This is a genomic window from Microbacterium bovistercoris (assembly GCF_003387575.1).
In the GTDB taxonomy this organism is placed as follows: Bacteria; Actinomycetota; Actinomycetes; order Actinomycetales; family Microbacteriaceae; genus Microbacterium; species Microbacterium bovistercoris.
The window spans coordinates 1-47,645 of record NZ_QUAB01000035.1; the positions used below are offsets into that span (position 1 = coordinate 1).

49 protein-coding genes are annotated in these 47,645 nt (G+C 68.2%); 23 read left to right on the top strand and 26 right to left on the bottom strand.

The genetic code is table 11. The annotated features are described in order from the left end of the window. Positions 1 to 74: 74 nt before the first annotated feature. The 6 genes from DY023_RS06245 to DY023_RS06270 form a co-directional block, all read right to left on the bottom strand. On the bottom strand, positions 75 to 506 hold the full coding sequence (locus DY023_RS06245; RefSeq protein ID WP_181905743.1) for a hypothetical protein: 432 nt from the start codon (positions 504 to 506) through the stop codon (positions 75 to 77). After that, positions 503 to 1,123 carry an ATP-binding cassette domain-containing protein gene (locus tag DY023_RS06250; protein ID WP_116241487.1) on the bottom strand — a complete coding sequence of 207 codons (621 nt, stop codon included), beginning with the start codon at positions 1,121 to 1,123 and terminating at the stop codon, positions 503 to 505. Before DY023_RS06250 ends, DY023_RS06245 begins: the two co-directional genes overlap by 4 nt. Further along, positions 1,114 to 2,094, bottom strand: a complete 981-nt coding sequence (locus DY023_RS06255) for a hypothetical protein (protein WP_116241488.1) — start codon at positions 2,092 to 2,094, stop codon at positions 1,114 to 1,116. The genes DY023_RS06250 and DY023_RS06255 overlap by 10 nt, the downstream gene beginning before the upstream one ends. A 65-nt stretch (positions 2,095 to 2,159) precedes the next feature. Continuing rightward, positions 2,160 to 2,801, bottom strand: a complete 642-nt coding sequence (locus DY023_RS06260; protein WP_147303275.1) for a hypothetical protein — start codon at positions 2,799 to 2,801, stop codon at positions 2,160 to 2,162. A 75-nt stretch (positions 2,802 to 2,876) separates the two neighbouring features. Then, positions 2,877 to 3,173 (bottom strand): lactococcin 972 family bacteriocin, encoded by a 297-nt coding sequence (locus DY023_RS06265; protein WP_116241490.1) that lies wholly within the window; start codon positions 3,171 to 3,173, stop codon positions 2,877 to 2,879. A gap of 161 nt (positions 3,174 to 3,334) precedes the next feature. Continuing rightward, the gene (locus DY023_RS06270) at positions 3,335 to 3,934 is read right to left on the bottom strand and encodes a TetR/AcrR family transcriptional regulator (protein WP_181905744.1); all 600 of its coding nucleotides are present in this window, start codon (positions 3,932 to 3,934) and stop codon (positions 3,335 to 3,337) included. Positions 3,935 to 4,016: 82 nt separating this feature from the next. Between DY023_RS06270 and DY023_RS06275 the strand changes: the two genes are divergently transcribed. The 7 genes from DY023_RS06275 (at position 4,017) to DY023_RS06305 (ending at position 9,488) form a co-directional block, all read left to right on the top strand. After that, entirely contained in the window at positions 4,017 to 4,970 is a 954-nt protein-coding gene (locus DY023_RS06275; RefSeq protein WP_116241492.1) for an AvrD family protein, read from the top strand. A 33-nt stretch (positions 4,971 to 5,003) separates the two neighbouring features. Next, complete coding sequence (locus tag DY023_RS06280) at positions 5,004 to 5,549, top strand: hypothetical protein (protein ID WP_116241493.1); 546 nt, start codon at positions 5,004 to 5,006, stop codon at positions 5,547 to 5,549. 284 nt (positions 5,550 to 5,833) lie between these two features. Further along, the gene (locus tag DY023_RS06285) at positions 5,834 to 6,130 is read left to right on the top strand and encodes a lactococcin 972 family bacteriocin (protein ID WP_116241530.1); all 297 of its coding nucleotides are present in this window, start codon (positions 5,834 to 5,836) and stop codon (positions 6,128 to 6,130) included. Positions 6,131 to 6,269: 139 nt separating this feature from the next. Continuing rightward, a complete protein-coding gene (locus DY023_RS06290; protein ID WP_116241494.1) occupies positions 6,270 to 6,773 on the top strand; it encodes a hypothetical protein in 504 nt (167 codons plus the stop codon). Between the two features lie 35 nt (positions 6,774 to 6,808). After that, the gene (locus DY023_RS06295; RefSeq protein ID WP_147303276.1) at positions 6,809 to 7,813 is read left to right on the top strand and encodes a hypothetical protein; all 1,005 of its coding nucleotides are present in this window, start codon (positions 6,809 to 6,811) and stop codon (positions 7,811 to 7,813) included. Then, positions 7,804 to 8,415: an ATP-binding cassette domain-containing protein gene (locus tag DY023_RS06300; RefSeq protein ID WP_116241496.1), complete on the top strand. Its 612-nt coding sequence runs from the start codon at positions 7,804 to 7,806 to the stop codon at positions 8,413 to 8,415. The genes DY023_RS06295 and DY023_RS06300 overlap by 10 nt, the downstream gene beginning before the upstream one ends. 8 nt (positions 8,416 to 8,423) lie before the next feature. Continuing rightward, positions 8,424 to 9,488, top strand: coding sequence for a hypothetical protein (locus DY023_RS06305; protein ID WP_147303277.1), 1,065 nt, complete (start codon positions 8,424 to 8,426; stop codon positions 9,486 to 9,488). Between the two features lie 9 nt (positions 9,489 to 9,497). Here the strand turns inward: DY023_RS06305 and DY023_RS06310 are convergent, their stop codons facing one another. From DY023_RS06310 to DY023_RS06345, 8 genes are all read right to left on the bottom strand, one after another. Then, entirely contained in the window at positions 9,498 to 12,143 is a 2,646-nt protein-coding gene (locus tag DY023_RS06310; protein WP_116241498.1) for a penicillin acylase family protein, read from the bottom strand. 153 nt (positions 12,144 to 12,296) lie between these two features. Continuing rightward, positions 12,297 to 14,480 (bottom strand): YhgE/Pip domain-containing protein, encoded by a 2,184-nt coding sequence (locus DY023_RS06315; RefSeq protein ID WP_116241499.1) that lies wholly within the window; start codon positions 14,478 to 14,480, stop codon positions 12,297 to 12,299. Further along, positions 14,477 to 17,287 (bottom strand): YhgE/Pip domain-containing protein, encoded by a 2,811-nt coding sequence (locus DY023_RS06320; RefSeq protein ID WP_220347248.1) that lies wholly within the window; start codon positions 17,285 to 17,287, stop codon positions 14,477 to 14,479. Before DY023_RS06320 ends, DY023_RS06315 begins: the two co-directional genes overlap by 4 nt. Beyond that, positions 17,284 to 17,901 carry a TetR/AcrR family transcriptional regulator gene (locus DY023_RS06325; protein ID WP_116241500.1) on the bottom strand — a complete coding sequence of 206 codons (618 nt, stop codon included), beginning with the start codon at positions 17,899 to 17,901 and terminating at the stop codon, positions 17,284 to 17,286. The genes DY023_RS06320 and DY023_RS06325 overlap by 4 nt, the downstream gene beginning before the upstream one ends. A gap of 197 nt (positions 17,902 to 18,098) precedes the next feature. Next, the gene (argG, locus tag DY023_RS06330; RefSeq protein ID WP_116241501.1) at positions 18,099 to 19,544 is read right to left on the bottom strand and encodes an argininosuccinate synthase; all 1,446 of its coding nucleotides are present in this window, start codon (positions 19,542 to 19,544) and stop codon (positions 18,099 to 18,101) included. A 42-nt stretch (positions 19,545 to 19,586) separates the two neighbouring features. Beyond that, complete coding sequence (locus DY023_RS06335) at positions 19,587 to 19,847, bottom strand: hypothetical protein (RefSeq protein WP_116241502.1); 261 nt, start codon at positions 19,845 to 19,847, stop codon at positions 19,587 to 19,589. Between the two features lie 10 nt (positions 19,848 to 19,857). Continuing rightward, positions 19,858 to 20,118, bottom strand: a complete 261-nt coding sequence (locus DY023_RS06340; RefSeq protein ID WP_245958616.1) for a hypothetical protein — start codon at positions 20,116 to 20,118, stop codon at positions 19,858 to 19,860. After that, positions 20,108 to 20,689 carry a PIN domain-containing protein gene (locus tag DY023_RS06345; protein WP_116241503.1) on the bottom strand — a complete coding sequence of 194 codons (582 nt, stop codon included), beginning with the start codon at positions 20,687 to 20,689 and terminating at the stop codon, positions 20,108 to 20,110. The genes DY023_RS06340 and DY023_RS06345 overlap by 11 nt, the downstream gene beginning before the upstream one ends. A 99-nt stretch (positions 20,690 to 20,788) precedes the next feature. Between DY023_RS06345 and DY023_RS06350 the strand changes: the two genes are divergently transcribed. Together DY023_RS06350 and DY023_RS06355 are read left to right on the top strand one after the other, a co-directional pair. Beyond that, on the top strand, positions 20,789 to 21,352 hold the full coding sequence (locus DY023_RS06350) for a hypothetical protein (protein ID WP_116241504.1): 564 nt from the start codon (positions 20,789 to 20,791) through the stop codon (positions 21,350 to 21,352). Between the two features lie 35 nt (positions 21,353 to 21,387). After that, complete coding sequence (locus DY023_RS06355; RefSeq protein WP_116241505.1) at positions 21,388 to 22,092, top strand: ZIP family metal transporter; 705 nt, start codon at positions 21,388 to 21,390, stop codon at positions 22,090 to 22,092. 4 nt (positions 22,093 to 22,096) lie between these two features. Here DY023_RS06355 and DY023_RS06360 read toward each other — a convergent pair whose 3' ends face one another. From DY023_RS06360 to DY023_RS06395, 8 genes are all read right to left on the bottom strand, one after another. Beyond that, positions 22,097 to 23,185 (bottom strand): TIGR04086 family membrane protein, encoded by a 1,089-nt coding sequence (locus tag DY023_RS06360; protein WP_116241506.1) that lies wholly within the window; start codon positions 23,183 to 23,185, stop codon positions 22,097 to 22,099. Then, positions 23,179 to 23,937 (bottom strand): tetratricopeptide repeat protein, encoded by a 759-nt coding sequence (locus DY023_RS06365; RefSeq protein WP_116241507.1) that lies wholly within the window; start codon positions 23,935 to 23,937, stop codon positions 23,179 to 23,181. Before DY023_RS06365 ends, DY023_RS06360 begins: the two co-directional genes overlap by 7 nt. Further along, positions 23,934 to 25,091, bottom strand: a complete 1,158-nt coding sequence (locus DY023_RS06370) for a vWA domain-containing protein (protein ID WP_116241508.1) — start codon at positions 25,089 to 25,091, stop codon at positions 23,934 to 23,936. The genes DY023_RS06365 and DY023_RS06370 overlap by 4 nt, the downstream gene beginning before the upstream one ends. Next, the gene (locus DY023_RS06375) at positions 25,088 to 26,071 is read right to left on the bottom strand and encodes a vWA domain-containing protein (RefSeq protein ID WP_245958617.1); all 984 of its coding nucleotides are present in this window, start codon (positions 26,069 to 26,071) and stop codon (positions 25,088 to 25,090) included. Before DY023_RS06375 ends, DY023_RS06370 begins: the two co-directional genes overlap by 4 nt. Beyond that, positions 26,062 to 26,550, bottom strand: coding sequence for a hypothetical protein (locus DY023_RS06380; protein WP_116241509.1), 489 nt, complete (start codon positions 26,548 to 26,550; stop codon positions 26,062 to 26,064). Before DY023_RS06380 ends, DY023_RS06375 begins: the two co-directional genes overlap by 10 nt. Next, complete coding sequence (locus DY023_RS06385) at positions 26,537 to 27,403, bottom strand: DUF58 domain-containing protein (protein WP_245958618.1); 867 nt, start codon at positions 27,401 to 27,403, stop codon at positions 26,537 to 26,539. Before DY023_RS06385 ends, DY023_RS06380 begins: the two co-directional genes overlap by 14 nt. Before the next feature lie 48 nt (positions 27,404 to 27,451). Next, positions 27,452 to 28,567 carry an AAA family ATPase gene (locus DY023_RS06390; protein ID WP_116241511.1) on the bottom strand — a complete coding sequence of 372 codons (1,116 nt, stop codon included), beginning with the start codon at positions 28,565 to 28,567 and terminating at the stop codon, positions 27,452 to 27,454. An 81-nt stretch (positions 28,568 to 28,648) separates the two neighbouring features. After that, entirely contained in the window at positions 28,649 to 29,551 is a 903-nt protein-coding gene (locus DY023_RS06395) for a hypothetical protein (protein WP_116241512.1), read from the bottom strand. A 125-nt stretch (positions 29,552 to 29,676) separates the two neighbouring features. Here DY023_RS06395 and DY023_RS06400 point away from each other — a divergent pair, with 125 nt between their 5' ends. The 4 genes from DY023_RS06400 to DY023_RS06415 are packed head-to-tail and all read left to right on the top strand — an operon-like array spanning position 29,677 to position 35,334. Then, the gene (locus tag DY023_RS06400; RefSeq protein WP_116241513.1) at positions 29,677 to 30,876 is read left to right on the top strand and encodes a cytochrome P450; all 1,200 of its coding nucleotides are present in this window, start codon (positions 29,677 to 29,679) and stop codon (positions 30,874 to 30,876) included. Further along, a complete protein-coding gene (locus tag DY023_RS06405) occupies positions 30,869 to 31,957 on the top strand; it encodes a DUF2804 domain-containing protein (RefSeq protein WP_116241514.1) in 1,089 nt (362 codons plus the stop codon). Before DY023_RS06400 ends, DY023_RS06405 begins: the two co-directional genes overlap by 8 nt. Then, the gene (locus DY023_RS06410; protein ID WP_147303278.1) at positions 31,857 to 33,908 is read left to right on the top strand and encodes an adenylate/guanylate cyclase domain-containing protein; all 2,052 of its coding nucleotides are present in this window, start codon (positions 31,857 to 31,859) and stop codon (positions 33,906 to 33,908) included. The genes DY023_RS06405 and DY023_RS06410 overlap by 101 nt, the downstream gene beginning before the upstream one ends. A gap of 1 nt (position 33,909) precedes the next feature. Further along, complete coding sequence (locus tag DY023_RS06415; RefSeq protein ID WP_116241516.1) at positions 33,910 to 35,334, top strand: mechanosensitive ion channel domain-containing protein; 1,425 nt, start codon at positions 33,910 to 33,912, stop codon at positions 35,332 to 35,334. 7 nt (positions 35,335 to 35,341) lie between these two features. On the opposite strand, the gene DY023_RS06420 is transcribed toward DY023_RS06415, so the two are convergent. Continuing rightward, entirely contained in the window at positions 35,342 to 36,064 is a 723-nt protein-coding gene (locus tag DY023_RS06420) for a Pr6Pr family membrane protein (RefSeq protein WP_116241517.1), read from the bottom strand. A 108-nt stretch (positions 36,065 to 36,172) separates the two neighbouring features. Here DY023_RS06420 and DY023_RS06425 point away from each other — a divergent pair, with 108 nt between their 5' ends. The 4 genes from DY023_RS06425 (at position 36,173) to DY023_RS06440 (ending at position 39,393) form a co-directional block, all read left to right on the top strand. Next, positions 36,173 to 37,459, top strand: coding sequence for an adenylosuccinate synthase (locus tag DY023_RS06425; protein WP_116241518.1), 1,287 nt, complete (start codon positions 36,173 to 36,175; stop codon positions 37,457 to 37,459). A 121-nt stretch (positions 37,460 to 37,580) separates the two neighbouring features. Further along, the gene (locus DY023_RS06430) at positions 37,581 to 38,729 is read left to right on the top strand and encodes a lactonase family protein (RefSeq protein WP_116241519.1); all 1,149 of its coding nucleotides are present in this window, start codon (positions 37,581 to 37,583) and stop codon (positions 38,727 to 38,729) included. Positions 38,730 to 38,767: 38 nt separating this feature from the next. Beyond that, positions 38,768 to 39,007 carry a type II toxin-antitoxin system Phd/YefM family antitoxin gene (locus tag DY023_RS06435; RefSeq protein ID WP_116241520.1) on the top strand — a complete coding sequence of 80 codons (240 nt, stop codon included), beginning with the start codon at positions 38,768 to 38,770 and terminating at the stop codon, positions 39,005 to 39,007. After that, complete coding sequence (locus DY023_RS06440) at positions 39,007 to 39,393, top strand: type II toxin-antitoxin system VapC family toxin (RefSeq protein ID WP_116241521.1); 387 nt, start codon at positions 39,007 to 39,009, stop codon at positions 39,391 to 39,393. Before DY023_RS06435 ends, DY023_RS06440 begins: the two co-directional genes overlap by 1 nt. Positions 39,394 to 39,400: 7 nt before the next feature. On the opposite strand, the gene DY023_RS06445 is transcribed toward DY023_RS06440, so the two are convergent. After that, on the bottom strand, positions 39,401 to 40,495 hold the full coding sequence (locus tag DY023_RS06445; protein ID WP_116241522.1) for a flavin-containing monooxygenase: 1,095 nt from the start codon (positions 40,493 to 40,495) through the stop codon (positions 39,401 to 39,403). Between the two features lie 68 nt (positions 40,496 to 40,563). Further along, positions 40,564 to 42,171 carry a response regulator transcription factor gene (locus DY023_RS06450; protein WP_116241523.1) on the bottom strand — a complete coding sequence of 536 codons (1,608 nt, stop codon included), beginning with the start codon at positions 42,169 to 42,171 and terminating at the stop codon, positions 40,564 to 40,566. Between the two features lie 128 nt (positions 42,172 to 42,299). On the opposite strand from DY023_RS06450, the gene DY023_RS06455 reads away from it, so the two are divergent. From DY023_RS06455 to DY023_RS06475, 5 genes are read left to right on the top strand one after another with little or no spacing between them, the layout of a single operon-like run. Continuing rightward, entirely contained in the window at positions 42,300 to 42,602 is a 303-nt protein-coding gene (locus tag DY023_RS06455; RefSeq protein ID WP_116241524.1) for a DUF427 domain-containing protein, read from the top strand. A 9-nt stretch (positions 42,603 to 42,611) separates the two neighbouring features. After that, positions 42,612 to 43,457, top strand: coding sequence for an ABC transporter ATP-binding protein (locus DY023_RS06460; RefSeq protein ID WP_116241525.1), 846 nt, complete (start codon positions 42,612 to 42,614; stop codon positions 43,455 to 43,457). Between the two features lies 1 nt (position 43,458). Further along, positions 43,459 to 44,232, top strand: coding sequence for an ABC transporter permease (locus tag DY023_RS06465; RefSeq protein WP_116241533.1), 774 nt, complete (start codon positions 43,459 to 43,461; stop codon positions 44,230 to 44,232). Further along, positions 44,229 to 44,939 carry an ABC transporter permease gene (locus DY023_RS06470; RefSeq protein WP_116241526.1) on the top strand — a complete coding sequence of 237 codons (711 nt, stop codon included), beginning with the start codon at positions 44,229 to 44,231 and terminating at the stop codon, positions 44,937 to 44,939. Before DY023_RS06465 ends, DY023_RS06470 begins: the two co-directional genes overlap by 4 nt. Before the next feature lie 32 nt (positions 44,940 to 44,971). After that, a complete protein-coding gene (locus DY023_RS06475) occupies positions 44,972 to 45,889 on the top strand; it encodes an ABC transporter substrate-binding protein (RefSeq protein ID WP_116241527.1) in 918 nt (305 codons plus the stop codon). A gap of 60 nt (positions 45,890 to 45,949) precedes the next feature. Here DY023_RS06475 and DY023_RS06480 read toward each other — a convergent pair whose 3' ends face one another. After that, on the bottom strand, positions 45,950 to 47,197 hold the full coding sequence (locus tag DY023_RS06480) for an AI-2E family transporter (protein WP_116241528.1): 1,248 nt from the start codon (positions 47,195 to 47,197) through the stop codon (positions 45,950 to 45,952). A 64-nt stretch (positions 47,198 to 47,261) separates the two neighbouring features. On the opposite strand from DY023_RS06480, the gene DY023_RS06485 reads away from it, so the two are divergent. After that, a complete protein-coding gene (locus DY023_RS06485; RefSeq protein ID WP_116241529.1) occupies positions 47,262 to 47,561 on the top strand; it encodes a chorismate mutase in 300 nt (99 codons plus the stop codon). Positions 47,562 to 47,645 lie beyond the last annotated feature (84 nt).

Sequence of the window (47,645 nt, forward strand, 5' to 3'; positions counted from 1 at the left end):
CGGAACTCACGGGGATAGGGCTTGGGCATGATGACATCCTCCCAGCGGCACCAGTCGGCACCACAGATCAGGTGTCACCTATCCGTGCAGCAGACCCCTTTGAGCACGGCATCGGGTACCAGCACTCCCGCGTTATTCGCGTTCGTTCCCAGAACCGCGCTCAGGCCGTGTGTCGATTCAAAGAGCGGAAGCGGCGCAGACGGCAGCAGGGTCAGCGCAAGAGTGGTGTTCGTATTACGGAGCGCCCCAGCGGCTTCGATTCCGGGCACGTCGTCGAGCGCTTCGCATGCCTCTCCGTTCACATGGCCTGTTGAGGCGATGGTGAGGACCGCGGCACCAGAGGACTTGTACTTGTGGGCCTCATCGATGATCCGCACAGTCGTCAGCGCATCTGTGACGACGATACCTCCGAGTGCGGCGGCTGCAAGCATGGCGAAAAGGATCGTGCGACCGGCTCCGGTGAGAACATCTCGAACGGCCTCGCGAAAGAGCGAGGCCATTCTCATGATCGCTCCGCAGCGAAGGCGAATTGCGTGAGATCGAGGTGGTCAGTACACGCATCCCGTGTGCTCGCATCGTGAGTTGCGATGAGGACGATCCGCCCTCCTGCGGCGAGCTGACCGATGATGTCGTTGATTTGACGAGCGGTCGCGTGGTCGAGTTGCGCGGTGGGTTCATCGACGAGGAGTAGTTGGGGGTCAGCAGCCACGCCGCGCGCCAACATCAGGCGCTGTGCCTCACCTCCGGACAAGGACGAGAAAGCCCTCTCTGCCGTGTGCGCAAGCTGGAAGCTCACCAACAGGGACATCGCCGCCACTTCCGCGTCCCGAACAGTCATGCCGGAAACGAGGTATGGGTGGGCCACATGGTCGAGCGCAGATCTCTGCGGCATTCCATGAGGGCTCTGGAACACCCAATTCACCTTTTTGATGCCCTCGAGGTTCACGGCCCCTTCATCGGGGGCCTCCCAGCCCGCGATGATGCTGAGCAGGGTGCTCTTTCCGGATCCAGAAGGACCCGTCAGCGCATACGTTCGCTCAGGAAGGAAGGCGGCCGACAGCTCTCGAAACAGCCACGGATTATCGCCGTATCGATGCCCGAGACCCTGCACCTCTACGCGCATGACGCAGGTGCCTCAAGCCGGACGAACTCGGGCACTTCTTCGACATCGAACTGTACGACCGTTCGGCCCAACTGCGAGGTGACGATGCGCACTGCATAGGTCGCCCACTTGTTGCCTACGCATCCGTCAACTCCGGCGGTGATCAGTATCGCCGAGGGCGGCAGCGACGCCAGGGGCACGGGATCTACCAGCGATACCGTGGCGGCGAGCTCGATGGGCGCCGTGCCTTCTGCATCGGCCTTTGCTGTCGAGTAGGACGGTGCCTCTAGGATCACCGCGATGGCCTCCGAAGGTATCGATAGATCCGCAGACAGAGCGACTTCGACGCCATCGATCGTGAGTACTCGTGCCCCCGGGAGCAGTCCGGCTGGCTCCTCTGCGAACGAAGCGCTGGCACCACCGTCGGCCGCGACAATGGGAGCGTCCTGTTCCACCCGGTGGCCCACCAACGCGCGACAGGCAGCGATTGTCAAGGTAGGTGAAGGCATCCACATGAAGTCGGCCACAGTGACGGCGTTCACCTGCGAGGCAACCCCCGCCCGCTTCAAGAGTTCTCGGACCGCCTTGAGGTCTCGCTGCTTGAAGGTCTCGCCCGAAGTCGTCGTGAAGCCGAGCCTGTGCAGCTCGGTCTTGAGCGCGGCGACGTCAGGACCACTGTCGCCGAGGCCGAAGTCTCGCCAAAGCGGCGACGCGAGGCTCAGCAGGACGATCGGCCGATCATCGATGCTGTGTACAGACGTCCCCGAGGAGATCGTTGAGCCGGCCGTGCAGGAAGAGGACGTGACGACCCCCGCCGCCTGGCTCAGCAGGTCGATGTCGTCGGCGTGCTTCACGGTGACGCGCACGCTGTGCTCGTCGGTCGAATCTTCCAACACCACAGGCGTGTCCGTGATCGTCTTCGACGCGGCAAGCGTAGGGGGAGTGATCGGATGCAAGACGAAGAACGCGCCGATGACTCCTGCGCCCGCCATGCTTGCCAGCGTCAGCAGACCAATCGCCCATGCTCTCCAATTCGTCCGTTGCTTCTTCCGTTCAGTCATTGTGTGCTGAGATCGACATCCGGATTCGCACTGCATGCGCGCAGTCCGTCAATTCCGGTATCCGGCTCCAGGTAGGGGAAGGACTGCTGGGGGGCATCTTTGAGATAGTCCTCAGCGGTGTAGTCACCAGCAACTACGCTGTTCCGAATAAGACACTGGACCACACGCTCCTCCGCCGGTGTGTTGTCCGGGTTCGACGCAAGCTGACGCCGTAGGTGGTTGAGCCACGTCTCGCCGCTCTCGTCCTCGCACGCGGGGAGAAGAGCGTTGGCCTCGTCTCCACTGAGAGAACCCGTGTCGACTTCATAACCGCCGTCATCAAGGAACCCCTTGAAGGTCATGCCTTTGCTTTCCACGCACTTGGAGATGCGAGTGGCGACCTCCGCCCACTCTTCGTCGGTGATTTCCTGATCAGCAATCACTTCATGCACAAAGTCCGACTCGCTTTCATTCCATGCCTGCTCGAATTCACTCTTGTACGCGCCTGAAAAGGAGGGCATCTTTGGATCCATCGACGTCTTTGTGTTCGCAGGGGTTACTGTGCCGGAGCAGGCAGCGAGCAGCACCGCGCACAACAGCATGGCAAGAGTGCTGGCAAGTCGTAGGCGGAAGGATTTCAGGGACACGTACTTCTCCATTTCAGGGCCTGAATGCGACCATGTCGGGCGGTGTCGCCGCGGTGCTGTTGCGGCGACACCGGGTCTGCTGATGGATCAGTACACGTACCAGTAAGCCTTGTTGCCGGAGAGCGTCTTTGCTTGTGAAGCGTACGACCACACGTTTCCGGACGTGCGGCCCGACCGAACTAGTCCGTTGGCGTTCGACACGGAGGAACGGTGATCGGCGCCATGGAAGAAATCGGAGTAGTTCCGGTCTGACACTCCGTAACTCCAGATTCCGCCGCTGGGGTAGGCGATGGTTGCGCTAGCGGCCACCGCAGACCCCAGCACCAGCGCGCTAGCCAGTCCAGCAGAGACCCCCAGGCGGATCAGTGTCTTCTTGATCGTCACATTGCATCATCCTCCGTGTCATACGGTCGCCTACTTGGCGGTCCGTCCTGGAAGGATACGATAGGTAGTGTAAAGAAGGCAATCCCTGCGGTGTGTGTGCCCGGTCAGGCGCTCGCACTGTCCAATGGCGACTCGCTGCCGGGGCGCTGAGCAGAGTCAGATCATTTCGCTGGTGGTGCCCCGAGGAAGGCGCACACTGCATCGACGATGCTACGAGCGAATCCATCGTTGAGAGGTGCGTCGATGGGGAGCAGCACCCTGCTGATGACAGGGCCGTTTAGCATGTCGCAGACCGCTTCGAGCTGTAGATCCGTCGCCGGGCTGATCTCGCCACGTTCGACTGCCGCGGTGATCACGCGTCGCACGTGTGCGCGGCGGGGAAGCACGAATTGATCGCGATAGATGTCGTGGACGCTGGGGTCATTCGCGATCTCTTCGAAGAGACCGGCAAGCGTCTTCGACACCAGCGGAGACGCCATCATTTTGACGTGGTCCACCTGCATCGCCAGGAGGTCGCCACGTAGTGAGCCCGTGTTCGCCTCCGGTCCTGCGCCGAAGTTCTCGTCGAGAATCTCGAGCACCAAGTGCGCGATGCTCGGGTATCGCCGGTAGAACGTGGGGCGCGTCGTGCCGACCTCCGTGGCCAGGCCATCGACGCTCAGCTTTGAGTAGCCATCGGTAGCCATGGTGCGTGCCGCAGTCTTCTTAATCGCGTCCGTGATGTCTGTAGCGCGAGGCCGTCCTGGCTTCTTCGAAGGCATGGCGATAACGGTATCAGCACGACTTGTCGAGACTGGCTGTGCGGGCCACGGATAGATACGCGAGACTCTGTATTGTTTCTGCATGGGCTCTAAGGCATCCTCCCTGAGGAACGCGATCAGTCACGAACTTCCGTTGAGCCTCGTTGAAGTGTTGGGACCGGAGGCCCGCCGCTACTTTGCGTCGGGCTACCGCGACGTTCGGCATCGCGTATCCGAAGGGCCATCGCGGCAAGGCGACGAGATTCACGCGGTGTATGCGGTCGAGTATCCCGATGACTGGTCGCGCGAGGTTGACGATGCGCCTCGCACTCCCCACCTGAGCACGATCGATGCGGCTCTCATGACGCTGCAGGGCATCGAAGCAGTCGGTCTTCCTCTTGGGGGAGCAGCGGGGTTCTGGGTTCGTTCTCTGGCGATGCACGCCGGTTCAGTGGCGTGGGAAGATCTTTCCTCTGTGCCGGTCGCGTTGCGCACCGATCCGCAGGTGGATGCGTCGGAACGCCGGGCTCTCAAGGGGAATGTGGGCAACATCAAGGTTGAGTGTGTCTTGGAAGCGAGCGACCGGTCCGGGCTCGCCGCTGAGGCCGCGGAACGGAGCACGGTCTACCGCGACGGATATCGCGAGGCCCGCACATCCTCGCTTGTCACGGCATACGATCCGACTGCGCGCGTGATGCGAAGCGCGCACCGAACCACCGGTGGCGCGGCAAATCGCGTCTATCGTGGCATCGAGTCGGCCTGGTATCCAGGGCTGACTGTCGTTGATTCATTGGTCACAATGGGGCAGTTGGCGCAGGCGGTGATTCTCCTTTCGCGCGGGATCGACCGGGCTGGCTTGGGCACGCTGTGGATGCGGAGCATCAGGTTCACAGCGGAGCGACCGCCAGCATCACAGCCGCTCGATTGGCGGATCGAGACGGAATTGATTCGAGACCAGGTGGTGGCTCGGGCAGCAAGTGGGTTCCACGATGTGCGCGTGTCGTGCAAGGCGACGACTGGTGCCCGCGTCGAGGCGAGACTGGCCTACACGGAGTGACGCGGGATGACCCGGGCAGCTCATAGTCGGCTAGTGCGAGCAGGTGCGGAGTACCTGCTCGCCGTTCCCTATTCGGCAGCATCGCTGGAAGGGTTCTCGCTCACATCGTCCATCTCGAAGGGTGAGGTCGTCGAAGCGTTTGATGACGTGCATTCGCTGGGCACGGCCATTCTGGACCACGAACGCATGGCGTTGCACGCGGTACAGGATCGAATCATGAGGTCGACCGGGACCCCCTTGGAGAAACTTCGGGTCGGGTTCGCGGCCACAGGGGCACTGCTGGCCGACGACGTTGTTGTCCGCGCAGCTTTCCGGCTGGCGATGGAGTCTCGAGAGGCATTCCCTGAGCGTCGGCTTGATCCGTTCCGGACATGGAGGGGCTTCGTTGGCGAGCGGTTGGCAGAGGCGGAGCACGCCGGTCTTCTCAGGACGGGTCTCGACTTGTTGGGGGTGGGCGAATTGCTCGTCACTGCCGGGATGGGCATCCGAGATCTCATCTTCATGCACGGTTTGTGGGATGAGGCGGAGGAGCGGCTGCACAATGCCGTCACCTGTGTGATCTCGCTGATCCGGGCGTAATTGATGGCGACGCGGTCGATGAAAGCGTCCACCGGGCGACAACCCAACTGAGGCAACGTGGGGTCAGCATGACCTTGCCCGGGGTAGAGCGCCGACTGCTCCAGCCAAGCTGCATAGTGCGCTTGCCGGCCGCCCGGGCAGTGAGCGGCGCTCCGCTCACGACTGCATCGCTCTGTGTGTGAGAGATAGCAAATGATTGCGAACGCATAAATCATTCCAGTACAGTGTGGAACGATAATCAGGTGCCCGGATTCAGACTGGTCACATCGATCGGAGGAGATCTCATGAAGCGTGGCACCAAGCTCATCGCTGCGTCAGCACTCGCGCTGGCAATGGCTGTCGGAAGTGTTACGGCCGCGAACGCGACGACCGAGTACGTCGGCGGAGGTACTTGGCAGTACTGGGTGGACTACGGCACGGACACCAACTATTCCGGCTACTACCACGGTTCCGCCTACCACCGTGCATCCGTTTCGAACGGGACGGGAACTGTGCGAGAGTATGCGAACGCAGGATCCTGGGCGCGGGCCATGCAGTCAGCCGCTGCATGGGGGAACAAGGCGTACTGGTGGAAGGAATGATCGCCCCTTGACTCGCCTTCTCGCCGATCGTCTGCGATCTCGTGCGGCGGCACTGCCTGCGTGCGCGCTGCTTCTTCTCGGCCTTGCCGCCTGTAGTCCGTCCTCACGCCACCCTGCTGAAACCACGGGGACAGACGGCATGCCGACCTTCACCGGACCATACTCGGAGGAGCTCACCGAGGCCTGGCAGAAGTCGAAGTCGGCATGGGTTCACGCAGTGTTGGAGGACAGCCAAATCTCCGAACAGGAGTACAAAGAACTCGGAGTTCGACTCGGCGAGTGCTTCGCCGAGAGCGGTGTGGAGTTCACCGGCCTGTCAGACGATGGTGTGGGGTACTCCCTCGGCCCTTCGTCGATGAACTCTGACGACCTCGAGCGCGTGGCTGACTCCTGTGACGAGTCAACCGGTCAGAGGTGGATTCAGGTACTCCGTGCATCCATGATGTCGAACCCGCAGAACACCCCCATTGAGGAGGTCATGACGGAGTGTCTGATCCGCAACGGGGCGGTAGCTCCTGACTACACCGCCGAGCAGTACTTGAGGGATGTTCCCAAGCAAGCCTTCCCGTTCTTGGACTCCTCGAAGGAGCAGGTGTTCTGGGCGTGTAGCACCAGCCCGTCGTATACGGCGGCGAACCAGTGAGCCGTGCCGGCCGCGACCGGCTGGTGACGGTGGCTGTGACGCTGATCATCAGCGTCACAGCCACCGTGTTGGTCGGGGCGCTGATGCTGAGCGCGCAGATCCCACCCTCGCTCGCGGCGTCGAAGCAGCCCGAAAGGGTGAAGATCACGACACAGGAGTACTTCGATCCGCAGCAGGTGGACGTCACTGTGGAAGCGCCCCCTGATCTCTCGGCCAGGGTCGCCCGCGACGGGATCGTCACCGCATTCGGGTGCTCAGCCGGTGAGGTATGGAAGTCTGGTACGAGCCACATATCCGTGGACGGGTCACCGCTTCTGGCCTTCCACACGAGCACTCCGCTGTGGCGGGATCTTGAACCGGGAGCACGCGGCGCGGATGTGGACGCAGTCAAGGCGGAGCTGGCACGACTGGGCCAACGAGTCAGCTCTGCTTCAGCGTTGCGACGGGTCGACGTGAGCTCGATGCGCGCCCTCGCTCAGAAGGCCGGTGCGGATTCTTCCTTTGACGTCATCTCGCCCACCGACCTCGTCTGGATCCCTGCTGCGGAGATTGCTCCGAAGTCATGTGATGTCACGGTCGGGCAGCGCGTCTCCGTGGACACTGCAGTGATGAGTTCTGCATCGCCGGCGACGGTGTCGATCACTCCGCTGCAGAAGATGCTTCACGGCAGCCGTGTACTGAAGGCCGACCAGGTCGAACTCCCCGTCACGGACAAGCTGACTCTGGCCGATCCGAAAGATGCGTCCGACCTGCTCTCCACGGCGAGCTATCGTGCTGCGGCTCAGTCGGCTTCGGCGCCAGGCATCCCCGTCACTCTGACGGCGGTGTTGGCGCTCGCTGAGCCGGTGACGGTCAGCGTTCTCCCGCCGGCAGCTGTTCGCGCCGAATCGCTGACTGCCGGATGCATTGCATCCGATCAGGGGGTCGTGCCGGTCACCATCGTCGCGTCGGATCTCGGTAGGACGCTCGTCGTCTTTGACCCGAGTACCCGCACACCCGCGAGTACGGCGTCGTTGACGCCTCCCAGACGATGCAGCTGACGCTGCGGGGCGTCAGCCATCGCTTCACCGATGCCGCATGGCTGTTCCGGAACCTCACCTTCCGCTTCGAAGCAGGGACGAGCTATGCACTCACGGGACCGTCCGGCTCGGGAAAGAGCACGCTCCTCGCACTGGCAGCCGGATGGATCACTCCTGCGGAAGGAAACGTCGAGTCCAGGGGGATCGATCGGACGAGCTGGGTGTTCCAGAACTCCCACGGCATGCCCCGCAGGACCGCGCTCGACCATGTGGTGCTTCCGATGATCGCGGGCGGACTGACGCGAGCTGAGTCCGAATCGATCGCACATGGAACACTGGCACGATTCCGCCTCGGAGGATTGGCATCGCGCCCGTTTCGGGCTCTGTCGGGCGGCGAAGCACAGCGGCTCATGTTCGCACGCGCTGTGGCCGCGAACCCTCAGCTGATCCTCGTGGACGAGCCCACCGCGCAGCTGGACGCAGTCACGTCGAAGCTGGTCAACAGCGTGATCCAGGAGCTCTCCGACGATGGGCGCATCCTGCTCGTCGCTTCGCATGATGCCGACACCGTGGCTTCTTGCGATGTGCGCCTTGACCTCGCCGCATATGCAGCTGAGGACTGATGATGAGATTGAGTACGCTCCTCAGCGAGGCCACGCGCGACGTTGCCTCCGGCACCGCCCGGGCGGTCACTTTCGGCGCGATCTTCGCCCTCACACTCCTCCTCCTTCTGGCCTCCGATGTCTTCGCAACGCAGCGGCTCATCGACGATGCGGCTCGGTTCACGCGCAGCGGTGCAGCCACACTCGCCGTCGCCTCCTCCGGGAACATTGCCGGGGAGGCCTGCGAGGCGCTGAGCTCACTCCCCCAGGTGAGCGGCTCCGGGGCCATACGTGCCACGCAACAGCAGTTGACCTTTGCGGTGATGCCACGCTCTCCGCTGGACGCATACGCTGCCTCCAGCGGTATGCGCGACGTACTCGGTGTTCGGAAACTGTCCGAACGCGGCATCGTCGTCAGCGCCGATGCCGCAGATGAACTCGGCACACTTCGCAATGACACCGTGATCACCAACCGCGGCGTGACGGAGCTGGCAGGAGAGTATGACTATCCCGCGGACGGGCGTCGGCCCGGATTCGGCTGGGCCGCGCTGATTCCCGCACCCGCTGACGAACTCTATGACGAGTGCTGGGTGACGGTCTGGCCCTTCACCTCGGACATCCGGCCGCTCCTGATGTCGACTCTCGCAGCATCAGCCCCGCGGGACGCGAAGGTCGAAATCGCTCAGCTGAACACGCGCTACGGCAGCACATTTGATGGGGCCGCGCGTTACGACACCCGACCGACGGCTCTGAATCCGTTGTACGCAGCTGCCCTCGGGCTTGTGTTGGCGTTCGCCGCCATCCGGCTGCGCAAGCTTGAATTCGCTGCCCGTCTGCACGACGGGGCGTCCACTGCTTCTCTACAGGCTTTGGCGGTCACCGAGAGTCTCTCGTGGCTGTCGACCGCCGCGCTCGCCAGCGCCGCGATCGCCGCCGCCCTCGCCGTGCAGATCCCCCATCCGGACTCCGGTGCTGTGATCGCCACGAGCCTGACGACGTGCTTCGCCGCGATTGTCGGCGGTGTCTGCGGTGCGCTCACGGGCGCCACGGTCGTCCGCGAGCAAGATCTCTTCGCCTACTTCAAAGACCGTTGACGCTGGTGCTCACCCCTTCGGCGTGAGCACCAGCGTGTCGACGGCCTGCTTCGCGACGGCCTTCTTCGAGAACGCCCAGCGGTCCTGCCGGCCCGCCGCCCAGTCCTCGGTCTGGTCGGTGTAGTGCTCGTTGAAGGCGTGACCGCTGGCGCCGGTGAGGTGGATCCAGCTCGAGCGGTCGAAGTCCGACAGGTCGATGACCATCCGCATGGACGGCACGGTGGTCGTCTCGTACGACTCGCCGAGGTTCCAGCCGGTGGCGTTCACGACGGATGCTCCGCCGCTGACGGCGAATGGGCCGCGGTTGAAGAGCATCTCGATCGGGGCGATGCCCGACTTGCCCAGGGTCGCGCTGCGCAGAGTCAGTGCGTGCAGGCTGCCCCAGTTCCAGTGCGCGAGGTTCTCGCCCTGCAGCTCGGCGAGCTCGTCGTACGCCTGCTCGGCCGAGTAGGCGAGCATCTCGTCCATGCTGTTCACCCGGAGCTTCTTGTTGGTCCAGAGCGGGTCGTCCGGGTTCTCCAGCATCGTGCCGACCACGGTGAACAGGCGGCCCTGCCCGGTGATCGGCATCGGGTTGTCGCGCCGGGAGAAGATGTTCTGCACCAGGTTCGACCACAGCACGTTCGCGTACGCCGCGGCGGACGAGTTGGCGGTGTTCTGCGCGTCCCAGGTGCGCAGCAGCTTCACCGCGGCCTTCGGGCCCTTGCCCTCGACGGTGACGTCCTGCATCGCGATGGCCAGCTGCTTGCCGATCCACATCTCGTCATCCATGTGGATGTCGCGCAGGTCCTGCGCCGACAGCGGCCCCGCGGCCGACTTCCGCTCGATCAGGTGCGCGATGCGCCCCGCGCGGTAGCCGTAGTCCCAGTCCTTGGAGAGGAAGTACTCGTAGTCGTCGGTCACGATCGCATTGTTCGCGGTGACGATGTAGCCGGAGGCCGGGTTGTACGACACCGGCAGCTTCTCGAACGGGATGAATCCGGTCCAGTCGTAGCTGCTGTCCCAGCCCGGCTGCGGCAGCCAGCCGTCACCGGCGCCGCGGACCGGCAGGCGTCCGGGAGCCTGGTAGCCGATGTTGCCCTCCTTGTCGGCGTAGATGAGGTTCTGCGCCGGCACATCGAAGAGGGATGCCGCATAGCGGAACTGGTCGAAGTCCTGCGCCTTCGACAGCGCGAAGATCGCGCTCGCTGTGGTGCCGGCATCCAGGGCTGTCCAGCGCAGGCTGACCGCGTAGTCGCCGCCCTCGGGGGCACCGGCCTGGTCACCGGGCACCACCGTCCCCGCATCCGTCGTCACCTTGCCCTGCTCCAGCTCGGGCTTCTCGGCGATGCCGGTGAAGTCGTCGGTCAGGCCCGAGATGATCGGCCCGTGCACGGTGGAGCGGATCGTGAGCGGGATGTCCTTCCCGCCCGCGACCTTGATGGTCTCCTCGCGCACCTCCATCGGCACGAGCGCGCCGTCGCGCCAGTACTGGTCGCCCTCGACCTTCTCGACGTACAGGTCGGTCACGTCGGTGGTCAGGTTGGTGAAGCCCCACGCGATCTTCGCGTTGTGGCCGATCACGATGCCGGGCAGCCCCGAGAACGAGTACCCGCCGACGTTGAACGGGCAGGCCTCCGAGACCTTCGCACACTTCAGCTGCACCTGGTACCAGACCGAGGGCAGCGCGGCGCCGAGGTGCGGGTCGTTCGCGAGCAGGGGCTGGCCGGTCTCGGTGAGCTGACCGGAGACGACCCACGAGTTCGAGCCGATGCCCTCGCCGACATTGCCGAGCAGCATGCTCGCCGCCTCGATCACGCTGTCGGCCTGCTTCCACTCCACCGAGTCCAGCGCCTGCACGGCATCCTGCCCCTCGCTCCCGGTGAACGCCGCCGTGTCGGCGGTCGTGGCGAGGGCGGGCACCTTCGAGATCGTGGGAACGATCACCGGGTTCCGGTCGAACGGGTACGACGGGTACAGCTGTTCCAGCGTCTGCTTCGCGTCGGCAGGGTCGAGCGTCGCGGCGAGCTGGGCGCGCGTGGTCTCATCCTCGATGTTGGTGCGGAGGTCCCAGGCCATCGCCTTCAGCCAGGCCACCGAGTCCGCGGGCTCCCAGGGCTCCGGCTCGTAGCCCGGGTTCTGGATGCCGAGCACGGCGTACTCCAGCGAGAGCTCGGCCCCGCTGCGGGAGGCGAGGTAGGCGTTCACGCCCTTCGCGTAGGCCTCGTAGTAGCCGAGGGTGGTCTCATCGAGGTTCGCGACCTCCTCCTCGGCGACCTTGCGCCAGCCCAGCGTGCGCAGGAAGGCGTCGGTGCCGGCCTGCGACTCGCCGAACATCTCGGACAGGCGCCCGGCGGTGGTGTGCCGGCGGAAGTCCATCTCGAAGAACCGGTCCTGCGCGTGCGTGTACCCCTCGGCGAAGAACAGGTCGTCGGTCGAGTTCGCCGTGATCGTCGGGATTCCGCGATCGTCGCGTTGTATCAGCACCTTCGACTGAAGTCCGTTCAGCGAGGTCTGGCCCTCGGTCTGCGGGAACGACCGCTGCGCGGTCCACGCCAGGAAGAAGGCAGCGGCTGTGGCGATCACCAGGACCGCGGCGATCACGATGAAGGCGATGCGTCCGATGCGGGCGCCGACGGACGGGCGCGGGGTGGAGGCCGGGTTCTCTGCGGTCATCGAAGGGCAACACTCTCGGTACAGGTCGGGCACGCGAGACGGAGTCTCACGCGATCAGAGCGCGCGTCCCGGGTACGACGCACGCCCTGGCATCCTAACCCCGCGCCTTCCGGCGATGAAACGATCTCCTGGGTCCCTGAGCCCGTCGAAGGGTCACATCAGCTTGGTGGACTCCAGGGCACGCAGCATCTTCTGGTTGCCGTGGATGAGCGGCAGGCGCAGCACCAGCCCGAGCAGCAGTGCCGGCACGGCGAACAGCGCGAGCCAGCCGAGCTGCACCCAGTAGTCGTTCCGGTAGATGCCGGCGATCGCCGCGCGCATCGCGCCGACCGCGTGCGTGGCGGGCAGCCACGGGCTGATGTTCTGGAACCACTGCGGCAGCACTTGCAGCGGGTAGGCGCCGCCCGAACTCGAGATCTGGATCACCAGCAGCAGCACCGACAGCGCCTTGCCGGCGTTCCCGAACGTGACCACGAGGGTGTAGATGATCAGCATGGACACCAGCGAGGTGACCCAGCCGGCGAGGACCAGCAGGAACGGATGCTGCGGCTGCACCTGCGTGAACAGGATGCTGCCCAAGCACACCAGCGAGCTCTGCAGGAAGCCCACGATCGCGAAGATCCCGAACCGGCCGAGGTAGGTCTCGGCGGGGGAGAGCTGCGGAAGACCGGATGCCTCGTCCTGAGGCGGATCGACGCGGATGGCCACCGCGGTCAGCAGCGCGCCGACCCACAGCGCCAGCACCGTGTACAGCGGAGTCATCGCGGCGCCGAAGCTCACCACCGAGTACACCGGCACGCGCTCGAGGGCGACGGGCTCGGCCACGAACGTCGCGAGGGCTTCGGGGTTCGAGCCGATCAGCTCGCGAAGGTCGCTCAGGTCGCCGGTCTCGGTGGCGTTCCTCAGTGCGGCGTCGATCTCGTCGAACCGGTCGGCCGTCTCGGCGAGCGACGTCGAGATGCCCGAGGTGAGCGCTTCGCCCTTCGTGAGGACGCTGCCCAGTGAATCCGAGCCTGACAGCGAGCGTGCCGCGGCTGACAGATCGTCGCCGATCGAGTCGACGTCGCGGCCGATGTCGGCGAGCGTGGAGGCGAGGGCGTCGAGCTTGGGCTGCAGGCTGGTCTTGAACGTCTTACCGGCATCCTGCACGGCAGCCTTCGCCTGGGCGATGAGCTTCGTGATCTCGGCGTGAGTCGCCTGGCGGTCGGCGTTGCCGGCGACGACCTGATCGGCGGCCTCGTCGAGCCGCATCTGCAGGGCCTGCTCGCGGGCGATCGCGGCGTCGATGCGTGAGATCGCCGCATCGAAGGAAGCCAATGCGCTGTCCGGCAGCAGCGGACGCACATCGTTCACCAGGCTGTCGCGCACCGTCTGCTGCTGGTCGATCTGGGTCTGCACGCGTGCGCCGATGGCGCGCAGCGCGTCGGCCGAGCTCGCCGACTGCGTGTCCAGGGAGGCGAAGACGTCGTCGACGCTGTCGGCGACCGCCTGATAGCTGTCGGCCGTGGCCGACAGGGCCTTGCCGAGTGCGGCGGTGGTCGTCAAGAGCGTCTGCTTGAGGGTCTGAGCGGCCTGCTTGCCGTCGCCGATCGCCCCGGTCGCGCTGCGCAGGGTGTCGGCCGACGAGGATGCCAGGCCCGAGGCGCTGTCGACCAGCGGGCGGCTGGACTCGATCAGCGCGGTGAACATGTCGGCCGTGGAGGCACCTGCCCTCAGCTGTGCGGCCACCGAGGCCACGTGCGCCTGCAGCCGCGACAGCGCGGCCTGCGTGTCGGCGTCGTCGAGGTACGACGACAGTGAGGTGATGATGTTCAGTCCGGCCTCGCTGAGGGTCTCGGTGAACACCTCGTTGATGCTCGTGGAGACCTCACCGGCGCCCTGCTCGGTGATCTTCGGGGCGAGCGCGTTCTTCTTCTCGTTCGTGTAGTACTCGATGCGGGTCGGCTCGGAGCCGGGCCCGTAGAACGTCATCATGTCTTCGCTGAACGTGGGCGGCAGCACGATCGCCGCGTAGTACTCGCCCGAGCGGGTGCCGTCGATCGCGTCGGCCTTCGAGGTGAACACCCAGTCCAGGTCGTCGTTGGCGCGCAGCGCCGACAGAACCTGATCGCCGACGTTGAGACGGATCGGCACCAGGTCGCTCTGATACCCCTCGTCGACGCTCGCGACGGCGACCTTCAGGTTCTTGGTGTTCTCGAACGGGTTCCAGCTCGCGATCACGTTGAACCAGGTGAACAACGAGGGGATCACGACCAGCCCGAACAGCACGATGACGGCCATGACGCTGCTGGTCGCACGGCGCAGGTCGAAGCGGAGCACGGCGAGGATGTTCTTCACTTCTGCTCCTCCTCATCGTCAGGCTGGTCTTCCCCGGACACTGGGTCCCTGAGCTCGTCGAAGGGCGGCTCGTCACCGGCATCCGGCTCGAAGAGCTCCTCGAGAACGAGGGTGGCGTCGTCCGGCTCGGCGTCGGCCTCCGGCTCGGGCCGTTCGAGCACCGCCGTCGCCGTCGTCGCGGGTCCGACGGCGGCGGCGCTCGCCGCGGCATCCGTCTCCTCCGGCGCGCCGTCCGGAGCGTCGGCGTGCAGGATGCCGGCACCGGTGGTCTCGTCGACCAGCGCCTGACGCAGCTCGGCCTCGGGCATCGCGCCCAGCTCAGATGCCTGCTCGATGCTCTGCTTGATGTACTCCAGCGTCACCAGCGCGGCGATGAGGATCAGGCACCACAGCGCCCACAGGCCGAGCATCGATGCCTTGGCGCCCGGCAGCAGCCACGCGGCGACGCCGATGAGGGCCATCACGGCGACGCCGATGATCGCGGTGAGCCGCAGACGGGTCGGGTAGTGCTCGGTGAACCGCCGTGCACGCGCGGCGTTCTCGGCCCGGAAGCCGTCGCCGTCGGTCAGCGCGCGGATGATCTGCGGCGTGCTGCGGCGGCCGACGATCTGCACGTCCTCGCTGACCAGCAGCCGGCTCTCGGCCAGCTTGCGGTTGAAGAGCAGCACGAAGTTGCCCAGCCACAGGCGCAGCACCAGGCCGAGTACGAAGGCGAGGATGACGAAGATCGCGAGCGTGCCCATGGCATGCCACCAGGCGCCGTCGTAGAAGCCGCTGATCGTCTCGCGGAGTGCGCCGATGCCGTAGCTGAACGGCAGGAACGGGTACAGGCCGCGGAAGAAGTCCGGCATCATCTCGATCGGGTACAGGCCGGATGCCCCGGGGATCTGGAAGATCACCAGCAGGATGCACAGGCCCTTGCCCACGATGCCGAAGGAGACCGACAGCGCGTAGATGATGCTGAGATAGGCCAGGCCGATGAGCACACTGGTGCCCACGAACGCGACCGGGTTCGCGGTCTGCACGCCGATCACGAGGTTGCCGATCGAGACCAGCAGGGCCTGGAAGAACGCGATCGCGGCGAACAGCATCCAGCGACCCATGTACGCCTGACGCACCGAGACTCCCTCGACACCCTCGGTGTCGACCTCGAGGCGGAAGATGACCATCAGCACGAAGGCGCCGATCCACAGGGACAGGTTCGTGAACAGCGCCGCCATCGCGGAGCCGTAAGCCTGCGTCGGGAACATCACGTTCTCGTGCACCTGCACGGGCGAGGCCATGAAGTCGGCGATCTGCTCGGGGTCGAGTCCGCTGATCTCGCTGAGCCGGTTCCACAGGTCCGCGGAGCCGAGCGCCAGCACGTCGGTGCGCACGGTGCCGAGGCCCTCCTCGGCGGTGGCGAGGTTGTCGTCGAGCGCGCTGAGGGCGGTCGTGGTCGAGGCGAGCTGCGTCTTCAGCCCGGCAAGCAGGCTCTGCGCCTGCGCCACCTGGGAGCGCTGCGCGCCCACGGCCGCGGAGAATCCGTCGGCGCTGGCCGACAGCGCCGACATCGCCCGGTTCAGGTCGGGGACGCTCGTCATCAGCGCCTTGCGGATGTCGCCGGCGGATGTCGCCGCCTGCGACACCGCGGCGTCGACGCTTGCGGATGCTGTATCGAGCGACTTCAGTGTGTTCGTGACGTCGCCGTTCAGTGCCTTCAGCTGTTCGAGCACCTGCTGGTCGTCCGCGTTGCGCTGCTGCAGGGCATCGATCGCGGTGCGCAGCTTCTGCGCGGCATCCGATGCCGGGTCGAGCTGATCGAGTGCGGCCTGCAGCTCGTCGAGCGCGACGCCGTTGGCCTTGATCACGGCCGTCATGTCGTCGATCGCCGTGCCGACGGCGACGTTCGCCTGCTGCAGACCGGCCGACAGCGTCGAGATCGAGGCGCTCATCTTCGCCGAGGCGTCGGCGAGCAGACCTGCGCCCTCGACGTAGGCCGAGGTGACCTCGTCGGTGACCGTGAGCAGCTCCTGCTGGGTCTCGGCGGCGAGGGCCTGCGCCTGGGCGATCGAGCGCTGCACGTCGGCGAGGGTCCGGTCGACCTTGCCGAGAGTGGCGGCGGCGCCGTCGAGCCTGCCCTGTGCATCGGTGAGGCCGTCGCGCAGATCGGCCAGACCCGCACGCGCGGCCGCGAGCTTGCGGGTCGCGTCGTCGAGCGCGCTGATCGAGTCGTCGCGCGCATCGGTGAGCCGGCCCTCGACGTCGATGCCCGCGGCCCGCAGCTGCTCGGTGATCACGCGGGAGACCGTCGAGACGAAGGTGCTGTTGATCTGCTTGTCGAGGGTGGAGGCGCCGACGTCGGTGATCTTCGGGGCGATCGCGTTCGCCTTCTCGTTGACGTAGTACTTCAGCTCGGGCCGGGTGATGTCGCCCGTGGTGACACTGAGGAAGTCGCTGCTGAAGTCGGGCGGGATGACGATCGCCGCGTAGCTGTCGCCGCTGCGGACGGCGTCCATCGCCTCGTCCTCGTCGAGGAACTCCCAGCCGAGCTGGTGGTCCTTCTTCAGCTCGGCGACGAGCTCGCCGCCGACGTCGATCGGGCCGGTCAGCTCTGAGGTGGCGCCCTCATCCTGGTTGACGATCGCCACGCTGACGTTCTGCGTGTTCGAGTACGGGTCCCAGAACGCGACGATGTTGAACCACGCGTACAGCGACGGCGTGACGATGACGCCGATGATGATGATCCACGCCTTGCTGACGCGAGCGAGCCGGCCGAGGTCGCGACGGAAGATCGTCCAGGCGTTCGGAGTGCGGACCGAGCTCATGCAGCGACCTCCGCGATGTCGGGGTGTGCTGCCAGCAGACTATCCGCCTCGCGCCAGGACAGTCCGGCGATGCTCAGAACCGTGCGGACAGCCAGATCTGCGGCGCCCGCGCTCGCCGCATCCGTCCTGGTGACGACCGTGCGCGCCATCTCCTCGATCAGTCGGGCGAGTGTGGGCGCGGCGAGATCGGTGCGGAAGCTGCCGTCCTCCTGACCGCGGCGCACCAGGCCGGCGACCGTGCGGCGCAGCGGCGCGAGTGCATCGGCGGTGTGCTCGACGTGCGCCTCGTCGAGTGCGAGCACGGCGGCGAACTGCACGTGCGCCGCCTCCTGCCAGAGGCGGGCGGCGAGCCGCGCCAGTGCGAGCCGGGCATCGGTGTCGGTGACCGACTCGGCGATCGCGTTGAAGCGCTGCGCCCCGGTGACGATCAGTTCGCGGATGAGTGCGTCGCGGTCGTCGAAGTGACCGTAGAGCGTGCGGCGCGAGAGTCCGGCGGCGCGTGCGATGACGTCGACCGATGCGTACGGGTCGGTCGCGAGCGCCGTGCGCGCCGCCTCGAGGATGCCTTCGCGGTTCGCGCGGGCATCGCTGCGGGGCACACGGGTGTTGGACATGCATCCAGTGTACGAACCTGCACACCACTGTGCAAGTTCTCCTTGCTCCGGTCTCACTCGTTGTGGGCGTGGGGCCCGGGTTACCCGCAACCGTTGAGACCGGAGCGGGTGGGGACAGGGCTGGGGGAAGTCGGTGGAGACGACGAAGGGCGGATGCTGCAGTCCGCAGCATCCGCCCTTCGTTCGCGAATCTCGTGTCAGTCGGTGCCGGAGTCGAACGCGGCGCCCTCGGAGGCCACGTCCACGGCATCCGTCAGGGCCTCGTCGGCCTCGGAGACCGAGCCCTCGACGGCCTCGGTGATCTCTCCGGCCTCGCCCGCGGTGACGCGGCCGACCAGCTCGCCGGTGGCGCCGCCGACCAGGCCGAGGCCCGCGTACTGCTCCAGGCGGGAGCGCGAGTCTGCGATGTCGAGGTTGCGCATGGTGAGCTGGCCGATGCGGTCGACCGGGCCGAACGCGGCGTCGCCGACGCGCTCCATCGAGAGCTTCTCGGGCGCGTAGGACAGGTTCGGCGAGACGGTGTCGAGGATCGTCCAGTCGTCGCCGCGGCGCAGCCGCAGCGTGACGGTTCCGGAGATCGTGGAACCGACCCAGCGCTGGATCGACTCGCGCAGCATGAGCGACTGCGGCTCGAGCCAGCGGCCCTCGTACATCAGGCGGCCCAGGCGGCGGCCCTGCTCGTGGTAGGTCGCGAGGGTGTCCTCGTTGAGGATGCCGTTGACGAGGCGTTCGTAGGCGATGAACAGCAGCGCCATGCCCGGTGCCTCGTAGATGCCGCGCGACTTCGCCTCGATGATGCGGTTCTCGATCTGGTCGCTCATGCCCAGGCCGTGACGACCGCCGATGCGGTTGGCCTCGAAGACCAGGGCCACGGGGTCGGCGAACTCCTGGCCGTTCAGTGCGACCGGACGGCCGGCCTCGAACGTGACCGTGACGTCTTCGGCGGCGATCGCGACCGACTCGTCCCAGTACTTCACGCCCATGATCGGTTCGACGCTCTCGAGCGAGACGTCGAGGTGCTCGAGGGTCTTCGCCTCGTGCGTGGCGCCCCAGATGTTGGCATCCGTCGAGTACGCCTTCTCGGCGGAGTCGCGGTACGGGAAGCCGTGCTCGACGAGCCACTCGCTCATCTCCTGGCGTCCGCCGAGTTCGGTGACGAAGTCGGCGTCGAGCCAGGGCTTGTAGATGCGCAGGCGCGGGTTGGCCAGCAGGCCGTAGCGGTAGAACCGCTCGATGTCGTTGCCCTTGTAGGTGGAGCCGTCGCCCCAGATGTCGACGCCGTCCTCCTTCATCGCGCGCACCAGCATCGTGCCGGTCACGGCGCGGCCGATCGGCGTGGTGTTGAAGTAGGTCTTTCCGCCGGAGCGGATGTGGAACGCGCCGCACTGCAGGGCGACGAAGCCCTCCTCGACCAGAGCGGTCTTCGCGTCGACGAGGCGCGAGACCTCGGCGCCGTACTCCAGCGCGCGGCCGGGGATCGACTCGATGTCGTCTTCGTCGGGCTGCCCGAGGTCGCCGGTGTAGGTGCAGGGGATCGCACCCTTGTCGCGCATCCAGGCGACGGCGACGGAGGTGTCGAGACCACCGGAGAACGCGATGCCGACGCGCTCGCCGACGGGGAGGGACTGCAGGACCTTGGACATGCGATCAAGTCTATCGGCGGCGCGTCGCGGCTTTCGGCGGTGCTACTGGGCCTTCGCGCCGTACTTGCGAAACGCGTTCTGCTTCGACGTGCGCAGTGCCAGCCCGATCATCGTCCACGAATCGCCCGCGGCCCGGGCGGCGGCGACGGCCGAGGTCAGCCGTGCCTCCGCCGCGTCCTTGGCGTCGCGCGCCTCGGCGATCGCGCGGAGGCGGGCCGCATCGCGCATCGTCGCCGGATCGACGGACGCGATGAATGAATCAATGTCGTGATCGTGCGCGTCTTTGGTCCGTGCCTTGGTCATGCTGGCCTCCTCAGAGGTAGTCGTAACGGCTGGGGCGAAGGATGTCGGCGTGGATGACCAGCGCTGGCTGATCGGCGGGTACCAGCACCAGCTCGAGCAGACGCCCCGTGTGGTCGGCGCCGATCGCGAAGATTCGCAGTTCCCCGCCGTACTCCTGTTCCCGATATCGGATCATGTTGTCGAGAGCGTGCAGGATGTCGGCGTCCTCCACGCCGTGCTTCCGGGCGCTCGCAGCGATCCGGATGTCGTCATCATATCGTTTACGCGGCACGGTCGTCAACGTTCCGTTTACGGCTGCTGATCGTCATGTGCTCAGGCAAGCAAGTGGGGCGGACATGGAAGACGGCAGGCTCCCCTGTTCGGCCGAGTGTATGAGCAAGACGCTGGATGGCCGTGCCTGTGGAGCGCTGGCGTCGCGTCGCGGGCTTCAGATCAGGCGGACGTCCACCGAGGGCTGCGTAAGTGGCGAGGGCGCGGCGGTCGTGCGTCAGCAGGGTGATGCCGGCGTGCTTCGCGGCCAGGCCGACGAGGCCGCCGTAGACAGCGCCGGCGGCGATGCCGGATGCCTCGAACTCGGACACCGCCGTCAGTGCGGCTTCCGCCGGGAGTGCCACGGAGCCGGGGAACTCGACGGTGATCGCTCGCGCCGCTTCCGCCGCGCTCACCCGATCGGGCCGCGGGAGCCTGGTGAGCACCGAATAGGTCTCCACCAGCGCGTGCCCGGACAGTCTGAGTGTGGCGCCCGTGCAGATGTCTGTGATGGCACCGTGCGCAGGGTGGTCTTCGTCGAGAAGGGCGATGGCGGCGCTCGTGTCGAGCAGCAGATCAGCGCTGATCGGCAAGGCGCAGCTGACCGGGGGATCGCGGCGCGCGTGATCAGCCGGTGCCCAGCACCGCGGGCTACGGTGGATGCTTTGCCACGGAACGTCTGGAGACACGTCATGCGCCGCACCCTCGGCATCCTGTTCGCCGCCGCCCTGCTCTCGCTCGGCCTCGCCGCCTGCGCACCCGCCGACGATGCCGCCGCTCCGACCTCCACAGGCACGAGCGCTCCGGACGCCCCGGCCGTCGAGCCGTCCGCCGACGATGAGACCCCGGTCGCCGAGCTGACCCCGGTCGAGGCGGCGGATGCGCTGTGCGCGGCCGGGGAGGCCGAGGGAGACCGCGCGTGCGTCATCACCGGGCAGAAGGCCGCAGCCGACCTGTCGTTCGAGGGCTACGAGGTCGTCAAGCTCATCGACTCGAGCTTCGACGGGAAGGTCGCCGTCGGCGGCATCCGCGAGCTGGTCGTGACGAACTCGACTTTCGCCGGCGACCTCACCGTGACGCGTACGCAGGGCGTCGTCGTGAAGCTGTCGCAGATCGACGGGACGCTCGGCATCTCGCAGGCGCAGCACGCGACCCTCGTGAAGAACACCGTCGGCGGCGATCTGAGCTGCGACGGCGTGCGCGCTGACGGCGACGGCAACCAGGTGACCGGCAGCAACACCTGCTCCGTGCGCTGACGCCGGAAACACTCCGCGCCCACTAGGTTGAGCGCATGGGTGGTGCTTTCCTGTGGGGTGCCGTCGCGGCGGCGCCGCTCTTCGTCGGCGCGTGGCTCGCGACGCTGAGACGCTGGCCGCCGCGCCTGCTCGGCATCGTGCTGGGTTTCGGCGCGGGCGCGCTGATCTCGTCGATCTCGTTCGAACTCGTGCAGGAGGGCCTCGGCCTCGGCGGACCCGTTCCCCTCGTCGCCGGTCTCGCTGTCGGCGCACTGACCTATTACGTCGCCGATCGCATCGTCGACGCGAGGGCCGCGGCGGCGAAGGGCCCGTCCGGCATGCCGCTCGCGATCGGCGCTCTGCTCGACGGCATCCCCGAGCAGCTCGTGCTGGGCATCGGACTCGCCTCGGGCGACGGCGTCAGCCTCGCGCTCGTGGTCGCGATCCTGGTCTCCAACCTGCCGGAGTCGATCGGCTCCGCCTCCGACCTGCTGGAATCCGGCATGAAGAAGTCGCGGATGCTGTTGCTGTGGACTGCCGTGGCCGTCGTCTGCATGCTCTCGACCGTCGCCGGGTTCGCGATCACGGATGCCGTGGGTCCGGCCTTCCAGGCCGCCGTCGACGGGTTCGCCGCCGGCGCCCTGCTGGTGATGCTGGTCGACTCGATGGTGCCCGAGGCGCAGTCCAAGGCCAGGGAGTCGACCGGCCTGTTCACGGTGCTGGGCTTCACCGTGGCGGCGGGGCTGTCGTTCCTGGGCTGAGAGCTCAGAACCCCGGGTACTCACCCATGCGCTGCTCGAACTCGGCGCGGTCCTTCTCGCTGAGCAGCTCGCGGGCGATGATCGTCAGCTGCACGCCCTCGACGGGCTCGCCTGTGGCCTGGTGCTTGGCCTCGCGGTCGGCCTGTGCGGCGCCGGTCGGGTCCTTCGACGGATCGAACGCGTCGACGTACAGCATCAGCGGGTCGGGGAACGCGTCGCTGTACCACTCCCAGGTGTGCTGCTCTTCGATGTCGGCAGAGCCGTACAGCTTCGCCACCATCTCGGACGAGATGCCCGACTCCGAGGAGTTCAGCGGGTACAGCGCATACATGTCGCGCTCGGCGAGCACCTCGTCGATCACGGCGGCGATCTCGCGCTTGCGGTCGTTGTCGCGCACGGGCTCCACCGTGGTCCACTGCTCGGAGGTGTACTGCTGCAGCATCGACTCGCCGCCGTAGCCGTTGCGCTCGTGGCGGGTCGTCGGCTGCCCGGACTGCTTCCAGGAGTAGCCGAACTCGTCGGTGAGCCGCGCCCGGATCTCGGTCATCAACTCGTCGCCGTTCGCCTGCACCTGCTCCAGCGACGGCTGGGACAGCACCTCGCCCCTCGACGTCCCCTTCACCCCCGGGTACGCCTCCTCGTGCTTCTGCGCCTCGCTCTTCACGCCGTCGTAGGATCCCGTGGCGGATGCCACGACGGCACCCACCGCACCGACCGTGGCCATGTTGAACAGCAGCGCGATCGCGAGGGAGATCGCCCCGAGCATCCGGCCCCTGGTGGTCAGCAGCGCGGCGATGATGAGGCCGGCGACGATCAGCTGCAGCACCATCACGGTGACCGAGTACACCGGGTCGGCGCCGCCGCCGATCATCGCGCCGAACAGAATGAGCGCGAACAGGATCGAGGCGACCAGCGCCACCCAGCCCAGCGCGTTCGACTTCGTCTTCGGGACGTCGATCTGCACGGTCTCGGCGCCTGCGGGTACTGCCGGGGCGGCCGCCGTGCGCCTCGCCCCGTGATATCCGCCGGGCGGCGGTACCGGCGGCGCGCCCTGGTCTCCGCCGAGATAGCGGGAGCGCTGCTCGTCTACCATGGCTTGTCCGTTCCGGAGCCGGCGCCCTCGTCGTCGCCCGAACCGCCCCCGCCGAGCTGATCCTCACGATCCTGCTGGCCCTGGCCGAGCTTGTCCTCGATGTCGTCGAGCTTGCCCTGGTCGGGCTGCTGCTCGGTCTGGCCATCGCCGCCCTGACCCTGCTCGGGCTGCTGCTGACCCTGCTGCTGCTTCTTCTGCAGGCGGTCCTCCAGATCGTCGAGGGTGTCGCCCATGTCGCGACTCGGGTCGGACGACTGCTGCTGCGCCTGCTCGCTGTCGCACTCCTTCGGGGTGTCCACGGTGATCTCGAGCGCTTCGCCGTACAGCTCGGCGGCCTTCGCCGCGTCGCCGCCGGCCTGCTCGGCGTCGCCCATCCGCTCCACGACGATCGCGAGATTGATGCGCACATCGCACACCTCGAGACCCTTCGCGAGCGTCAGTGCGTCCTCGAGATCGGCGCGCGCCTCGGGCAGCCGATCCGCGCCGGCGAGAGCGGTGCCGGAGTTGAATGGCGCCTTGTACGGCTCGAACACGTTCCACCACGACTGGCCGTGTGCGGCGGCCTCCGAACCCGCGTAGTCGCCGGTCACGTAAGCGCTGATCGACTGGTGCGCGAACGCGTACATGCTGAGCAGCTTCGCGACCAGCACGAGCCCGGCGATCACCAGAGGGATGCTGCCGATCGCGATCCACCGGCGGATGCGGCGGCGCCGCCGGTTCGCGGCGAGAAGAGCGGATGCCGGGTCGGTCATCGGGCGCCTCCCGCCTGGGTCCCTGCGGTCACATCGGCATGGGTCCCTGAGCCTGTCGAAGGGTCGGTGCCTCGGGCCGGGGACGCTTCGACAGGCTCAGCGACCCAGTGTGCGGGGGTGGGTGCGGACGACGCTTCGACAGGCTCAGCGACCCATGCTTTCGAGCCGAGAACGAGCCCCCGCATCCGGGTCACGAGCATCGTCGCGCGGGCGAGTTCCACGCCAAGCAGCAGGACGATGATCAGCGCGAACACCCAGTACAGCTCGGTGACGTCGCCGACCTCTCCGGATTCGGCGTAGTCGGTCGTCGTCTTGGGAGCCTCGGGCAGCGCGATCTCGGCGTCCGCCGTGCGGTGCTCGTACTCGACGCCGAGCTGGTCCGCGAGCTTCTCGAGGTTCCCTTCGTCGATCACCGAGCGGGCTTCCTGGCCCTGGTACTCGATGTACTCCGATCCGGTCGAGCCACGGCCGGTGGTGATCCTCATCGGCCCGCCGTCCGCGGTGCCGTAGCCGAGCACCGCACCGGCGTCGACGTACTTCTGCGCGGTGCCGAACGATTCCGGCTCGTTCTGAGAGGTCTGCTCGCCGTCGCCGAGGTAGAACACCATGCGGGCTCTGTCCGGGGCCGCCTTCGCCGCCGACTGCAGGGTCTTCGCGAGCAGCTCGTTCGCGACGCCGATCGAGCTGCCGCGGGACTGCGCGGTGACCTCGGGGCGCAGCACGTCGAGCGAGGAGATCAGCGCCGTGGCATCCGTCGTGAGAGGCAGGCGCAGCTGCGCGGTCGCGTCGAACGTGATCAGCGCGAAGCGCGCGCCGGGGTACTCGTCGACGATCTTCTGCACGTCGGCGCGCACGCCGTCGAGGCGGGGCTTGCCGCCGTCCCAGTCCTCGGCGACGATGCTCGCCGTGGTGTCCACGGCGAGCACGACGTCGGTGTCGGTGGCGAGGGTCTGCGAGCTGCCGCCCGGGATGCCGGGGCGCATCAGCATCGCGAATGCGGCGAGCAGCATCAGCATCCGCAGCGCCCAGATCCAGCGCGGTGCATGGGTCCCTGAGCCCGTCGAAGGGCGCACGAGCGCCCACACGATCGCCGCGGCGACCGGTGCGCACAGCAGCACCAGCAGCAGCGGATTCAGGACGGGCTGGAGGATCACAGTCGCACCACCCACAGCAGCGCGAGGAAGCCGAGCACGGCGACGAGCAGCAGCGCGATCCACAGCTTCGGGGCATCCGCCCAGATCACCTGGGCCTGCCCGCGCAGCGCCGCCGCCTCCTGCTTCTGGATCTCGCCCACGATGTCGGAGACCGTCGTGGTGTCGCGCAGGCCGTACGCCTGACCGCCGGTGGCCTGCGCCGCCTTCGTCAGCCCGGCGCTGGTCTGCACCTTCGCATCGCCGATCGGGTCGATCGCGAACACCTTCACCTTCTGCGAGGCGGCGTAGGCGGATGCCTCGTCGAGGGTGAGGATCTGCGCGCCGTTCACCTCGTTGTCGGTCGCGAGGATCACTGACCGGCTGCGTTCGTCGTCGAGGTGATCGAACCGCATGGTGCAGGCGGCGAGGCCGTCGCCGATCAGCGAGGCGCCGGGTCCGTTGAGCGTGCCGACCCAGTGATCGGGGGTGTCGGACTGGTAGTCGAAGCCCTCGCGCACCTGGGCCAGCTGGTCGCGGATGAAGGCGTAGTCGTCGGTCAGGGGGAAGACCTGCACCGGCGAGCTGTTGAAGATCGTCAGCCCGATGCGCTCGCCCTTGAAGCCGTCGAGCAGGCTGTCGAACACATCGATCACCTCGCGGTCGACGTCGGTCATCGAGCCGGAGACGTCGAGGCAGAGCACGATGTCGCGGCTGGTGTTCACCGGCTGGATCGTCTGGGCCGCCATCGGCCGCGCGGCCACGACGCCGCCGAGCAGGGCGGCGATCAGGCCGAGGCCCAGGATGCCGGTGAGCGCGGTCATCCGCCGGCGCACCGCCGTGCGGAACGACGGCAGGCGGCGCAGCCGCTCGGCGCGGGAGACGAGGGCACCTTCTCCGTCGCCGATCCGCCCGTGGCGCAGGCCGAGCAGCACGCCGAGGCCCACCGCCAGCGCCACGATTCCGGCGGCGACGAGCAGCATCCATCCGTTCATCAGTGCCATGAGGTCACCACCCTGCGGGCGGCTTCGGCGCCGGCGACCGGGTCGATGGCCGGGCCGCGCTGGAAGATGCTCGGGTAGTAGTGCCGGCGCAGCGCGTCGATCAGGGCGGGATGCACGCCGCGGTGCTCGAGGTCGTCGAGTGAGAGCACCGGCGCCTCCAGGCCGGAGTACTCGTTGACGAAGGCGCGCACGGTGCGGCTGAGCTCGAGGTTGGCCGTGTGCGGATCCATATTCCGAGAGCGGTATGCATCCTCGATCTGCTGGATGCGGCCGAGGTAGTCGGTGCGCAGGGCGCCCAGCACGTCGACGAACAGCGGAGCGGATGCCGGAGCACCGGCGACCGTCAGGCTGCGTTTCGGCTTCGTGAGGGCGATCACGAGCCACGCGCCGAGCGCGATCACCACGAGCACGGCAACGGCCAGCAGGATCCAGCCCCAGCCGTACTGCGCCGGCGGATAGAGGTCGTCAGAGGCGGGCATGCGACCTCCGGTTCAGCATCCGCAGCAGCGCGGGCACGGCGGAGTCCTGGCCCTCGATCTCGGTGTGGCTGATCTCGAGCCGGCGCAGCAGGTCGTCGCGGCGGGCGATGTCGGCGGCCTCCTGTGCGGCCAGCTCGGCCATGATCGCGGGATCGCCGTGGGCGAAGTCGGGCACCCGCCAGCTGGTGTCGACGTCGCGGCGTGCACTGTGTGCGCGCGTGTGCAGCACCGGATCCGCGTCCCGCAGCGTGACCCACAGCACGTCGTGCTGCACCTTCAGCCGGCGCAGCATCCGCTCGGTCTCGTCGGTGGTGGGTTCCTCGTCGGTGACGATGACGACGATCATCCGTCGCGCGATGGTGCGCGCGACGTAGCCGAGCAGCGCATCGCGATCGTTCGGTGCGGTGCTCGCGTCGACGGCGCGCTGTATGCGCCGCAGGGCATGCTCGAGCCCGCCCTCGGTTCCGCTCGGCGCGAGGCGCTGGATGCCGGAGGCGTCGCCGTGCACCATCGAGAAATCGTCGCCGTGTCGCACGGTGAGGAAGCCCAGCGCACCGGCCACGAGCACGGCCAGCTCGGACTTCGGCCGCTCGTCCTCGGCGAGGGCCTTCATGCCGCGCCCGGTGTCGACGACGAACAGCACCGTGTGCATGCGCGTGGCCTTCGTGCGCTTGACCAGCGGTTCGCCGTGCTTGGCCGTTGCGCGCCAGTCGATGTCGCGCACCTGATCGCCGTACTCGTACGGCCGCAGGTCCTCGAAGTCGAGGCTGCGACCGCGCAGCAGCGACGCGTAGGCGCCGTCGAGCGCGTGCATCGACTTCTTCGAGGAGTGGATGAAGAGCTTGCTCTTCACCTGCGTGATCAATGCCGTCAAAGCTGGGTCCCTGAGCCTGTCGAAGGGTTACGGCGTCGGCACCGCGGCGAAGATCTGGTCGATGATCTCCTCGCTGCGCACGCCCTCGGCGTCGGCCTCGAACGTCAGCAGTACGCGGTGCCGCAGCACGAGGTGGCGCAGTTCGCGGACATCCTCGGGAAGCACGTGCGTGCGGCCGTTCAGCAGGGCGAGGGCGCGGGACGCCTGCAGGAAGGCGATGCTCGCGCGGGGGCTGGCGCCGTACTTGATGTACCGGGCGCGCTCCTCGCCGATGTACGGCGCAGGGTTCCTGGTGACGTACGCGAGCTGCACGATGTAGTTGCGGATCGAGGGGTCGACGTAGATCTGCGCAGCGGTGGTCTGCAGCATCCGCACGTCGTCGAGGCTGATCGCACCTGGTACATGCCGGTCGGGGTCGAGCACGCCGGAGTCGATGCGTCCGAGGATCTCGAACTCCTCCGCGGGGCTCGGGTACTCCACGATCTCCTTGAGCAGGAAGCGGTCCATCTGCGCCTCGGGCAGCTCGTAGGTGCCCTCCTGCTCGATCGGGTTCTGCGTGGCGATCACGAGGAACGGGCGGGGGAGCGGATGCATCTCGCCGCCGATCGTGGTCTGCCGCTCCTGCATCGCCTCGAGCATGGCCGACTGCGTCTTGGCACTGGAGCGGTTGATCTCGTCGAGCAGCACGAAGTTCGCGTGCACCGGGCCGAGCACGGTGCGGAAGGTGCCGGAGGAGGCGTCGTAGATCTGGTTGCCGGTGATGTCGCCGGGCAGCAGGTCAGGGGTGCACTGGATGCGCTTGAAGCTGGCCTTCACGGTGTCGGCGAGCGTGCTCGCGGCGGTGGTCTTGGCGAGGCCGGGCACCGACTCGAGCAGGATGTGGCCGCCCGCGATCAGGGCGATGAGCAGGCTGGTGCGCAGTCGCTCCTGGCCGACCATCTTGGTCGAGTACGACTCCGAGATGACGCGGATGATCTCGCGTGCCCTCGTGATGTCGAGGTCCTGGGGCGCCGAAACCTGGGGCGGTGCGCCGGTCGCCGGGCCCGGAGCCGTCGAAGGGCCTGGCACGGAAGAGATCGGCGGCGCGGGCGGGGGCGGGGGTGCGGCGGACGCCCCGCCTGCGGCGGGGAAGGATTCGGTCATCGTCGGTCTCCTCACGGCGGGCCGTGCGGCGGCCCCGCTACAGGGTAGTCGCCGCGCCTCCGTGGGGACGCTCAGGAAGATTCAGATCCCGATGTCCTTGCGGCGCATCTCGATGGGGTCGCCCTCGGTGCCGTCGGAGTACTCCGCCCGCACACGGGGGTTGCCGGGGATGAGGGTCAACACCGACCTGCCGATGTCGAGCGACGCGCGGCCGGCGGCATCGAAGGTCACCGACCCGGCATCCTTCCAGCCATACTCCACGCTCGCCGTCGACCCGGGCTCACCGGTCATCGTCAGGGTGTAGCTCTTGACGATCTCGATGCCGATCGCGTTGTCGCCGCGGTTCTCGGTGATCCCGGTGAACGCGAGGGGCGCGGGAGCCACCGGTGCTGAGGGTGACGGCGGTGCGGGCGGAGTCGATCGAGTCGGCTTCGGTGCGGGCGCCTTGCTCTCGGGCGCCGGCGCGGGCGACTCCTGCACGGGCGCCGGCTCCTGCACCGGCGACACGGTCGCCGTCGGGGTGGGAGCGCTGGACGGCGGAGGCGTGCTGCGCGTGACGGGGCCGCCGTATTCGCCGGACTGGCCCGGCGTGTACGGCACGGTGAGCGAATCCTGCGCATCGGCGACGGATACCGGCCGGCCTCCGCTCGCGAGCATGATCGTCGTCGCGACGATGCCGGCGACCACGAGTCCGCCGCCCGCGAAGAGCAGTGCACGCAGGGGGAGGGCGCGCCGGGACCGCACGCGGGCGACGGGTGGCGCCGTCGGCAACGCCGCAGGCGGCGCGGCCGTCGGCAGCACGGCCGTCGGCACCGGAGGAACCGTCCCATAGGGCGCTGCAGGCGCCGGCTCCGCCGCCTGCACAGCGGTCGCCTGCTCGGCGACCGTCTGTTCGTCGAGGGCCGGCAGATTCAGCGCATCAGGCAGCACCACGGCGTCGTCGGCCGGCACTTCCTCGGGCGCCTCGTAACTGCTGCGGTACATCCTGCTCGCTGATCGGTTCGGGTTCGCGGCCGGTCGGGCGGCCGCTCAGTCACCCTACCCGGATGCCGCGGCGGCCGCCGACCCCCGTCGCGCAGGAGGCCGCTCAGGGCGGCTACGCTCGTGCCATGAGTAGGACAGTGCCGTTCCTCGACCTCGCTGACACCGCCTTCGACGTGAACTCCGCGCAGGTGCATGACGCCCGTGACGACAGTTGGTACGCCGAGACGCCGTACGGGTGGGCGGTGCTTCGCTACGACGAGGGCACCGCTCTGCTGAAGGATCGGCGGTTCCAGCAGGGCAACGCCCGCTGGCCGTCGCAGAACGGGATCCATGAGGGGCCGTGGCAGCAGTGGTGGGCCGAGACGCTGCTGAGCATCGAAGGCGCCGACCACCTGCGCATGCGCAAACTGCTCGGGCCCGCGTTCCGCAACAAGACGATCGAGGCGATGCGTCCGGAGTTCCAGGCGCTCGCGAACGAACTCATCGACGCCTTCGCGGGCCGCGGCGAGGTGGAGTTCGTCTCGGAGTTCGCGGAGCCGTACGCCTCCCGCATCCTGTGCCTGCTGCTGGGGCTGCCCGATGACGAGTGGCCGCAGGTGGCGCATTGGGGGGACGACCTCGGCAAGTCGTTCGGCATCAACGTGCGGCACGATCTGCCCCGCATCGAGGTGGCGCTGGAGGGGCTGACCGGATACATCGAAGAGGTCATCGCCGATCGGATGGCGAACCCCCGCGACGACCTGGTGACCACGCTCGTGCAGGCGCACGAGGACGGCGATGCCCTCAGCCGCCGCGAGCTCAGCGTCGCACTGGTGTTCCTCGCCTTCGCGGGCATGGAGACCACCCGCAACCAGCTGGGGCTGGCGCTGCAGACCCTGCTCGCGCATCCCGACCAGTGGGCGCTGCTCGCCGAGCGTCCGGAACTCGGCGCGGTCGCGGTCGAGGAGGTCATGCGAGTGAATCCGACCGTCACCTGGGTCACGAGAGAGGCAATGGAGGACGTCGACCTGAACGGCCTGCACGTGCCCAGGGGAGGAATCGTGCAGGTGCTCTCGCACGCGATCGGCACGGACCCCACGAAGATGGGCGGTGACAGCGGCTTCGACATCCGCGTCGAGGACCGTCCGCTGCACTCCGGCTTCGGCGGCGGCATCCACCACTGTCTCGGCCACTTCGTGGCCCGCACCGACATGTCGGTCGCGCTGCCGCTGCTGGCACGACGGATGCCGGATGCCGCTCCCGACGGTCCCGGCGAATGGCTGCCCGTGTCCGGAAACACCGGGCCGGTGCGGTTCCCGATCCGATTCACCCCGTCGGATGACTGAGCCGGAGCGCGAGCTCACCGCCCCCGTCACGCTCACGCTGCCGAACGGCCGGCTGAACCCCGACGCGGTGGGCTGGGCGCGGCATCCGGTGGTCGACACCGCGGGCATCGGTCGCGGACGCGGCCGCAACAAGCGCTGGGAGTACTGGAACATCGCCACGCCGACGCACGTCGTCGGGCTCACGGTCTCGTCGATCGACTACGCGGCCGTGCACGAGGTGTGGGTGTGGGATCGCGCGACCGACCGGACCTGGCACCAGTCGGTGACGAACATCCCGCCGCGCGGCGTGCGGCTGCCGGCCCGGCTCGAGGCCGGGCCCAGCAGGGCCCGCGCGAAACATCTCGAGATCGACATCGACGAGACGGATGCCGGCACCCGGCTGCGCGCCCGGATCCCCGGCGCCGAGATCGACGTGGTCGCCGCGCTCCCGGACGGGCACGAGCGGCTCGCGGTCGTCGTGCCGTGGGGTGAAACGCGGTTCCAGTACACGGTCAAGGATGTCGCGCGCCCGGCATCCGGCATCCTCATCCTCGACGGTGTGGAGCACGAGCTGCCGCAGGGAGCGTCGTGGGCGGTGCTCGATCACGGCCGGGGGCGCTGGCCGTACGACGTGCGCTGGAACTGGGGCGCGGGCTCCGGCGTCTCGCACGGCCGCACGATCGGCATCCAGGTGGGCGGGCAGTGGACCGTCGGAACCGGATCGACCGAGAATGCGTTCTTCGTCGACGGTCGGCTGCACAAGATCCACGACGAGCTGACCTGGGACTACGACGTCGCTGAATGGCGACGCCCCTGGCGGATCCGCGGCGGAGGACTGGATGCCTTGTTCACGCCGGTCTACGACAAGGTCACCCGTACGAACCTCGGTGTCCTGGCGTCGTCCACCGACCAGTGTTTCGGCGACTGGTCGGGCGTCTTCCGGACCGAGACCGGGGAGCAGATCGTCTTCGACGGGATCTTCGGCTGGGCGGAGGACGTGGGTGAGCCTGGTGTCGTCGGTGATCGTCGGCGCGGTCGGGTTCATCAATGGTCGGCAATCGTTGCACGATTCGGCGATCGATCAGCTCACGACCATCCGTGAGATGCGCAGCTATGAGATGGTCACCGCCATCGAGGACGCGAAGCGCAGCGCCTCGCTGAACTCCCGCAACCTCAGCGCGCAGAACGCGTCGAAGGCGATCAACGCCGCCTTCGACGAGCTGCAGCAGATGCAGCTGGATTCCGCTCAGCAGGAGACCCTCGAGGCGTACCACCGGGACATCTTCATTCCCGAGCTCGAGAAGCGGTCGGGCGCCGAGTACGGCGACACCGCCTTCATCCCGGCGTCCCCCGCGGGTCGGTGGCTGCAGGAGCACTACTCCGTGCAGAACCAGGACTTCGACAAGGACTACGACAAGATCCTGATGCAGAACGATGCCGGCGACGGCACCGCCTATTCGGTCGCCGCCGAGCGTTACGGCGACTATTTCTCGCGACTGGTCGAACAGGCCGGCTACGAGGATGTGCTGCTGCTGAACCTCGAGGGCGATGTGGTCTTCTCGGCCTACAAGGGCGTCGATCTCGGTACGAACCTCAACAACGGTCCCTATGAGGAGAGCGCATTCGCCGAGGCGTATCGCGCGGCCGTCGCCACCAACTCGGTGAACACCACGGAGCTGACCGACTTCGAACGCTGGATCCCCTCCCTCAACGTGCCGAGCATGTGGGTGATGTCGCCGATCGGCAACGATTCCGGTATCACCGGTGTGCTGGCGATGCAGCTTCCACTGGCATTCGTGAACGACGTGATGACCGGCGGGGACCAGTGGAGAGGGCAGGGCCTCGGTGACACCGGTGAGGTGTACCTGGTCGGCCGGGACGACCTGATGCGCAGCAACTCGCGCAAGCTCATCCAGCATCCGAAGGAGTACGCCCAGTCGGTCATCGATGCGGGCACACCGCCGAGCACGGCGAAGCGCGTCGTCGAGGTGGGTGGCACGGTGCTGCTTCAGCCGGCGGATGCTGTGAGCGTGGAGAGGGCGCAGCGCGGCAAGGAGGGCACGACCGTCGGCCCGGGCTACCTCAGCGGTGAGACCGTCGTCAGCTACGGACCGCTCGACGTGCCGGATCTCGACTGGGTGGTCATCGCACGCATCGACGCCGAGGAGGCGTTCGCGCCGACTGCCGACTTCACCCGTACGGTGCTGCTCTGGCTGCTCGGCATCATGCTCGCGGTCGCCCTGCTGTCGCTGCTGCTGGCCCAGGTGTTCACCAGGCCCGTGCACCGGCTGGTCGGAGCGGTGAACCGGGTGGCGGAGGGCGACCTCGACGTGCAGGTGCCGCAGGGATCGCGCGACGAGTTCGGCGATCTCGGCAGCGCCTTCAACGACATGGCATCCAGCCTGCGCATCAAGCAGCAGCTGATCGACGAGCAGCGCTCCGAGAACGAGAAGCTCATGCACACGCTGATGCCCGAGAGCGTGGCGACGAAGTACCGCAACGGTGAGGAGGCGATCTCGGAGGCGCACGACAACGTCTCGGTCGTGTTCGCCGAGCTCGTCGGATTCGACGACTACGCGAGCGACCTCTCGCCCGAGGACGAGGTCGCGCAGCTCAACGTGCTGATGCGCGGCTTCGACGAGGCCGCGGAGAAGGCCGGCGTCGAGAAGGTGCGAACTCTGCACGAGGGGTACCTGGCGTCATCCGGCCTGATCGTGCCGCGCGTCGACAACGTGCGCCGATCGGTGCAGTTCGCCCGTGACCTGCTGGCCGTGATCGAACGGTTCAACACGCAGAACGGGGCGGAGGTCGCTCTGCGCGTCGGCGTGGACACCGGAACCGTGACCAGCGGTCTGGTGGCGAGGACGACCCTGGCGTACGACCTCTGGGGCGATGCGGTGAACCTGGCCTATCGGGTGCGCTCGGTGACGGGCGAGCCGGGCATCTACGTCAGCCAGGACGTGCGGGACCGCACCAATGAGCTGTTCACGTACGTCGAGGCCGGAACCGTCGAGGTGAAGGGCCGTACCGAGACCGTGTGGAAGGTGGCCTGACATGGACGAGGCTTTCGCCGACGGCTGGGCCTGGTGGGTGATCGCGATCGCGATCGGCTTCCCCGTGCTCCTCGTGGGCATCACCGAACTGCTCGGTGCGCTGCGCCGGCGCAACAGCCCGCTCGCGGGTCCCGTCGCGATCCTGCGCAACTGGGTGATCCCCGTCGGCGCCCTGTTCGCGCTGCTCGCGTTCGCACTGCAGTCTCCGGCCGACCAGGTCTGGGTGCGCGTGGTCGCCACCGTGTTCGGGTTCCTGCTGATCCTGCTGGTGCTCTCCGCCTTCAACGTCGTGCTGTTCTCGAACGCCTCCGAAGGATCCTGGCGTAAGCGCATCCCGACGATCTTCATCGAGATCGCACGGCTGGTGCTGGTCGTGGTCGGGCTCGCGATCCTGTTCTCCTGGGTGTGGAACGCGGATGTCGGCGGGCTCTTCGCGGCACTCGGCGTGACGTCGATCGTCATCGGCCTCGCGTTGCAGAACGCCGTGGGCGGTGTGATCTCGGGTCTGCTGCTGCTGTTCGAACAGCCGTTCAAGATCGGCGATCACCTCGACACCGGTGGGGTGAAGGGCCGGGTCATCGAGGTGAACTGGCGGGCCGTGCACATCGACACCGGCTCCGGCATCCAGATCGTGCCGAACTCCACCCTGTCGGGAGCGTCGTTCACGAACATGAGCGAGCCCGCGGGGCCGTACGCGGCGGCAGCCGACATCACCTTCACCACCGACGACCCGCCGCACGAGGTGGTCGCCCTGCTGGTCGACGTGGCCGAGGGGCTGCCGTTGCGGCTGCCGCGCGAGAAGGTGTCTGTGCAGTACTCCGGCAAAGGCGCGTACTCGGTGGCCATCCCTGTGGCGTCGCCTGCGGATGCCTCCCGTGCCCTGACGGTCTACCTGTCGTGGCTCTGGTACGCCGCGCGGCGCCGCGGGCTGGCGCTGGACGGCGACTCCACTGATCCGATCGCCGAGCCCGCCCGGCTTGATGCCGCGATCGACGCGCTGGCCCCGCATCTGCACCTGGACGAGACGGACCGCGAACTGCTGCGGACCTCCTCGCGCCTGGAGCGGTACGGCGCGGGCGAGACCGTGCTCGGAACGGGCGTCGTCCCCGATCGGGTGCACTTCATCGTCGACGGTGCGGTGACGGTCGCCCTGGAAGTCCGGGGCAGCCGCATCGAGTTCGCCACCGCCGAGCGCGGCGACCTGGTGGGCCACACGGCACTGACACGCGAACCCAGCAAGGCGGTGAGCACAGCGGCGGGCATGCTCACGGTGCTGACGGTCCCGCTCGAGACGGTCGACGCTCTCGTCCGGGCGCGTCCGCGGCTGGCCGCCGACATCGGGGAGCTGCTCGACATGAGGCGTGCACAGGCGACGGAGGCCCTCGCCGCGCGCGGTCTCACGATCAACGCGCTCACCGAGCGCTGATGGCGGGTCAGCGGGCGTCGAGAAGGTCGGGCTCGTCGGCGCGCTCGTCCGCCACGGCCCGCCGGCGCCCGACCCACAGCACGCCGGCGCCGACGGCGATGATCGCGACGGCGATGCCCACGACGTAGCCGGCGACCCCGAGATACCCGCCCGGCACCATGTGGGGGTTGAGGAACGGATACGGGTACCACCACGGGTCGCCGGTCGCGGGCGCGGTGATGGCATTCGCGCGGAGCAGCGTGTAGACGACCCAGACGATCGGGAACGCGGCTACGGTCCACAGCGACGACCACGGCAGCGCACGTGGGCGCGGCGCGAACAGCACGTCGGCGAGCAGGAACAGCGGCGCGATCACGTGCAGCACTTCGTTCGACCACCACACCGTCGAGCCCTGATCCAGGGCGATTCCGCGCAACAGCACGTTGTAGACGATGCCGGTGACGATCATGTAGGTCGCCACGCACAGCAGCAGCGTGGCGAGCCAGCGCGGTTCGGCGCCGGTCGCGTGCCGCAGCATCCACACGCCGCCGATCGCCAGCGCGACCACAGCGCCCACGTTCGACAGGATCGTGAAGAAGCTGAAGAAGTTCGCGATCACGGTGGGCAGGTGCGCGGCCCAGGGATCGGATGCCGCGAGCGTGCGCTCCACCGTGCGGATCAGCTGTGCGACGATGGCGCCTGCAGTCAGCGCGGCCGCGGCGATTCTGGCCCACGGCCACCATGTCGTCATGGCGAAACTGTATCGCGGGGTGCCTTCGATAGGATGGTCCCGCCCGCTCAGGGCCAGCTCATCTGTCGGTGCAAGCCCGGCGAACAGCGCATTCCAGGGGGTCCACCCATGCCAGGACTAGTTATCGTCGGCGTCCAGTGGGGCGATGAGGGCAAGGGCAAGGCGACTGACCTGCTCGGCGAGCGCACCGACTGGGTGGTGAAGTTCAACGGCGGCAACAACGCCGGGCACACCGTCGTCGTCGGCGACGAGAAGTACGCCCTGCACCTGCTGCCCTCCGGCATCCTGACCCCGGGCGTGACGCCGGTGATCGGAAACGGCGTCGTGGTCGACCTCGAGGTGCTCTTCAGCGAGCTCGAGGCGCTCTCGGCCCGCGGCGTCGACGTCTCCAAGCTCAAGGTCAGCGCGAACGCGCACCTGATCACCCAGTACCACCGCACGCTCGACAAGGTCACCGAGCGCTTCCTCGGCAAGCGCAACATCGGCACCACCGGCCGCGGCATCGGCCCGGCCTACGCCGACAAGATCAACCGGGTCGGCCTGCGTGTGCAGGACCTCTTCGACGAGAACATCCTGCGGCAGAAGGTCGAGGGCGCCCTCGACCAGAAGAACCACCTGCTGGTGAAGGTGTTCAACCGCCGCGCCATCACCTGCGACGAGATCGTCGACGAGCTGCTGGCCTACGCCGAGCGACTGCGCCCGATGGTCGCCGACACCGGTCACCTGATCGCCGAGGCCCTCGGCCGCGGCGAGGTCGTGGTGTTCGAGGGCGGCCAGGCCACGATGCTCGACGTCGATCACGGCACCTATCCGTTCGTGACCTCGTCGACCGCGACGGCCGCGGGTGCGGCAGCCGGTTCGGGCGTGGGCCCGAACAGCCTCGACCGCATCGTCGGCATCGTCAAGGCGTACACGACGCGCGTGGGCTCGGGACCGTTCCCGACCGAGCTCAACGACGAGATGGGCGAGTGGCTGCGCAAGACCGGCTTCGAGTACGGCACGACCACCGGTCGCCTGCGCCGCACCGGCTGGTACGACGCCCCGATCACCCGCTACGCGACCCGTGTGAACGGCATCACCGACCTGGTGCTCACCAAGCTCGACGTGCTCACCGGTCTCGACCGGATCCCGGTGTGCGTGGCATACGACGTCGACGGCACCCGCTTCGACGACGTGCCGGTGAACCAGACCGACTTCCACCACGCGAAGCCGATCTACGAGTACTTCCCGGGCTGGAAGGAAGACATCTCGACCGCCCGCACCTTCGACGATCTGCCGCAGAACGCGCAGGACTACGTGCTCGCGCTCGAGAAGATGAGCAACACGCGCATCTCGGTGATCGGCGTCGGCCCGGAGCGCGACGAGGTCATCGTCCGCCACGACCTGCTCGACTGAGTTCGGGGCGCGCGCCCGGCGCGCGAGTGCACCGGTTGCCGGCGAGTGCACCGGTTGTCGACGTCCGTAACCGGTGCACTCGCCGACAACCCGTTCACTCGGCGACAAGAGAGGATGCCGCATGACGCGGTTCTGGCTCGGCGGCTACGGCCCCGACATGGACGGGGATGCCGCGGGCATCGGCCTGCTCGCGGGTGACGATGCGCGCCCGCAGACGACCCTGGCCTACCGCGGCGCGGTCGCGCCGGCCGCGGACCCGTCCTGGCTGGCGCAGCATCCGTCGCTCGACGTCGTGTACGCGGCGCTGGAGGGATCCGGCGAGGTCGCGGCCTTCGTGCGCTCCGGCGAGTCGGCGCTGCGCCCGCTGGGCGCGCCGGTGCCCGCCGGCGAGGCCGTCTGTCACCTGGCCGTCGCGCCCGACGGCCGATTCCTGGTCGCGAGCTGCTACGGCGACGGCCGGGTCGTGCGCATCGGGCTGGACGCCGAAGGACGGCTGGTCCCGGATGCCGCGGACAAGGCCGCCGCATTGCGCGCGGCACTGTTCGGGGACGGATGGCGGGACGAAGGACGGATGCAGGGAGACACGCCGCAGGACCGCCCTGCAGCCGGGGAATCTCCCGACATCCGTGCGGCATCCGACCCGTACCCGACCCCCACCGGAACCGAACCGCGGGTCTCGCACGCGCACTCCGCGGCGTTCCTCCGCGACGGGCGGATCGCGACGACCGACCTCGGCTTCGACCTGGTGCGCATCTGGCGGCCGGGAACGACGGGGCTGCAGCTGGACCACGAGGTCGTGCTGCCGCGCGGCTCCGGGCCCCGGCACATGGTCGCCCACCCCAGCGGGCACCTGCACGTGGTGACCGAGTACTCCTGCGAGGTCTTCACGCTGGCCGCCGACCGCGAAGGGCGCTGGGGCCTCGTGTCGGGCGTGGTCGTCTCGGCGATCGCGACCCCGGGGCACGACTTCCCGGCCGAACTCGCCCGCTCGCGCGACGGCGAGACGCTCTACACCGCGCTGCGCGGCAGCAACACGATCGCGGCGCTGCGGGTGCGCGGTGCCGGTGAGATCGTCGAACCGCTCGCTCTCGCCGACTCGGGTGTCGACTGGCCGCGGCACCACCTCGTGCACGAGGGGGCGCTGCTGGTGGCGGGGCAGCGGTCCGACACGGTCTCGGTGCTCGATCTCGACGAGCGCACGGGTGCTCCGCGCGACGTGCGCCACACCGCTCCGGCGCCCGCGCCGACCTGCTTCCTGCCGGTGCGATGACCCTGGTCCCATGGGGTTAGCCAAGCTAGACTAAGCCCATGGGTATTCAGGTGAACATGCATGAGGCGAAGACGCAGCTCTCCGCCCTGGTCGAGCGCGTGCTCGCCGGCGAACAGGTCACCATCGCCCGCGCCGGCAGCCCTGTGGTCGACCTCGTGGTGCACCGGTCCGACCGCCCGATCGTCGGCATCCTGAAGGGCGAGTTCTCCTACGACGCCGAGGCGTTCGATGCAGCAGACGACGAGATCCGGCAGATGTTCTATGGGGCGGATGCCTGATGCTGCTCGACACCCACGCGCTGCTCTGGCTGGCGATGGACGACGCGCGGCTGGGTCCGCGCAGCCGCGACCGCATCGCCGCATCGCCGCGCGTGCATTACTCGGCGGTGTCGGTCTCCGAGATCGTCATCAAGCACATGCTCGGCCGGATCCGGCTGCCCGGCGGCGATCGCTTCCCGGAGATCTTCGAGCAGATGGGCCTCGTCGAGCTGCCGTTCACCGCGCGGCACGCGAACGCGCTGCGTGAGGAGCCGGAGCTGGTTCGGCACGATCCGTTCGACCGGTTCCTGCTCGCGCAGTCGGCCGCCGAGGGGATGCCGCTGATCACGGCCGATCGCGTGTTGCTCGCCCTCGGCCGCACCTGGGTGCACGACGCGGCCGAGTGACGGCCCGTCAGGCCGCGGCCAGAGCTGTGCGGCGGACGCTGAACAGCCGGTCCATCACGTACGCGGCATCCCTGCCCATGCCCATCAGAGTCGGCGACGCCGCCGAATACTGGAACGGGAGACCGACGAATGCGAGTCCGGGCACGGCCGTCGCCATTCCCCGCTCGTGGTCCGGCCATCCGTTCGCGTCGAACGCCGCGGGGATCTCGAGCCAGTCGAGCCGCGGCAGAGAACCAGTGCACCACACGACGGTCGCGGCATCCACGACCTCTCCGTCGTCGAGCACCGGCCTGCCGTCCACGACCCCGGTGACGCGTCCGACGCGGCGCACGCCCTGCCGATCGAGATCGACGAGGTGATTGCGCACCAGGTTCACGCCGTGCCCCCGGTGCTCCTGCATGAACCGCCGGCCCTTCTCGGTGTCGACCGTGGTGTTCCGCAGCCGCCGGATGAAGATGCTCGAGACCAGGTTGCCGATGGGGGTGTCGATGCGGCCGGGCACCTGGCCGGGATTGCGCCCGGCGATGATCGTCGGATGACCCGACCTCACCGCCTCGAGCGCGACGTCGGTCCCCGAGTTCGCCGCGCCGACCACCAGCACCGGGCCGTCGGCGAAGTCCTCCTCGCCCTGGTAGTCGAGAGAGTGCAATTGGCGGATGACGGGGTCCAGCTCCGCTGCGAATGCCGGCGTGATCGGCCTGTGGTGTGCCCCGGCCGCGACGATCACCTGATCCGCGACGACCTCTCGGCTGTCGGAGAAGGCGAGACGGAAGCGCCCTGCCTCGGCCGTCACGCGGCTCACGCGCGTCGACGTGCGCACCGGCAGGTCGAAGGCCTCGGCGTACCTCTCCAGATAGTCGGCGAGCTGAGCGCCGGTCGGGTACTCGAAGACGCCGATGTCCAGAGCCATGCCGGGCAGCTTCGCCCAGCGCCTCGGGGTGAACAGGCGCAGCGACCGGTAGCGCTCGCGCCAGCTGTCGCCGACGCGGGGGTGATCGTCGTACACCTCGAAGGCGATGCCGCGATCGCGCGCCAGAGCGGCGGCGTGCAGGCCGGCTGCGCCGGCCCCGATGATGGCCAGATCAAGAGTCGTGGTGGACATGATTCCTCCTTTCCGCTGATGCTACGGAGGACGCATCCTCCCGACATCGGCAGAAATGACCAATCAGGTCAGGCTGCCGTGACGAGGCCGTGCTCGAACGCGTACGCCGTCGCCGCAGAGCGGCTCGGCACGCCGAGCTTCGCGAGGATGTTGCCGACGTGGCGCGCGACCGTGCGCTCGCTGAGGAAGAGTCGTTCCGCGATGCGCCTGTTCGACCATCCGTGCGCGACGAGGTCGAGCACTTCGCGTTCGCGCGGACTCAGCCCGGTGGCCGGGGACGGCGCGGTGCCGGCGTTCGACGCGATCCGCTCCAGCCGTGCCAGGTCGGGGATGGCGCCCAGTCCTTCCAGCACGGTGCGGGCGGCGTCGAACTCGAGCTGTGCGCCCTCCTCGTCACCGGCGTCGCGGGCCGCGCGGCCGATCGCGATGCGCGTCAGTGCCGCCTCGTATGGGGCGTCGAGTCGTCGCCAGGTCGACCAGGCCGCGCGGAGCAGCGCCGAGGCATCCGCGAACGGGCCCACCGCCAGGGCCACCAGCCCGTCGGCGTGCGACGAGAGCGCACGGAGGTACAGCAGATCGCCCGCAGCGAGCCCGCGCAGCTCGGCGGCGGCATCGGCGGCGTCCGCGGGGCGCCGCCGATCGAGGGCGACGAGCACCGCGGCGAAGAGCAGCTCGGCGCGCGCCGCCGGTTCCCGCGCCGTGGAACGGGCCCTCGCGAGCCCTGCCCAGGCGGTGTCGAGCTCGCCGGCGTCGCGGTGCACGAGCGCCAGGCCGGGCTGCACCTCACGGCCGAGAGCGGCCGCCTGCCGGTAGGCGTGCAGTGCGGGTTCGGCGCGTCCGGCTACGCGATGCAGCTCGCCGAGCCGGTACCACGCCTTGCCGAGCGTGTCGGTGCGCTCCTCGGTGCGACAGACACCGTCGGCGGCATCCAGCGCGGCCGCCCACTCGCCGCCGAACTGCATGACCGTGGCGGTGTGCAGCGTGCACTCCCCGCGGAACGGCGCGAGTCCGCGCTGGGCGTCGCACCACTCGCCCAGATCTCTCGTCCACACCCTGGCCCGTTCCATGTCACCGCGGGCGAGCAGGCTCGCGATCACCGCGCAGTACGCGGGCCCGGCACCCCGATCGCTCACGTGCCCGGTGCCGATCATCAGCATGACCCGGTCCATGCACGCGACGCCGTCGTCGATGCGTCCCGAGCGCATCAAGGCTCGGCCCTCGCCCATGACGGCGAGGACCTCGACGTCGGCATCGACGCCCGCTGCGCTCCGGCCGGCGACGTGGAACAGCGCTGCGGATGCCTCCGTCTCGCCGCGCAGGAAGACCGCCTGCGCCCGGCACAACGAGGCGATCGCGTCCGTCCGCGGATCGCCGGCGAAGCGCTCGCTGAGATCGAGCAGTCGCGCCATCCAGCTCTGCGCCTTCACAGCGTCGCCATGCTCGCCGAGCGTGAAGCCGAGCCAGAACGCGCAGCGCACCGCATCCGGGCCTGATCCGTCGTCGAGGAACCGCAGGAACGCGCGCTCCCACGCCCGTTCGCAGACGTCGTGACGGCCCGTGAACCACGCCGCCTGGCCGAGGTCGTCCAGGTCGCGCGCATCGAGGTCCCCCTCGTTCGCGACGAGGGAGTCGAAACGCCCGGTCCAATCGACGACCGGGGTCTCCCGGATGGCCATGGACACAGTATCCGCGCCGTTGGATGCGGGGGGCAACGGGTGGGCTGATCCTCACGGTTCCGTGAGAAACACGGCCGGATGTCGGCGGCAGACCCTAGGCTCGGAGCAGACCCCCGAGGAGGCCTTTGATGAAGGCGGTTTTCGCAGGAACGGTGCTCGCCGACGCCGACGAGTCCGAGCTGGTGCTGCTCGAGGGTGACTACTACTTCCCGCCGGCGATCGTGCACCCCGCGGCACTGGTCGAGGGAGCCGCCTTCGATGCCGAAGACGACAGAGGACCGCGACACTACCTCTCCGCCGTGGTCGACGGCGAGAAGCATGCGGACATCGCGTGGTCGTATCCCGAGCCGTCGCAGGCCGCGATCGCCCGTGCCGGCGCCGACTTCACCGACTTCGTCGCCTTCGGACCCGAGGTGGAGGTGCGCTCCTAGGAGCTGCTCATGATCGAATTCCGATCGGTCTCGAAGACCTTCCCCGACGGCACCTCCGCGGTGCGGGAGTTCAGCCTGCAGATCCCCGCCCGCAAGACCACCGTGTTCGTCGGATCGTCCGGATGCGGCAAGACGACCCTGCTGCGCATGATCAATCGCATGGTCGAGCCCTCCTCGGGCGACGTGCAGATCGACGGCGAGAGCGTGCTGACCGGCGACCCGGTGGCCCTGCGCCGCGGCATCGGCTACGTGCTGCAGAACTCCGGGCTCATGCCGCACTTCACCGTGATCGACAACGTCTCGGCCGTGCTGCGCATCACCGGGGTCGCCCGTGCCGAAGCGCATGCCAGGGCACGCGAGCTGCTCGACACGGTCGGCCTGGCGCAGCCGCTCGCCGGTCGCTACCCCGCGCAACTCTCGGGCGGGCAGCAGCAGCGCGTCGGCGTGGCCCGCGCGCTCGCCGCCGATCCCAACATCCTGCTCATGGACGAGCCGTTCGGCGCTGTCGACCCGATCGTGCGCGCCGACCTGCAGCAGGAGCTGCTGCGGCTGCAGCGCGACCTCGACAAGACGGTCGTGTTCGTCACCCACGACATCGACGAGGCGTTCCTGCTCGGCGATCAGGTGGTGATCCTCGACGTCGGCGCGCGCATCGTGCAGCGCGGCACGCCGAGCGAGATCATCGAGAACCCGGCCGACGACTTCGTGGCCGCGTTCATCGGCGGAGACCGGGGCAAGCGCGCACTGCGTCTCAAGCAGACGCCGCGCGGCACCGTCGTCGTCGACGAGTTCGGCCGCACACAGGGCTCCATCGTCGGATCCGATGCCGCGGCGCCGGCGGTCGAAGGCGGCTGACGTGGACTGGATCGTCGAGAACCTCGGGATGATCCTCGATCTCTCCGTCGTGCACCTGCGCCAGAGCCTGATCGCCATCGTCTGCGGGTTCGCGCTGTCGGTGCCCCTGGGCTGGGCGGCGTGGCGGTACACGCGGCTGCGCGGATGGATCATCGTCGCCACTGGCCTGCTCTACACGATCCCCTCGCTGGCGCTGTTCATGCTGCTGCCCGCGCTGTTCGGCTATTCGGCGATCAGCGAGCTCAACCTCGTGATCGCCCTGACGATCTACGCGATCGCTATCCTCGTACGCGCGGTCGCCGACGGCCTCGACTCGGTCGACCCGGTGGTGCGCGAGTCGGCCACCGCGCTCGGCTACGGCCCGCTGCGCCGGTTCCTCACCGTGGAGTTCCCGCTGGCCGGACCGGTGATCCTCGCCGGTCTGCGCGTGGCAGCGGTCAGCACGATCTCGCTGGCGACGGTCGGCATCCTCATCGGCGTGACCAACCTGGGCTACCTGTTCACCGCGGGACTGCAGCGCCGGCTGATCGAGGAGGTGTTCGCCGGCGTGGTCGCGGTCCTGCTGATCGCGCTGGTCGTCGACCTGCTGCTCGTGCTGCTGGGCCGCGCGCTCATGCCGTGGACGCGGCTCGGCACGCGCCGTGGCAGCGGGAGCGGCACGCGCAGCGGTGCAGATGCCGGAGACCGCGCCGCATCCGCCGTCATCGACCCCGCCGGTGACCCCGCGGCGATCGAACCCGGCGCGCTGCCTGTCGCAGGGGGTGGACGCGGATGAACGTGTTCGCCGACGCCTTCGCGTGGCTGTTCGCGCCCGAGCAGTGGCAGGGGCCGAACTCGATCCCGGTCATGCTCGGGCAGCACCTGTTCTACACCGGCGTCTCGGTGCTCATCGCCGTGCTCATCGCCGTGCCGATCGGCTGGGCGATCGGGCACACGGGCAAGGGGCGCGAGGTCGCGGTGGCGTTCGCCGGTGCTGCGCGGGCGCTGCCGTCGTTCGGCCTGATGATCCTGCTGGTGCTGCTGTTCGGCGTCCTGCAGGTTCCCGAGGCCGCCGTGGTCACCTTCGTGCTGCTCGGCATCCCGCCTCTCCTCGCCGGCGCCTACACCGGAATCGAGGCGATCGACCGCCAGGTGCTCGACGCCGCCCGCGCGTTCGGGATGACCCGCTGGCAGCTGCTGTGGAAGGTCGAGGTGCCGCTCGGCCTGCCGCTGCTGGTCGCCGGCCTGCGCTCGGCCGTGCTGCAGATCATCGCCACCGTCACGATCGCGGCCTACGTCGATCTCGGCGGCCTGGGCGCCCCCATCATCCAGGGCCTCCCGCTTCGCCGCGTCGACATGGTGCTCGCCGGTGCCATCCTCGTCGCCGCGCTCGCCCTGCTCGCCGACCTGCTGCTCGCGCTCGCGCAGCGGGCATCCGTCCCCACCGGACTGCGACGCACGACCGCGCGCGCAAGCGCCCGCCCCGCGGCATCCGCCACCTGAACCTGCATCAACCACCGTCAGAGAGGAACATCATGTTCACCGGACGCACCACCCGCACCATCGCCGTCACCGGCATCGCCGCGCTCAGCGCGCTCGCACTCGCCGGATGCGGCGGCAACCCGCTCGACGAGCCCAGCAAGGAGCCCGCCGCCGGCGGCGACGAGACCATCGTCATCGGCTCGCAGGCGTACTACTCGAACGAGATCATCGCCGAGGTCTATGCGCAGGCGCTCGAAGACGCCGGATTCACGGTCGAGAAGAAGTTCAACATCGGGCAGCGCGACGCATACATGCCCGAGGTCGAGTCCGGCGCGATCGACCTGTTCCCGGAGTACACCGGCAACCTGCTGGAGTACTTCGACAAGGACACCAAGGCGACCGGCCCCGACGAGGTCTACGAGGCGCTGGAAGACGCCCTGCCCGACCAGCTCGACGCGCTCGACTACGCGCAGGCAACCGATCAGGACACCTACACGGTCACCCAGGCGACGGCCGACAAGTACGGCCTGAAGTCGATCGCCGACCTGTCGAAGGCCGACAAGAAACTCACGATCGGCGCGGCTCCCGAGTTCGAGCAGCGGCCGTACGGCCCGGCCACGGCCAAGACGGTGTACGGCGTCGACCTGAACTTCTCCGGCACCGGACCCACCACGCTCGAGTCGCTGCTGGCCGGCAAGATCGACGTGGCCGACATCTACAGCGCCGACCCGGCGTTCCAGACCGAGGAGATCGTGGCTCTCGAGGATCCGGAGAACATGATCCTGTCCTCGAACGTGGTGCCGATCGTGGCCGAGGACTTCCCCGACAAGGCCGAGGACGTCATCGACGCTGTGAGCGCGAAGCTCACCATCGACGCGCTCGTGGGCATGAACGTGCAGTCCACGGTCGACAAGCAGGAGCCCGCCGCGATCGCGAAGGCCTGGCTGGCGGACCAGGGTCTGGTCGGCTGATCACTATCCGGGTCGTTGAGCGAGCTCCTTCGTCGCTCGCTCAACGACCGGTGGTGCGCATCAGCTCCGGGCGTCCTGCCGGGGGATCCAGATCTGCTTGATGATGATGAGGATGGATGCCGTGACGGGCACGGCGACCAGGGCGCCGAGCAGCCCGAGCAGCGTGCCGCCGGCCATGGCGCCGATCACCACGAGCGCACCGGGCACCGCCACCGCGCGGTTCATCACCTTCGGCGTCAGGTAGTACGCCTCGATCTGCATGTAGACCAGGTAGCAGGCGGCGAAGGCCAGTGCCATGAGCGGGTTGCTGAACAGCGCGATCACCGAACCCACGATCCAGAACAGCACCGAACCGATCAGCGGGATCAGCGTCAGCATGAACGAGATCGCGGCCATCAGCGGCGGGAACGGCAGCCCGAGGAAGAAGAACAGCAGCAGGGTGACGATCGAGTTGCAGAACGCCAGCACGACCATGCCCATGATGTAGCCGCCGACCGAGTCGGTGATCTGGTCGGTGATGTCGGCGGCGCGCGCGCGGTCGCGGGCCGGGGCCAGGCGCAGCAGCGAGGTCTTGATGCCGGGCAGTCCTGCGACGAAGTACAGCGTCAGCACGAGCACGATCATCGCGCCGGAGATGGCTGTCGCGATCGATGTTCCCACCTGCAGGGCACCGCCGCCGATCGAGAACAGCGTGCCGGGGTCGGTGAGGAACGACTGGATCTGCGCGACGAGATCGCCGACCTGGTCGCCGAACTGCTTCTGCAGCGCCGCATAGAGGTCGGTGGTCTGGAAGTCGCGGATGATGCTCGGGATCGAGGTGATGAACAGGGAGATCTGCTCCACGATGATCGGCACGATCAGCCAGAGCACCAGCACGATGACGGCGAGCAGGGCGAGGATCACGGTGAGGACGCCCCAGCCTCGCGGCATGCCTCGGCGCTCGAGCATCCGCACCGCCGGGTCGAGACCGAGGGCGCCGAACGCGGCGAGGGCGATGTAGATGAGCACGGTGGCGAGATTGGCCAGCATGACACCGAACATGATCGCCGTCAGCGCGCCGAGGGTGACGAGGATGCCGAACACGAAGGGCTTGTCGATCCGCGTCCAGAACGACCGGCTCGGCACCATCGGCTCGATGACGACCGGGGCGGGGTAGGTGTGGTGCTCTGCGGCGGCGGCTGCCGCGGCTTTCGCGGCCGCAGCCCTCTCGGCCCTGCTCGGCTTCGCGGCGGGCGCGGTCGTCTCGGCCGCGGGCTTCTCGGCGATGGCCGCCTCGGCCGGGGTCTGCGCGTTCTCGTCGGAACTCATGGTCACACTCTAGAGGCCCGGGGGGTTCGGGCTATCGTCGTACTGTCGCCGATCGAGGAGCCTCATGACTGACGCCGAAGCCGCCCGTGCCGAGCTGCTGCGCCTGCGCGCCAGCATCGACAACATCGACGCCGCACTGATCTTCATGCTCGCGGAGCGCTTCCGCTGCACGCAGCAGGTCGGCCGGCTGAAGGCCGAGCACGAGATGCCGGCATCCGATCCCGGCCGTGAGGAGCAGCAGGTCGCGCGCCTGCGCGCGCTCGCCGAAGAGGCGCACCTCGACCCCGAGTTCGCCGAGAAGTGGTTCAACTTCGTCGTCGCCGAGGTCATCCGGCACCACACCGAGGCGGCCGAAGGTCGCTGAGCGCGCCGCGGCACCGGGCCCGGGACCCGGGTCCGGGGCGCCGCGTCGGCTCGCGGCGCCCCGGCGAGGTCGGTGCGGCCGTCC

Excerpts from the sequence above, each read along its gene's own strand:
- DY023_RS06245 (WP_181905743.1), bottom strand. The coding sequence starts at position 506 with ATGAGAATGGCCTCGCTCTTTCGCGAGGCCGTTCGAGATGTTCTCACC.
- DY023_RS06250 (WP_116241487.1), bottom strand. The coding sequence starts at position 1,123 with ATGCGCGTAGAGGTGCAGGGTCTCGGGCATCGATACGGCGATAATCCG.
- DY023_RS06255 (WP_116241488.1), bottom strand. The coding sequence starts at position 2,094 with ATGGCGGGCGCAGGAGTCATCGGCGCGTTCTTCGTCTTGCATCCGATC.
- DY023_RS06260 (WP_147303275.1), bottom strand. The coding sequence starts at position 2,801 with ATGGAGAAGTACGTGTCCCTGAAATCCTTCCGCCTACGACTTGCCAGC.
- DY023_RS06270 (WP_181905744.1), bottom strand. The coding sequence starts at position 3,934 with ATGCCTTCGAAGAAGCCAGGACGGCCTCGCGCTACAGACATCACGGAC.
- DY023_RS06275 (WP_116241492.1), top strand. The coding sequence starts at position 4,017 with ATGGGCTCTAAGGCATCCTCCCTGAGGAACGCGATCAGTCACGAACTT.
- DY023_RS06285 (WP_116241530.1), top strand. The coding sequence starts at position 5,834 with ATGAAGCGTGGCACCAAGCTCATCGCTGCGTCAGCACTCGCGCTGGCA.
- DY023_RS06290 (WP_116241494.1), top strand. The coding sequence starts at position 6,270 with ATGCCGACCTTCACCGGACCATACTCGGAGGAGCTCACCGAGGCCTGG.
- DY023_RS06300 (WP_116241496.1), top strand. The coding sequence starts at position 7,804 with ATGCAGCTGACGCTGCGGGGCGTCAGCCATCGCTTCACCGATGCCGCA.
- DY023_RS06310 (WP_116241498.1), bottom strand. The coding sequence starts at position 12,143 with ATGACCGCAGAGAACCCGGCCTCCACCCCGCGCCCGTCCGTCGGCGCC.
- DY023_RS06320 (WP_220347248.1), bottom strand. The coding sequence starts at position 17,287 with ATGAGCTCGGTCCGCACTCCGAACGCCTGGACGATCTTCCGTCGCGAC.
- DY023_RS06325 (WP_116241500.1), bottom strand. The coding sequence starts at position 17,901 with ATGTCCAACACCCGTGTGCCCCGCAGCGATGCCCGCGCGAACCGCGAA.
- argG (WP_116241501.1), bottom strand. The coding sequence starts at position 19,544 with ATGTCCAAGGTCCTGCAGTCCCTCCCCGTCGGCGAGCGCGTCGGCATC.
- DY023_RS06335 (WP_116241502.1), bottom strand. The coding sequence starts at position 19,847 with ATGACCAAGGCACGGACCAAAGACGCGCACGATCACGACATTGATTCA.
- DY023_RS06350 (WP_116241504.1), top strand. The coding sequence starts at position 20,789 with ATGCGCCGCACCCTCGGCATCCTGTTCGCCGCCGCCCTGCTCTCGCTC.
- DY023_RS06355 (WP_116241505.1), top strand. The coding sequence starts at position 21,388 with ATGGGTGGTGCTTTCCTGTGGGGTGCCGTCGCGGCGGCGCCGCTCTTC.
- DY023_RS06360 (WP_116241506.1), bottom strand. The coding sequence starts at position 23,185 with ATGGTAGACGAGCAGCGCTCCCGCTATCTCGGCGGAGACCAGGGCGCG.
- DY023_RS06365 (WP_116241507.1), bottom strand. The coding sequence starts at position 23,937 with ATGACCGACCCGGCATCCGCTCTTCTCGCCGCGAACCGGCGGCGCCGC.
- DY023_RS06375 (WP_245958617.1), bottom strand. The coding sequence starts at position 26,071 with ATGGCACTGATGAACGGATGGATGCTGCTCGTCGCCGCCGGAATCGTG.
- DY023_RS06380 (WP_116241509.1), bottom strand. The coding sequence starts at position 26,550 with ATGCCCGCCTCTGACGACCTCTATCCGCCGGCGCAGTACGGCTGGGGC.
- DY023_RS06390 (WP_116241511.1), bottom strand. The coding sequence starts at position 28,567 with ATGACCGAATCCTTCCCCGCCGCAGGCGGGGCGTCCGCCGCACCCCCG.
- DY023_RS06395 (WP_116241512.1), bottom strand. The coding sequence starts at position 29,551 with ATGTACCGCAGCAGTTACGAGGCGCCCGAGGAAGTGCCGGCCGACGAC.
- DY023_RS06400 (WP_116241513.1), top strand. The coding sequence starts at position 29,677 with ATGAGTAGGACAGTGCCGTTCCTCGACCTCGCTGACACCGCCTTCGAC.
- DY023_RS06405 (WP_116241514.1), top strand. The coding sequence starts at position 30,869 with ATGACTGAGCCGGAGCGCGAGCTCACCGCCCCCGTCACGCTCACGCTG.
- DY023_RS06415 (WP_116241516.1), top strand. The coding sequence starts at position 33,910 with ATGGACGAGGCTTTCGCCGACGGCTGGGCCTGGTGGGTGATCGCGATC.
- DY023_RS06420 (WP_116241517.1), bottom strand. The coding sequence starts at position 36,064 with ATGACGACATGGTGGCCGTGGGCCAGAATCGCCGCGGCCGCGCTGACT.
- DY023_RS06425 (WP_116241518.1), top strand. The coding sequence starts at position 36,173 with ATGCCAGGACTAGTTATCGTCGGCGTCCAGTGGGGCGATGAGGGCAAG.
- DY023_RS06430 (WP_116241519.1), top strand. The coding sequence starts at position 37,581 with ATGACGCGGTTCTGGCTCGGCGGCTACGGCCCCGACATGGACGGGGAT.
- DY023_RS06435 (WP_116241520.1), top strand. The coding sequence starts at position 38,768 with ATGGGTATTCAGGTGAACATGCATGAGGCGAAGACGCAGCTCTCCGCC.
- DY023_RS06440 (WP_116241521.1), top strand. The coding sequence starts at position 39,007 with ATGCTGCTCGACACCCACGCGCTGCTCTGGCTGGCGATGGACGACGCG.
- DY023_RS06445 (WP_116241522.1), bottom strand. The coding sequence starts at position 40,495 with ATGTCCACCACGACTCTTGATCTGGCCATCATCGGGGCCGGCGCAGCC.
- DY023_RS06450 (WP_116241523.1), bottom strand. The coding sequence starts at position 42,171 with ATGGCCATCCGGGAGACCCCGGTCGTCGATTGGACCGGGCGTTTCGAC.
- DY023_RS06455 (WP_116241524.1), top strand. The coding sequence starts at position 42,300 with ATGAAGGCGGTTTTCGCAGGAACGGTGCTCGCCGACGCCGACGAGTCC.
- DY023_RS06460 (WP_116241525.1), top strand. The coding sequence starts at position 42,612 with ATGATCGAATTCCGATCGGTCTCGAAGACCTTCCCCGACGGCACCTCC.
- DY023_RS06470 (WP_116241526.1), top strand. The coding sequence starts at position 44,229 with ATGAACGTGTTCGCCGACGCCTTCGCGTGGCTGTTCGCGCCCGAGCAG.
- DY023_RS06475 (WP_116241527.1), top strand. The coding sequence starts at position 44,972 with ATGTTCACCGGACGCACCACCCGCACCATCGCCGTCACCGGCATCGCC.
- DY023_RS06480 (WP_116241528.1), bottom strand. The coding sequence starts at position 47,197 with ATGAGTTCCGACGAGAACGCGCAGACCCCGGCCGAGGCGGCCATCGCC.
- DY023_RS06485 (WP_116241529.1), top strand. The coding sequence starts at position 47,262 with ATGACTGACGCCGAAGCCGCCCGTGCCGAGCTGCTGCGCCTGCGCGCC.